Origin of the sequence: Pseudomonas sp. BN415 (assembly GCF_029871195.1) — a bacterium.
GTDB classification, from domain to species: Bacteria; Pseudomonadota; Gammaproteobacteria; order Pseudomonadales; family Pseudomonadaceae; genus Metapseudomonas; species Metapseudomonas resinovorans.
Map to the genome: position 1 here is coordinate 1 of NZ_SSOK01000068.1, position 57506 is coordinate 57506.

Here is a 57506-nt window from a genome sequence, read left to right on the forward strand (position 1 = left end):
ACCCCTGTTACCGCCGTGAAAGGGCGGTGTCCTAGGCCACTAGACGAAGGGGACGAAACCTTCATGCCTTTTCGCGACCCACACCTGAAAGGAGTGGTGGAGCTAGACGGGATCGAACCGTCGACCTCTTGCATGCCATGCAAGCGCTCTCCCAGCTGAGCTATAGCCCCGTCGCGAGGACGGGGCGCATATTAGGGGCGCCCCCTCCTGCTGTCAACACTATTCTTTCAACAACAAGAACTTTTTTATCTGGAAGAACAACCACTTACCCAACCTTGCGATGCGGGGGCCTCCCCGCACCAGCCGGCGGGCCATCACACGATGGCCGCGAGCAGCTTCTCCCACTCCTTGGTTTCCTTCTTCGACACGCCACCGAGCAGCTCGATGGCCTGGCGCAGACGGAAGCGGCTGAGATCAGCCCCGAGGATTTCCATAGCGTCGAGTACCGATACCGAGCTGGCCTGGCCAGTGATGGCCGGGAACATCAGCGGCATGACATCACGCAGCTTGAGCTCCAGGCTTTCGGCCACGGCCTGGATGCAACCGGTGATGCGGTCCTTTTCCCACTGACGCAGGGATTCCAACTTCCAGAGCACCAACTGCATGACCTGGCGCACCTGGTCCGGGCCGAGCTTCTTGTGCTCGAACAGTTTTGCATCCAGTGGCACGCCACCGGAGAAGAAGAAACCGGCCAGCGGCGCGATCTGGCTGAAGGTTTCCACCCTACCCTGCACGTGCGGCGCGATGCGCATCAGGTACTCGGGATTGAGCGCCCACTTCTGCACCTCGGCAGCGAAGCGCTCTACCGGCAGTTCACGGATCCACTGACCGTTCAGCCAGGACAGCTTTTCCAGGTCAAAGATCGGACCACCCAGGGAAATGCGCGACAGGTCGAAGTGCTCGACCATTTCGGCCAGGGAGAACTTCTCACGCTCGTCCGGCATGGACCAACCCATGCGGCCAAGGTAGTTGAGCATCGCCTCTGGCAGGAAGCCCATGCGCTCATAGAAGGTGATGGACGTGGGGTTCTTACGCTTGGACAACTTGCTCTTGTCCGGATTGCGCAGCAGCGGCATGTAGCAGAGCTTGGGTTGTTCCCAGCCAAAGTACTCATAGAGCTTGATCAGCTTGGGCGCCGAGGGCAGCCACTCTTCTCCGCGCAGCACATGGGTGATGCCCATCAGGTGGTCATCCACCACATTGGCAAGGAAGTAGGTCGGCAGACCGTCGGTCTTCATCAAAACCTGCATGTCCATGCGATCCCACGGGATTTCCACATCGCCACGGAGCAGATCTGGCACCACGCAGACGCCTTCGGTCGGCACCTTCATGCGTACGACATGGGGTTCACCGGCGGCAATACGCTTGTCGGCGTCGTCCTTGGACAAGTGCATGCAGTGGCCGTCGTAGCGCGGGGTTTCCTTGCGCTCGGTTTGCTCGGCACGCAGCTTGTCCAGACGCTCGGAGGTGCAGAAGCAGGGGAAGGCATGGCCCTTGTCCACCAGCTCCTGGGAGTACTTCTTGTAGATGTCGCCACGCTCACTCTGGCGATAGGGACCGTGCGGACCGCCAACATCAGGGCCTTCATCCCACTCGATGCCCAGCCAGCGCAGCGCATCATAGATCTGCTGCTCGGACTCACGGGTAGAGCGCAGTTGGTCGGTATCTTCGATGCGCAGGATGAACTGACCGCCGTGCTGGCGCGCAAAACACAGGTTGAACAGGGCGATGTAGGCGGTGCCCACGTGCGGGTCGCCGGTGGGCGACGGCGCGATACGGGTACGGACGGTGGTCATGGATTGCTCTCGAAACAGGGGGACGATCAAAGGCGCGATCTTATCAGGCTGGCCGCTGCGGGCTCCAGCAAGTGTCCTTCCTGCACCGGCAGGCTGCGCATCAGGAAGTCGAGGAAGGCCTTGACCTTCATTGCCTGGAACCGTCTAGACGGATAGACCGCATAGATTTCGCCGCTGGGCAGCCGCGCCTCGGGCAGCAGCTCGATCAGCTCACCACGCTGCACGGCGGATTCGGTGAACATCAGCGGCAGCGCCGCAATCCCGGCCCCTGCCAGAACCGCTTCGCGGGCGAAGGTAATGTTGTTGCAATAGAGGACGCGCTGACAGGGCACGTGTTCACCCAGCAGCATCCAGTAGCGTTGAGAATCCTGCGGCAACAGAACCGCGCGGTGGCCAGCCAGCGCCTCCACCGTGCGCGGGGTGCCGTGGGCCGCCAGGTAGGCTGGGCTCGCACAGAGCCGGCGACCACTCTCGAACAGCTTGCGGGCGATCAGCGTGGAATCCTGGGGCTGTCCGATCATGATGGCGATGTCCACGCCCTCCTCCAGTGGATCGACGTTACGCGAGGTGATCTCCACTTCTGCCGTGATCTGCGGATACTGGCGCATGAAGCTGCCCAACACCTTGCCAAGGAACAATTGGCCAAACTCGATGGGCGCGGTCACACGCAGCAGACCGGACGGCTCCTGCTGCAACTGCATCACGGCCTGCTCGGCTTCGGCGAAGTCCAGCATGATCTGCCGGCAGCGCTCGTAGTAGGCCAGGCCAACTTCCGTCAAACGAAGCTTGCGCGTGGTGCGGTTGAGCAGACGTACGCCGAGGCGCTCTTCCAACAGCGCTATGCGCCGACTGACAGTCGATTTCTGCATCCCCAGACTCTGCGCAGCCTGGGTAAAGCTGTGGCACTCGACCACGCGAGTGAAGATCAGCGCATCATCCAGCCCCATTATTGTTCCCTATAAGCAACAAAGTTTCTGAATTGTACTGGCTATTTGCTAGGGCGGAACACTGCTAGATTCGCAACATTCTGAAAAGACTTCGAGCAACGTTTTCCATGCCTGCCAAACTGCAACGCCGCCTGTTCGTCTTCATCGCCTTGGTGGCACTGGTCATTTCCGGTTTCTTCGTCCACTGGCTGCTGATCGGCCGCTTCGTCGAAAGCACCGACAACGCCTATGTCCAGGGCGAAATCACCCGCGTGTCCAGCCAACTTGGTGCCCGTATCGAAGAAGTGCTGGTCAGCGATAACCAGCAGGTGAAGAAAGGCGACCTGCTGGTCCGCCTGGAAGCCGACGACTTCAAGCTCGCCCTGGAACGCGCTCGCGCCCTGCTCGCCACCCGCGAGGCGGAGCTGGTCCAGGCACAAAGCAAGCTGGCCCAGCAATCCAGCACAATCGCCGCTAGCCAGGCGGACGTTGCAGCTAGCCAGGCCACCCTCGGGCGCACGCAGATCGACCTGTCCCGCGCCCAGACGCTGCGCAAGCCGGGGTACATTTCCGAAGAGCGGGTCACTACGCTATCTGCCGACTCGCGAGTTGCCCGCTCGCAAGTGGCCAAGGCCGAGGCCGACCTCAAAGCCCAGCGCCAGCAGGTGGACGCACTCAACGCAGAGATCAAGCGCCTCGATGCACAAATTGCCAATGCCCGCGCCGAAGTGGCCCAGGCCGAGCTGAATCTCGGCCGCACCGAAATCCGCTCCCCCATGGACGGGCGTGTCGGCCAGCGCGCTGCGCGCAACGGCCAGTACGTACAGGTCGGCGCGCACCTTTTGTCGTTGGTGCCGGATGCTGATATCTGGATCCAGGCCAACTTCAAGGAGACCCAGATCGAGCGCATGCAGCCCGGACAAACCGCCGAGCTGATCTTCGACAGCTTCCCCGATACTCCGATCGAAGGTCGAGTCGACAGCTTGTTCGCCGCGTCCGGCGCGCAGTTCAGCCTGCTGCCGCCGGACAACGCCACTGGCAACTTCACCAAGGTGGTGCAGCGCATGCCGGTGAAGCTGACCTTCGCCGCAGACAATCCGCTCAAGGGCCGAATCCGCCCAGGCATGTCCGTCCTCGTCAAGGTGCACCTGAAGGCCGAAAACCATGGCGGGTGATGCACTGGTTCGCCCCACGGGCGAACCGTCCCGCCGTGACTGGATTGCGGTGATGAGCGCGATGCTCGGCGCCTTCATGGCGGTGCTGGACATTCAGATCACCAACTCTTCACTCAAGGACATCCAGGGCGCACTCTCCGCGACCCTGGAAGAAGGCTCGTGGATTTCCACGTCCTATCTGGTGGCGGAGATCATCATGATTCCCCTCACCGCCTGGCTGGTGCAGTTGCTCTCGGCGCGACGGCTGGCAGTCTGGGTATCCATCGGCTTCCTCATTTCGTCGCTTCTCTGCTCCCTGGCCTGGAGCCTGGAAAGCATGATCGTGTTCCGCGCCATGCAGGGTTTCACCGGCGGTGCGCTGATTCCGCTGGCCTTCACCCTGACGCTGATCAAGCTGCCGGAGCACCACCGCGCCAAGGGCATGGCGCTGTTCGCCATTACCGCCACCTTCGCCCCCTCCATCGGCCCTACTCTGGGCGGCTGGCTGACAGAGCACTTCGGCTGGGAGTACATCTTCTACATCAACGTCCCTCCAGGCCTGCTGATGATCGCCGGCTTGCTTTACGGCCTGGAGAGGAAAGCACCGCACTGGGAACTGCTGAAACGCACCGACTACGCCGGCATTGTCACCCTGGGACTGGGGCTCGGCTGCCTGCAGGTATTCCTTGAGGAAGGTCACCGCAAGGACTGGCTGGAGTCCGACCTGATCGTCGGCCTGGGCGGTACAGCGCTGGTCAGCCTGATTCTTTTCGTGATCCTCCAGGTCTCGCGCCCCAACCCGCTGATCAACCTGGGCATCCTGAAGAACCGCAACTTCGGCCTGTCGAGCATTTCCAGCGTCGGCCTGGGCATGGGTCTCTACGGCTCCATCTATGTGCTGCCGCTGTACCTAGCGCAGATCCAGGGCTACAACGCGCTACAGATCGGCGAGGTGATCATGTGGATGGGCGTTCCGCAGTTGTTCCTGATCCCGCTGGTACCCAAGCTGATGAAGGTGATCTCTCCCAAGCTGCTCTGCGCATTGGGATTCGGTCTGTTCGGCTACGCCAGTTTCGCATCCGGGGTACTCAATCCCGATTTCGCCGGACCGCAGTTCAACCAGATCCAGATCATCCGCGCCCTCGGACAGCCGTTGGTGATGGTGACCGTATCCCTGATCGCCACGGCCTACATCCAGCCTCAGGACGCCGGCTCCGCCTCCAGCCTGTTCAACATATTGCGCAACCTGGGCGGCGCCATCGGCATCGCACTGCTTGCCACCCTCCTCGACGCCCGCGCCAAGGTTTACTTCGATTACCTGCGCGAATCCCTGGTACCGAGCAATCCGCAGGTCGCTGAGCGCTTGGCCCTGCTGACGGAAAAGCTCGGCAGCGAGCAAGCGGCCCTCGGCAAACTCAGCGAGATCGCACACCAGCAGGCCAGCATCATGGCCTACAATGACGCCTTCCATTTCATCGGCATCGCCCTTGGCGTCAGCATGCTCGCCGTGCTGCTCACCCGCGCCCTGCCCGCCGGCTCCACCGGGGGCGCCAGCGCCGCCGCCCACTAATCCCGCGCCGGGCAACCGGCGCGTCGCGTTTCAGGCTGTACATGTCTTCCCACGCTACAACCCGTCGCACCCTTCTCCTGATCGGTGCCTTCGCCATGATTTACATCGGCTGGGGCACCACCTATCTGGCCAACCACTTCCTCCTTCGTGAACTTCCACCCTTCGTCATCGCGACCCTGCGTTTTCTCTTCGCTGGCGTTCTCGCCCTGGGCTGGGTGCTGGCCAGCGGCAAGGCCCAGGTACAACGCAGCGACCTGGGTGGCGCGCTAATCGGCGGCGTGCTGCTGATCGCTGTCGGCCAGGGTGCACTGATCTACGCCAATCAGTTTCTTCCCACCGGCATGCTGGCCATGCTTTACACCACCCTGCCCCTCTGGAGCGTCGCACTGGAGTGGCTGCTGGACCGCCGTCCGCCACTCTGGGTCCTCTGCGGACTGGCCCTGGCCAGCGGCGGAATTGTGATGCTGATGGGCAACGGACTGGGAGATGCGGCGGGGTTCGACCAATGGTTCGCCGGCGGGCTGGTGGTCATGGCCACCTTGCTCTGGGCCATTGGCGCCTGGCTGCTGCGCCTGCGCCCGCCCTTCCGCTCCAGCTGGATGGGCCTCAGCCTACAGATGCTGACGGGCACGGTAATGCTCGCAGTATTCGGCCTCTGGCGCGGCGACTGGAATGGGGTCGAACTGGCTAACGTAAGCCTGAAAGCCTGGCTCTGGATGGCGTACCTGGTGGTCCCGGTCAGCCTGGGGGTTTACCCGGCCTACTTCTGGCTGCTGCGAGAAGTGAAGCCAAGCCTGGTATCGACCTTCGCTTTCGTGAACCCGGTGGTAGCCCTTCTGCTGGGCCTGCTGATCCTCGGCGAGCAGCTCGACGCCACATCGCTGCTCGCGTGCCTGGCCACCCTCGTTGGCGTTGTGCTGATCATTTTCGGCCGCCGCTGAGGACAAACGAAATGGGCGCCTATCGGCGCCCATTTCTCTTCAGACCTTCAACAACCGCTCTCGCAGCTTCTGGATCTCGTCGCGCAATTGCGCGGCTGCTTCGAACTCCAAGTCGCGGGCGAGCTGGAACATCTTTTCCTCCATCTGACGGATGCGCTTGGTGATCTCGCTGGGCGAGCGAAGCTCCGCCTCGTACCGGGCGCTTTCCTCCGCCGCCTTCGCCATAGCCTTACGCTTGTTGCTGCGCGAACCTGGCACTGTGGCGCCTTCGAGGATGTCCTGGATGTCCTTCTTCACACCCTTCGGCACGATGCCGTGGGCTTCGTTGAAAGCCACCTGTTTACTCCGGCGCCGGTCAGTCTCGTCCAACGCACGCTGCATGGAGCCGGTGACATTGTCGGCGTATAGAATCGCCCTGCCGTTGAGGTTCCGCGCCGCGCGACCAATGGTCTGGATCAACGAGCGCTCGGAACGCAGGAAGCCCTCCTTGTCCGCATCCAGAATGGCCACCAGCGCCACCTCCGGCATGTCCAGGCCTTCACGCAGCAGGTTGATCCCCACCAACACATCGAAAGCACCAGTACGCAGATCCCGGATGATTTCCACGCGCTCCACGGTGTCGATGTCCGAGTGCAGGTAACGCACTTTCACATCGTGGTCGGCCAGGTAGTCGGTCAGGTCCTCCGCCATGCGCTTGGTCAGCGTGGTGACCAGCACCCGCTCCTCCACTGCAACCCGCTTGCGGATCTCCGAGAGCAGATCGTCCACCTGCGTCCTGGCTGGCCGCACCTCGACTTCCGGGTCAACCAAACCGGTGGGGCGTACCACCTGCTCGATTACCCGGCCCGCATGCTCACCTTCATAGGGCCCGGGAGTCGCCGAGACGAAGATGGCTTGAGGGCTGATGGCCTCCCACTCGTCGAAACGCAGCGGACGGTTGTCCAGCGCCGACGGCAAGCGGAATCCGTACTCCACCAGGGTTTCCTTGCGCGAACGGTCGCCTTTGAACATGGCGCCGACCTGGGGCACTGTGACGTGGGATTCGTCAATCACCAACAGGGCATTGGCAGGCAGGTAATCGTACAGCGTGGGTGGCGGCTCACCGGGAGCACGACCGGAGAGATAGCGAGAATAGTTTTCGATGCCATTGCAGTAGCCCAGCTCAAGGATCATCTCCAGATCGAAGCGAGTGCGCTGCTCAAGGCGCTGCGCCTCCACCAGCTTGTTGGCAGAACGTAGCTGTTCCAGACGCTCTTTCAGCTCTTCCTTGATCTTGTCCACCGCCTCCAGCAGTACTTCGCGAGGCGTCACATAGTGGCTCTTCGGGTAGAAGGTGAAGCGCGGCAACTTGCGGATAACCTCGCCGGTCAGAGGATCGAAGGCCGCCAGGCTCTCCACTTCATCGTCGAACAGCTCGACACGGATGGCTTCAAGATCGGATTCCGCCGGGAAGATGTCGATAACATCGCCGCGAACCCGGAAGGTGGCGCGGGCGAAGTCCATGTCATTGCGCGTGTACTGCAGCTCCGCCAGGCGACGCAACAAGGTGCGCTGATCGATACGGTCGCCGCGGTCGATGTGGAGGACCATCTTCAGGTAGGACGCCGGATCACCCAGGCCGTAGATGGAGGACACCGTGGCAACGATGATGGCATCCGGCCGCTCCAACAGGGCCTTGGTCGCGGACAGGCGCATCTGCTCGATATGGTCGTTGATCGAGGCGTCCTTCTCGATGTAGGTGTCCGACGACGGAACGTAGGCTTCCGGCTGGTAGTAGTCGTAATAGGAAACGAAGTACTCAACCGAATTGTTTGGGAAAAATGCCCGGAACTCACCGTAAAGCTGTGCCGCCAATGTCTTGTTCGGCGCCAGCACCAGTGTCGGGCGCTGAACCTGGGAAATGACGTTGGCAATACTGAACGTCTTCCCCGAGCCGGTTACCCCCAAAAGAGTCTGGTGCGACAGGCCGGCTTCCAGCCCTTCCACCATCTGGCGAATGGCCTCCGGCTGGTCGCCGGCGGGCTGGAAGCGGGTGACAAGCTGGAACTCCGACATGCTGACCTCGAATTTGGATGTGACACCTGCGCAGAACGGGCGTCATACCTGGCGGAAAGCTTGCGCGCGATGTCGCCGCAAACTGTCTGGGCCGCTATAATACCGGCCCGATTGCGCAACCCCTAGCGCACATCGTTCGGGGTTGCATTTCCTCCTCACCTTCCTCCTCCGAGCTGCCGCATCATGAGTCTGTTTTCTGCCGTCGAAATGGCTCCGCGCGACCCTATTCTAGGTCTCAACGAAGCGTTCAACGCCGATACCCGTGCCAACAAGGTCAACCTGGGCGTGGGCGTCTACTACAACGAGGAGGGTCGCATCCCGCTCCTGCGTGCTGTAGCTGAAGCGGAAAAGGCCCGCATCGAAGCCCATGCCCCGCGTGGTTACCTGCCGATCGAGGGTATCGCGGCCTACGACCAGGCGGTGCAGAAGCTGCTGTTCGGTGCTGGTTCCGAACTGCTGGCTCAAGGCCGCGTAGTCACCACCCAGGCCGTGGGAGGCACCGGTGCCCTGAAGACTGGCGCCGACTTCCTCAAGCGCCTGCTACCCAATGCCGTCGTCGCCATCAGCGACCCGAGCTGGGAAAACCACCGCGCCCTGTTCGAGTCGGCCGGCTTCCCGGTGCAGAACTACCGTTACTACGATGCAGCCACCAATGGCGTGAATCGTGCCGGCTTGCTGGAAGATCTCAAGGCACTGCCTGCCCGCTCCATCGTGGTCCTGCACGCCTGCTGCCACAACCCAACCGGTGTCGACCTTGGCCTGGATGACTGGAAAGCCGTCCTGGAAGTCCTGCGCGAACGCGAGCACGTGCCCTTCCTCGACATCGCCTACCAGGGCTTTGGCGAAGGCATCGACCAGGATGCGTTCGCAGTGCGCCTGTTCGCCGAGTCGGGTCTGCAGTTCTTCGTGTCCAGCTCCTTCTCCAAGTCTTTCTCGCTCTATGGCGAGCGAGTTGGCGCCCTCTCCGTCGTGACCAACTCGAAGGAAGAAGCCGGCCGCGTGCTGTCCCAGGTCAAGCGCGTGATCCGCACCAACTATTCCAACCCGCCGACCCATGGCGCCACCGTGGTTGCCTCGGTACTCAACAGCCCCGAACTCCGCGCCATGTGGGAAGCGGAATTGGGCGAAATGCGCACTCGCATCCACAGCATGCGCCTGGCCATGGTTGAGCAACTGGCCAACCAGGGCGCCAAGCGCGACTTCAGCTTCGTTGCTCGCCAGCGCGGCATGTTCTCCTACTCCGGCCTGACCGCCGAGCAGGTTGAACGCCTGAAGAACGAGTTCGGTATCTACGCCGTCAGCACCGGCCGCATCTGCGTTGCCGCGCTGAACAACAGCAACCTGGAAAGCATTACTCGCGCCATCACCCAGGTTCTCTGAAAAGAAATCGGAGAAGCTCAAGCAGATGCTTGACTTCTCCTTTCTAATCAGTAAGATACGACGCATCCGATCCGCGATAGCTCAGTCGGTAGAGCAAATGACTGTTAATCATTGGGTCCCTGGTTCGAGTCCAGGTCGCGGAGCCAAATTGAAAGCCCTCGGCACATGCCGAGGGCTTTTTATTTATGGGCAGGATTCGAACCAAGGTCTGCACCCCGGGTTATCCAGCACCAAAAAAAGCCGGCTCGTTAGGCCGGCTTTCTGACACTCTGCGCTGCTAATCCACACTTAGCTTGTCGCGATTCCTATCGAGCGTCTTCACGCCAATGCCCTTAACCTCCAGCAGATCGTCTACTGAAGAGAACGGACCGTTCTCCTCGCGATACTGGACTATAGCGTTGGCCTTTGCCTCACCGATGCCGATCATTTGATCCTGGAAAGCCGCCGCATCGGCGGAGTTGATATTGAGCTTGCCAGACTGCTGTGCAGCGCCTGCCACAGCAGCTGTAGCCTCCACCTTCGCGGCAACCGCAGACTGGGTGTAGCCGAAGAAAAGCGAACAGATCAGAAAAAACAGCGAGGCGAATCGAACACGAAACATCGTGAACACTCCTTGTCATCAGTAAGAGAAGGCGGTACTTCCTAAACCGCCCCACACAAACTAATGCCTCGAGCTATTGGGCTCAATTCGCCGTTGTTGATGGATCCAGTCAACAATTTCCTCTTCAGGGGTGTAACCATTGACTGTTTCGCGTAGGAGCTGACGCACGCGGACGTAATCATCGCTCTCGACGGCCGCGAACAGCTCGGACAACACACGCTTGAACGCATCCCAGGGAAGATGCTCCTCATTGGCTCGCATGATCATCGGATGCTCAGTGGGACTGACATCGTCGCCGATGAGGAGCTCTTCATAGAGTTTCTCACCCGGCCTAAGACCACTGAACTCGATGGCGATATCACCCGTGGAATTCTTATCGGAGCGGACCGTCAGGCCAGACAGGTGAATCATCTTCTCGGCAAGCTCGGCGATTTTCACCGGCTGCCCCATGTCCAGCACAAAGACATCCCCCCCCTGCCCCATCGAACCGGCCTGGATCACCAATTGCGCCGCTTCCGGAATCGTCATGAAGTAACGCGTGATGTTGGGATGGGTTACGGTTACCGGACCTCCGCGCTTGATCTGCTCGCGGAACAGAGGAATAACCGAGCCGGAAGAGCCCAGGACGTTGCCAAAACGGACCATGGTGAAACGGGTCTTGTTGACCCGATGAACCGCGTCACTGTCTCCAAACAGCACCGGAGCAGACTCGTTACTGAGGGCCTGCAGGACCATTTCCGACAAGCGCTTTGTGCTCCCCATGACGTTGGTCGGACGTACAGCCTTGTCCGTGGAAATCAGGACGAAATTCTCGACACCCCCCTGAACCGCAGCCTGGGCGGTATACAAGGTACCCATCACGTTGTTGAGCACCCCCTCAGCCACGTTGTGCTCAACCATGGGCACATGCTTATAGGCAGCAGCATGATAGACAGTGTCGACTTTCCAGGTTCGCATAATGTCCGAAAGCCGATCCAGATTGCGCACTGACCCCAGAATAGGTACCAAGCTAACGCTCAGTGACTCGCGAAGAATACGCTGTTCAAGTTCAATCTGGATGTTGTAGAGATTGAACTCGCTATGCTCGAACAGAAGCAACGCCTTTGGACCGCAACCCAAAATCTGCCGGCAGAGTTCCGAGCCAATTGAGCCGCCGGCTCCTGTGACCATGACGACTTTTCCACGGATGCAACGCTCGAAGAGCTCTTTACGCGGAGGTACAGAATCACGCCCCAACAGATCGGCAATATCTACTTCCTGAATGTCATCGACCTTAACCCGCCCGCTCGCAAGATCCATGAAACCAGGGATACTACGTACATGTAGAGGGAAAGCCTCTAGAGTGGCCAGAATCTCTCGCCGCCGGGCACGAGATGCAGAGGGAATTGCAAGCAGAACCTCCTCAGCCCCCGTCTGCTCAATCATCTGCTGGACGTGTTTTGGCTTGTAGACCTGTAAACCGGCGATCACCCTGGTCGCGATACTGTCATCATCGTCGATAAATGCAACAGGACGCATTGCTCGTCCCATGCGCAGGGCAGCCACCAGTTGGTTGCCGGCAGCACCTGCGCCATAAATCGCGACTTTAGGAAGGCCATCCACCGAATTAACAAAAGGAACTTGTCGCGCAGCGGAGAACCAATCCCCCAAAAAATACTGGCGCATGAACAAGCGCAAGCCACCCACCAACACCAGGCTCAACCACCAGTAGTTGAAAACCAGCGATCGGGGAATCAACTCGGGGGCATCCCGGTACCAGTAAATCGCCAGCGCCAGAAGCAGAGCCGATAGGCTCACAGCCTTTGCGATCGCGATAAGCGCATCGTTGCCGAAATACCGCATCACGGCCCGATACATCCCGAACCGTATGAAGAGCGGAATTGCGAGTACAGGTGCCAAGGCGAACAACCAAGCGTGTCCACCTAACGGGTGCACAAGTTCGTCGGTTCCCAGTCGCACGACAAAAGCAAACCAGAGTGCACCCCATACGAGGAGCACGTCGACGCCAACCTGCAACAGACGCTTATAGCGGCGAGGTAACCGCAACAACCATTCGCGCAACATCTTCAGGGTTCCTTATCCCATCTTGGTCCGACCAAGGGAGCAAGATTTACAAAAGCTGCGAAAAACGCGGCGTTTTGCATTGATCCTAGCAATCTATCGCTCGCGCAAAAGGCAAGCGCTTGCGCCACGAAGTAAAAGCACACCCTTCTCGCGAGCCTTAAGCCCCGACTTCTTTCTTACCTGCATTGAAGCGGATGGCCAGTCCCACGAGCGGCAGGTAGGAAAATACCAGCGCCGAGAAACCATCAACCTTGCCCAAAGCAACGACGCAAGCCCAGGGCAGCAGCCAGAACAAATTGATCGCCCCTATAGCCAACGTCACCGGCAGATGCTGCCCAAACGACCTGGAGGCATACTGATAAGCATGACTACGGTGGGCTTCATAGACCTTGTCACCCCTGAGAAGGCGGCGCAACAACGTCCAGGTGGCGTCGACGATGAACACTCCCAGCAATATCAACCAGCACCAGAGCAACAAAGGGTTGATCCAGGCCGCGTGCAAGGAAAGGGTCCCAAGTATGATGCCAAGAAAACCGCTGCCGGCATCTCCCATGAAGATCTTGGCGGGCGGGAAGTTCCAGAACAGAAAGCCACTCACTGCCGCAGCCAGAAATAACGGAACCATCATAGCCTGCTGCTCACCGAGCAAGTAGTAAAGCAGCGCACCGCCCAGGCAAACACAAACAGCCTCGACGCTGGCGATTCCATCAATTCCATCCATGAAGTTATAAAGATTCAAGAGCCAGACCAGATAGAGGCTGCCGAACACATAACCGAATGCACCAAGATCAAGACTTGCCCCGAAAAGACTAAGTTCGGGTAAGCCACCAACCAACCAGAGCACCCATCCAGCCCCAATGAAATGGGCCAATAACCGCCAGCGTGCGGCGATATGCCCATGATCATCCAAAAACCCGACAGCGGCGACCCAAGCACCTGCACCAAATAGAGCCCACATCACCGATGAGCTCAACACGCCAGCCAGGAAAAGCAACGGCAACGCAACCAGGAAACTGACCACGATTGCCCCGCCGCCGCCCCTAGGAGTGGGAATGGAATGTGAGCTACGTGCGTTAGGCACATCCAAGAGCTGTCGTGCTAACGCATAGCGACGCACTCCACCGGTCAAGGCAAAAGAGCAGAGAACCAAGACCGGGAAAAACCACCATATGATCATTTCGCTTGGGTTTCCATGTAGTGCTTGGCAACCTTGCTCAATGCCTCGTCAACACCAAGAGGTGGGTTCCAGTTCAATAGTGTACGGGTCTTGCCGATATCCACCTGGAGAGATCCGCACAACCGTTTCGAGAAGGCACGCTTGCCGAGCAACGCTGCGGTCGCTTCAAGCAGCCAGACAGGAACTGGAAGCAAGCGCGCAGGTTTGCCCAAGGCAAGCGCCATGCGGCGCAGCAATTCGCTCGTCGACAAGTCTTCGCCATCACTCACAAGAAAGGTCTCGTTAGCTGCAGCCGGATGGTCAACGCAGGTCACGATGAGAGAGACCAAGTTATCGAGCGCAACCAAGCTGCGTCGATTGTCGATCGAGCCAAGAGGCAAAGGAACACCCTTGTCGAGCCAGCGCATCATGCTCAGAAAGTTGGCCTTGACCCCAGGGCCATAGACCAGCGTCGGGCGGATAATCACCACCTCCATGCCAGTTGCCGATGACAGCTCACGTAATTGCTGCTCGGCCTCCATCTTGGATACGCCATATGGGTCGATTGGAGCGGGCCTGTCAGTAGCCGCAAACGGTGCATTCGGCAGAGTGGCCTCGCCGTTGACCTTGATCGAACTGATGAAAATGAAACGCCGAACGCCAGAGTTCGCCGCCTGTCTTGCGAGCTGAAGCGTCCCCTGGACGTTGACCCGTCGGAAGGCCGAAAGCGGATCCGCTTCGCTCTCGTTCATCACATGCACCCGAGCGGCGCAATGAACAATCGTCGTCACGCCGCGTAAGACCCCACTCCAATCGGTATCCTCCCCGATTTCAGGGACCACGCAAACCTCAACATCCTCTGGAACATCTTTTGGAATCGAGCGATAGGAGCTGCGTATTTGGTGGCGGCCATCAGCCAATAACCGCCCCAGGACTGCACACCCGACAAAACCGCTGGCACCGGTCAATAAAATTCGCATTATTCAGCTTCAGAATTTCCGCCACACGGTGCGATTGATGTAATCGGTGTAGCTGAGAACAACCCTGACCACCTGCTTGGAAACAGGCCCGCCGTGATAGTCATCAACAACAGGAATTACCCGCTGGTCGCGGCAGTGCTGACTAGTAACAACTCTTACGGACTGCAGTACCGCTTCTCGCTTTAATCCACTCATGATGAGAGTCCCCTCATCCATCCCCTCGGGCCGCTCATGGGCATTGCGAATCGTGATCGCAGGGAGATTTAGTAGAGAAGCCTCCTCAGTAATGGTTCCACTGTCAGAGAGCACGCAGAAAGCCGACATCTGCAGCTTGATGTAATCCAGCAAGCCAAACGGCTTGACGAACCTTATGAGCGGATGATCCAGAGACTCGCCCAAGGCCTCCAACCGCTTGCGCGTACGCGGATGGGTCGAGACGATCAAGGGAAATTCGTACTCATCGGCAAGAGCCCGCAGGGTATCCAGAAGATCTCGCAGATTCTCTGCGGTATCAACGTTTTCCTCCCGATGCGCGCTTACCACAAAGAACTTGCCCTGCTCAAGGCCGATCCGCTGTAGTACATCCGACCGCAGGATCTTTGGCATGTAGTACTCGAGCACCTCCGCCATATGCGAGCCCGTCTTGATGATAGTCTCAGGACGAATTCCCTCTGCAATGAGGTAGCGGCGAGCATGTTCTGTAAGAACCATATTGATGTCGCTCAGGTGATCCAGCACCTTACGGTTAAGTTCTTCAGGAACCCGCTGATCGAAGCATCGATTCCCAGCTTCCATGTGAAATACAGGAATCTTTCGGCGCTTCGCAGCAATCACCGCGAGGCAGGTATTGGTGTCGCCGTAGAGCAGCAACGCATCCGGCCTCTCTAGTTCCAGCACCTCGTCTGCCTTGGCGATCACCTCAGCAATAGTCTTGGCTGCTGTCTCCCCAGCTGCACCAAGGAAGTGATCGGGTTTGCGTATCCCCAAATCTTCAAAGAAAACCTGGTTCAACTCGTAATCGTAATTCTGCCCCGAGTGAACCAATACGTGCTTGAGCTGGCTGTCCAACTCAGCAATCACACGGCTCATCTTGATAAGCTCCGGGCGGGTCCCGACCAACGTCATGACCTTAAGCATTCATAGCCTCCCGAATATAGTCGAGCTTGAGGAGCACATCCTTGACACCTTGAACATCCAACCTATCAGTATTGTGCGAAGTGTAATCATCAAGCTCGGCGATTTTCTCTTCACCTTCGACGAAGTACTTCTTATAGTTCAAATCACGATTGTCCGCTGGAATGCGATAGTACCGCCCCATATCTTCAGCTTTTGCCATTTCCTCTCGGGAAACCAGGGACTCGTAAAGTTTCTCACCATGACGAGTGCCGATCACCTTGAGCGAACTATCTTTGGAGAACAGCTCCTTAAGCGCCTGCGCCAGATCACCAACGGTGGATGCGGGAGCCTTTTGTACAAATATATCCCCCTGCATTCCATGTTCAAATGCATGAAGAACTAGATCCACCGAATCTTCGAGAGACATGAGAAACCGAGTCATATTGGGGTCGGTGAGTGTAAGGGACTCACCCGCTTTCAACTGATCAACGAAAAGCGGAATCACAGAGCCGCGCGATGCCATCACATTGCCGTAGCGAGTTGCACATATCACAGGCCCGGCAGCTGGAATCATTCGCGACTTGGCTACCATCAATTTCTCCGCCATGGCCTTGGAAATACCCATGGCATTGATTGGATAAACCGCCTTGTCAGTACTTAGCACGACTACTCTCTGAACCCCCTTGGCTATAGCGGCGTTCAGAACATTCTCCGTTCCCATCACGTTGGTCCGCACCGCCTCCATGGGGTAGAACTCGCAGGAAGGTACTTGCTTTAGCGCAGCGGCATGAAAAACATAATCCACACCAACCATCGCCTGAGCAACGCTGTCGTAATCCCGTACGTCGCCTATGTAAAATTTTACTTTGTCATTAGCCAAAGCAATCCGCATATCCTCCTGCTTCTTTTCATCTCGACTGAAGATACGAATCTCTCTCACAGCAGTATCGAGAAAACGCTTGAGGACCGTGTGACCAAATGATCCTGTACCACCGGTTATCATTAGTACTTTATTATCAAACATATAACTCAACCTTTCGAACGCGTTAGCGGGCTGCATGCATCATGGAAATTAGGCCCGGCCAGTCTGGCGCTACATACCCAGTAGCTTGTCTGAAGCGCTCGCTATCAAGAGAGCGATCTATGACCAGCGAATCATCTGGCTTTATCTCAATATCCTTGCCATATTGCTGAGCAACCAACTGCAAAAGATCGAACTTCGAAATAGGTTGCGCTGCGACGTGGAATAGCCCGCACAGTCCCTCACTGGGAACTACGAACTCCTTCATAACTCGCGCTAGCTCTACAGTCGGAAGACCAGAAAATATCGCCCTGGAGAAACCATTAACAACTCCACTTTGAGACAGGAACCAGTCGATCAATGCATAATTTGAAGACAGTTCATGCCCAATAATTGAAGTTCTAAGGGTGATGGCATTTGAATAATCGTGCAACTCCCCTATAAATTTTGACCTGCCGTAGAGATCATGCGCGTCCGACAGATCATTTTCAGTATAACCGCCTTTCTGACCGGAAAAAACACAGTCAGTACTAACATGAAAAAGGCGAGCCTCAATCAGGCCGCATAAGTTTGCCAGGCGATGCGGCAACATAGAGTTGATAGGCAAAGCGCTTAACGGGTCTTTCGATTCAGCCAACTGCTTAATCAAGCCGACACAATTGATCACCACTTGAGGCCTAACCTTTTGGAGAACCTTGGCTAGTGCGTCTTGGTCCAGTACGTCGATTCCTGCAATCAAGTGGTCATGAGATGCAACCGAAAAGTGGTTTTTGTCTCTTGAGCTTCGCAACGTACCCCAGACATCATACTTCGGATCCTGACTGAAGACCCTGAACACGGCACTACCAAGCATTCCAGTTACGCCTAAAACCAAAACTCGCATGCCCTGCCTCCGCCTAGCAGTACAAATTAAAAACACAAATCAAGCGACAATTAACGCTTACTTGTGCGCTACAACAATCTCATCGTAAAGATCTAAGCAATCTTTCGTAAGACCGTCCCAAGTATATCTCTCAAGAACCAGGCTCCGGAGGCGCTGCCCCATCTTTTGAAGCTCATTCCTGTCTGTTATTAACTCTGCCAAAGACCTCGCCAACGAATCAGCATCAACACTCGATACATGACCACCACCAATCTCCTGAACCTCGTTGAAGCCGCATTGGTCGGTAAGCAATACCGGCGTGCCAACCAATCCAGCCTCCAGTGCAACCAGCGACATGGCCTCCTGCCTGGACGGCACGATAAGCAAGTCAGCAGCGCTCAACGCATCCTGCTTGTCCAGACCGCTCAAGAAACCAGCAAAATGGATACGCTGAGCTAGAGCACCTGCCCCGACCTCCGCCTTGAGCCTACAACCGAGTTCGTCGTCGCTCCCTGCAAAGACCAAATGTACATCCGGGAATCTATTCGCTATTCTGGAAAATGCTTCCAGCAGAATATCAGGTCCCTTGATCGGGCTTAACCGACCGAGAAACAAAAGCACCATGGCGTCTCTATCGAATCCATGATGCTCACGGAAGCGAGAAGCACTAGCCTCTTTAGCCTCCACAGGGTTGACTCCGTTGGGAACAAGAACAATTCGTGAGTCGTCAATCCCATATTCATGGAAATGCTCACGTTCCAAAGCTGTAACAGCAATACATCGTGCAGCCTTGGCAACCGTTTCGTAACCAATCACTTGATTGAATATTTTTTTCAGGAAAGCAGATCGCCCAAATATCCTCAAAGACCCGGCCGGACAATAAACATAAGGCTTGCCAAGTTTATGGGAAACTCTCGCCACCACTACCCCAAGCAGACTCCAATGACCCGTAATATGAACAACGTCAACTTGAGAAACTAAATCCTGTATCTTCGAAATGGAAATACGTGGCACATAAAAGCGACGAAATATACTACCAACCAGAACCAGTTCAACCCCACTCATCTCATCAATTCGATTTTTGCTAACACCTGCGTCCGTAGAAAGAATCATGCAGGCCACGTTAGCCCTAGCAAGCGCCTTGGCGAGTTGAAAAGTTCTTTCTGCTACTCCCCCTCCAACAGAAGGATCAATAGCATCACAAACATGCAGAACCTTCACTTCTCGCCACCCTTACTTTCCATATACCAACACATGAACGACTCAAGAGAGCGTTCAAAATTTGCTGAACGGAGAAACCCCCACGATGCGATCTTGCTACAGTCGTACCTCAATTCAGGGTTTGACTGTGAGCGTCCAGCGACAACCAGAAGCACACGCAAAAGCCATACGGGAATTGATTTCTCATTCACCGAAAACTTCTTGCATGCAACTTTCCCTAGAATATCGTCGACCGCCTGGTACTGATTATTCACATTATCATCATCACTAATGATGAAAACATTGCCTGCCAAGGGGCGTTCACAACGGGCAAGAAACATAATCGAGGCAACCACGTTGTCAACACTCACCAAGTGCATCCGGCGCTGGCCGTGCAAGAAGCGAAAAAATCTACGACGCCACTGCGAAGAGCCAAGAATCGTCGACGCCAACTTGCGTAGATTTTTTCCGTGCGGACCGAATACGGCCGTAGGTCTCAAAATCCCTAAGTCGACCTCATTACCAAGCTCCGATCGCAGTACCAGCTCCGAATTATATTTCTGCCGCTCATACTCGTTAGCTGGGTGGCACGGGGTTTCTTCGTCGACACGAACTTCAGATGTCTTGCCGACCACGGTAGCGGTGCTGATATAGATAAGTCGCTTGACCTTGGCGAAGCGACATGCCCTTGCAAACCCGATGATGTCTAGATTGACCTTGTTAGCATCTGAGCCCGATGAGGGCTGCGCCAAGTGGATGACAACATCGGCCCCGTCTAGGAAGGGGACAAGCGTTTCGGGGTCATGCAGGTCTCCAGAAAAAGCAACACCTGCCTGTAATGGGCAAGCAGAAGCCTTTCGCCGCAGCGTTCTCACCACCACATCGTCGCTACTAGCGAATGCGGATACGAGGAAGGAACCTATGAACCCTGACGCCCCCGTAACGCAGATTACTTTCTGACCGGCAGACGAAAAAGTATCAGGCATGAGAGAACTCTCGAAAGAAAATCATTCGAAAAATTCCGACTGCAAATAACGCCACGCAACACTCCAAAACGAACACACCCCACAGATACGGAAAATTCATCTGACAAATAGAGTTAGCCATCAGAATCGCAACCCAGGACGTCAGAAGCCTACTTCTCGTCATTAACAATGATAACTTCTCGATGGCGATCAGGATGGCGGTCAAAATCATCATCCCAAGAAATACCACAAGAAGCGATCCACTATAAAAAAGTACTGCAACAACACCAGGCAAAGTCAAAAAAGTCACATCATCCTGATGCTTATAAAACGAACCTGCCAAGCGCTGATAAATGGCGTCAACACCTTTCCCCGGATCCTCTATTACTCCTGATAACAGAAGCGAGGAATCTCGTCTATCACTTGACGCGACAGCTAAAACGCCTTCCATTCCGATCCAGCGATCCACAGCCAACTGCATAACCTGAAAAAACATACCTTTATACAGAGCTTGCGAATCAACAGCCGGCGGAGGCTGCAGCACTCCCCCTTCCTGATACTCTTGGGGAGCCTGATACTCTTGGGGTGGCTGCGGAACCTCCTCAACTCGATACGTGTTAACCCTAAAGGCGGAGACAAGAAACATTGTCGAAACAAAAAACGAGACCATGACAATAGGTAAAAGCCAACGCCAAGAAGCCACCATCCGAGAAAGATAGGCAGGCTTGTGAAAATACAAACTCACCCCAACAGCCAAATACAGGAATGGCAACATAGCGCGACTAGCCATAGACACGGACATGACAAGAGCGAACAAACAGACCCCAAAAATGACCGGCCAATACCTATCTGACCGACGAGCAATCTCCCAATCCAAGGCAAGAATAAAAGCCATCGGCGCACCGCAATACACCAACCACGCTAGCAATGCCCCTAACCCAAACTGCAGTTTCAGCTTCGCATTCACCCCGACCTGAAAGAAGGCAAAATTATAGTTAGCCAAGTAGATTAGCAGCGCAAAAAATATAATAGCGCACCACACGAATGGCAGAAATCTTGAGTACACGCGGGGATAGCCAAAACAATCATTCACTGAAAAATCAGCGGATTTGAGTCGCCCGACAAGAAAGATCAACAGTCTGCACGAAGCAACCCCCAACGCCGCAACCGAAGCAACCATAAGGGCCAGGTCCGCCTGCCCGGGATCTCCGGAAAACTGGCCGACTGGCTCAACAAATGGATAGTCAAAAAAACGATGTGTAAGCCACTTTACCCAGAACCCCAAGACCAAGAATAGCGTTAAAAATAAATATGTATCAAAACGCGGTCTTAGCAAGGCAACTACAAGAAGGAAAAAGAAAGAAAAATGAAAAATCGCCAATACAGCCACATCACCCGAGTGCTGGATGAACGACCAACTCACCAAAATACACAGAACACCAGCCAGAAGAAACAGACCACAACGCAAAAACACCCCAAGAAGGGGATTACCACTAAATCCAGGCATCAAGATCTGTCCCATCTAAGAGCTCCTTGGACAGCCAACATCATTCATTATTTAATTCTCATCATAAGCCAGTGGCGATAACGACCAAATAGCCCATTTAATAAAAGCCGTAGAGTTTGAACACTAAAAACGGATGATGCGCTGAGCTCAATTGATTTTTTCAAGCAACGCAACGCAGAAAAATATCTACCAGCTCGCAAATGAAGTCGAGCCATTAACACACTGGCGTTGGCCTCCGCCTCAGGACGCGCCGCGCGCAAATAATCAGGAATATCAGGTCGGTCAAAGAATTTTTTCAGTACGTATCTATACTCATCCGTCTTTCGCTCGTCCGAAGGAGCGAATGTCTGAGAACCCCCATGAACCCTGAAACATGCCAAGATACCTGAGACTTTTAGTACCTCGCCAAACAACCCCACGCGCAACAGAAAATCGTAATCAGGTATTTGCCTCAACGAGACGTCCCAACCACCAGCACACGACAAGAGTTCCCGCCTGAACAATGCGCCAGGCCCAACCGGACACGCTCCTTGCAACACCACGCCACGATGATCAAATTCAGGCGCAATAACGTCTCGAATGTGTCGTGACTGCTCATCGATCAAACGGTAATCCGGATAGACTAGCAAAGCGCTCTTGCTCCGTCTGAGAGCAGAAACCAGGCATTCAACAGCCGTTGGTTCAAGTTTATCATCAGCGCTCAAATAACCCAGTATCACCCCGCTGCTCATCTGCCAGCCAATATTCAGCGTTGCTGCCTGGCCACAGTTCTCGTGGCTGACCACCTTACAACGGTCCGCATAGGCAGACATAATGCTTTGAGTACCATCTATCGAACCATCATTGATCACGATCAGTTCAATATTTTCATAGCTCTGAGCAAGAATACTTTCAATAGTCTCCGCAAGATAACGCTCAGCATTATAGGCAGGTACAACCAGCGATACCAACGGATCACTCAAGTCAGACAACTCAAATTTATTACTTTCAAAGTTCATTTCAAGCTCTTCAGATAAGCATACGGATGCAGCAGAAGATCAAAAGATGGATGAGTCCATATTCCGTTGGCGCGATAGACCCATGACCACATTACGATACACTGCAGAGACAGCCCTATCGAAGTAGCTGCCGCAACCCCAAGTGCGCCATACTGGGAAACAAGAGCCAGACTCAAGATTACCGATACTAGACCCGCACTCACGGTAATCCACATCATTGCCTTTTGCCTCCCAGTCATCATCAAAGTGTATCCGGCGGCTCCACACATCATACTAATCAACTGTCCAGCCGCCAAGAGAACCAGAACTACGTAAGCGCGTGAATATTCTTCCCCATAAACATATCCAAGCAACACCTCGCCAAAAAACAAAAAAAACATGAAAACCAGCGCTGCGGGAAAAAACCCAAGCATAGCCGCACCCCGCAAAATTTTCTCAAGTCTGGCATGCTCGCCCTTGGAAAATAGCTCACTTATTATAGGCATTAGTGCTGAGTTTATGACTAGCATAGGAAAGGTTAAAAACTGAATCATCCTGGAAGCAGCTCCATACAATCCGACTGTAGCGCTATCAGTTTTATACACCAATATCCAAACGTCTACCTGCATCAAGACAATCAACATTAAGTTGGTGACCCAGAGCGGGGCGGAAATGAAGAGCAATTTCTTCCACCCATAGCCGACGGCAATCCAGTCCCCTCTGAAGTTTCGTGCCACCCCCAAGAATGCGATTGAACACGAGACCACAGTGGAAAGCACTACTACCCCGACAACCTCTGAAAGACTACCACGACCGATACAAACCAAATATGCCGCCAGACCAATAACCGACAAAAAGCTTGCCAGAAACCCACTGAACACAGATGCCTTAAAAAAGTCCTGGAGACCTCTATAAATTTCGGCGAGCACCATCAAAATCGCAGCAGAAAATATCCACCCACCAACTAGCACCGGCAGATAGCCAGATGAGGAATCCACCCCACCCCACCCCAAAAAAACCGCTCTATATATAAAAAAAGCCAGGACAGCAGCAAAGAAAGAAAAAAACAATGAAATTCCTAGGCCTTCCCCAATGACTCTCTTGGCCTGATCTTGCTCCCCCCTTCCCAGAAACTCAGAAATCAATCTGACCAGAGAAAAATTTAGACCAAACAGGGATAGCGCGGAAGCAACTGAAACTGCACTTAGAATCAGGAAGTACGCTCCAACTTCCGCGGGATTTAGAATCCTTGTCAATAGTACGCTAGTAATGAATCCCGACAGGGATGCCAGCAGGCGGAATATGAATGCCCACATCCCTCCCCTTAGCAACTTGACGACTAGTGAATCGAATCTAGCCACGCCCACTCCCAGCGCAATGTAGTCTTACTTTTCGACAAAGCCAATTCCTATTTACCTTAACCACCAAAGCCAGCCCTGAATGTAAAATATTTATCATATACATTAGAGAAAGCATGTTATTTACTGCATTAACCTGTACGAGAGGCCAGTATCTCGATCAGCCTTTCAACTTGGTTATTCATATCGAAGTTCTCCTCGAAATACCTGCGACCTGAAACCCCCATAGACTCCCGGTCCTCTGGAGTCATATTGTAGAGATTCCTAATGCAGCCAGCTAACGAGCGCGCATCCTCGGGAGGACATACAACTCCCGCACCAGACTCTGTCACTACCCGCGCCCCTTCACCATCCAGCGAGGCAACTATCGGTCTTCCGGCGGCTAAATAGGCCTGTACCTTACTTGGAATAGTCGAGGAGAATATCTTCTGATCTTTCAGAGAAACCAGCAATGCGGAGGAAGCCTTGAAGATATGAGGCATGGACTCCATTGCAAAACGTCCTGGTATCACAAGATTGCTCAGCCCCAGCAATTCCTTCTGGGCCTTTAGCCAACCGGACATACTGCCACTGCCGACCACGAATATTTTTATTTCTTTACAGTCTTGCAAAAGAGCAGCTGCATCAACGATCGTTTCTATTGCCTGAGCACTTCCAACGTTCCCGGCAAAAACAACCCCGAAGCATCCCTCAAGCTCCCTGGAGAGTTCTAGCGGAATCGCTCCACCCACTCCAGTAATGGACTCTGGATCAATGGAGTTTGGGAAATAGATGATTTTTGAAGCAGAGGTATATGCTTTTACGGGTTCAAAAAAAGCACGCGATTGAATCAGAACAGTATTGCAGCAGGAGTAGATGATACGAACCACCTTCCCAACAAGCTTCAGTGCAACGCCTTTCTTGACAAACCCCGTAGCGGAGAGGCTTTCAGGCCAAAGATCCTGAACCCAAACCGCCAAGTGTGCTCCTTTAATCCACTTCAATAGAATTGCCGGGATAGCTTGCGTTATCGGCGAAACTGCAAATACCAGGATAAAGTCAAAGTCTCTCCCTCTAAGCAATCGCGGCAGATACCAGACACCCGATGCAACAAAAGAAAGATAATTCAGAGCGAGATTTAATGCACCTCCTTTTCCGCGCGGACGCAGAGGCACCCGAACCACCTCAATTTTATCCAAGTAGCTTTCGACCTGAACACCAGACCTTTCATAGCCACTAAAAATCTCACCGTCTGGGTAATTAGGCTTACCTGTTGCAACAACTACCTCGTGCCCATTCTCAACCAACTTCCTCGAGAAATCATTTATCAGGAAGCTTTCAGGCCAAAAATACTGGGAAACGATCAATATCTTCATACGTTAGATACTTTTCATAAATCCATTTACCTCTCCAACGATGCAACTCGAGATAAACAGAACTGATCTCACCACATCCCGTAGCGCAGACCAATCAATAAAAATTAAAGCTTCAGGGTATCAATTAAAATCCCCGACATCAGAAGGTGCTGCGTAAGTTTACGGTAACTTCTACTAACGGCTGCCCCAGACGCCTAAGAACGCAACTCGAGACCTTAAATCGAAGCCGCTCGGGCCGCTTTACCTGAAACCATTGAGCAGGACAGGTGACAAGCTACGTAAGCCACCACGTGAAAGCGCTCTTTGCCACAGCACTGCTATCAAGGCTATTCTAGTAACAGTTAGGAATGATTCGCTTATGCCCCACAACTGTAACGAGCAGCATGGATAGAGGGAAAACGTAGCCCCGCCTTGAGGAAAGCCTCGCTCTATCACACAGGGACCTCAAGACTCCCTTTTAGCCCTCTTCATTCACTCGATCGCGCAGCTCCTTGCCCGGCTTGAAATGCGGCACGAACTTGCCATCCAGGCGCACAGACTCGCCGGTCTTGGGGTTTCGCCCAACTCGCGGCGCGCGGAAGTGAAGGGAAAAGCTACCGAAGCCACGAATCTCTATCCGATCCCCTGTCGCCAAGGCCTGGGACATCTGCTCCAGCATGGTCTTGATAGCAAGCTCGACATCCTTGGACGACAGCTGGCCCTGATGGGTGACAATTCGTTCGATCAACTCCGACTTGGTCATGGTTTTCCCTTCTAATTCAAGCGGCTAGATCAGCTCACTGAGTTTTTAGCACGCCGACGAAGCTTTGAACAGCCCAAACGCCAGAAGGGAAAACGCAGATAACAAAAAGGGCGGCCTAGGCCGCCCTTTTTGCTAATGGAGAGGGTGATTAGCCCTGGTTCTCCATCTGAGCACGGATCAGGTCACCAATGGTGGTCGGGCCAGTAGACTCGACTTCCTGCTTGCGCAGTTCCTTCATGGCGTCCTTCTCGTCATCAACGTCCTTGGACTTGATGGAGAGGCTGATTACGCGGCTCTTACGGTCGATGCTGATGATCTTGGCTTCAACTTCTTCGCCTTCCTTCAGCACGTTGCGAGCGTCTTCAACGCGGTCACGGCTGATTTCGGAAGCTTTCAGAACACCTTCGATCTCGCCACCGAGGCTGATAACAGCGCCCTTGGCGTCAACTTCTTTCACGGTGCCACGAACGATGCTGCCTTTCTCGTGCATGGAGGCGTAGCTGGAGAACGGATCGTCTTCCAGTTGCTTGATGCCCAGGGAGATGCGCTCGCGCTCCGGATCAACGGAGAGGATGACGGTTTCCAGCTCGTCGCCCTTCTTGAAGCGGCGAACGGCTTCTTCGCCAACTTCGTTCCAGGAGATGTCGGACAGGTGAACCAGACCGTCGATGCCGCCTTCCAGGCCGATGAAGATACCGAAATCGGTGATCGACTTGATGGTGCCGGAGATCTTGTCACCCTTGTTGAAGCGGCTGGAGAAGTCTTCCCACGGGTTGGACTTGCACTGCTTGATACCCAGGGAGATACGACGACGCTCTTCGTCGATGTCCAGAACCTGAACTTCCACTTCGTCGCCAACCTGAACGACTTTCGACGGGTGGATGTTCTTGTTGGTCCAGTCCATTTCGGAAACGTGCACCAGGCCTTCCACACCCTCTTCCAGCTCGGCGAAGCAGCCGTAGTCGGTGAGGTTGGTAACGCGAGCAGTAACGCGAGTACCTTCCGGGTAGCGCGCCTTGATGGCGACCCATGGGTCTTCGCCCAGCTGCTTCAGACCCAGAGAAACGCGATTGCGCTCGCGGTCGAACTTCAGGACCTTGACGTCGATCTCGTCACCAACGTTGACGATCTCGGACGGATGCTTGATGCGCTTCCAGGCCATGTCGGTGATGTGCAGCAGACCATCTACGCCGCCCAGGTCAACGAACGCACCGTAATCGGTGAGGTTCTTGACGATACCTTTGACTTGCTGACCTTCCTGCAGGGACTCCAGCAGAGCTTCGCGCTCGGCGCTGTTCTCGGCTTCCAGGACGCTGCGACGGGAAACGACAACGTTGTTGCGCTTCTGGTCGAGTTTGATGACCTTGAATTCGAGCTCTTTGCCTTCCAGGTGGGCGGTGTCGCGCACAGGGCGCACATCCACCAGGGAGCCCGGCAGGAACGCGCGGATGCCGCTGACGTCGACGGTGAAACCGCCTTTGACCTTGCCGTTGATAACGCCTTTGACCACTTCTTCGGCGTTGAAGGCTGCTTCCAGAACCAGCCAGGACTCGGCACGCTTGGCTTTCTCGCGGGACAGCTTGGTTTCACCGAAGCCATCTTCCACAGCGTCAAGCGCAACGTGGACCTCGTCACCCACCTTGATGGTCAGCTCGCCTTGTTCGTTGTAGAACTGCTCGACCGGGATGACGCCCTCGGATTTCAGGCCAGCATGGACGGTGACCCAGTCACCATCGATGTCGACCACGATGCCGGTGATGATTGCACCCGGCTGCATGTCGAGGGATTTCAGGCTTTCTTCAAAAAGTTCTGCAAAGCTTTCGCTCATGTTCATACCTGTAGTCAAAGGCCAGGAAAGGCCCTATTCCGCACTCCAGCCAATGCGGTCAAGTCATCAATAGAAGCAGCGGGGATCGAAGCTGGTATCCCGCGCTGCCCCAGTGGCGCCCTTTCCAACCGAAGTTGGTAGTGACGCAAATCCTTGGGGGTTGACACCGGCTTTTTCGACCTTAAAACGGAGGAATCGAGCCGATATAAGGGCTGGAATGGTAGCAACGGGGCTGACGCCCGTCAATTCCACGCCCTCAGGCATTTCGTAAGGGTGCGGCAGTCTACAGCAGAGCGCCCGCGCCCTGTAGATAAAGCGCCAGACGGTGCAGCATGGCGTCACAGGCAGCCAACTGTTCGAGGCTGATGAACTCGTCCGGTTTGTGGCCCTGATCCATGCTGCCAGGACCGCAGACCACAGTGGGAATACCGCTTTGATCGTACAGCCCGCCTTCGGTACCGAAGGCAACGGTTCCGAACTCCGCCGAACCACTGATTAATGCCAACAACTGCGCTGCTTCACTATCAGGCGATGTCGCCAGCCCTGGATAAGCGCTCAACGGCTGGAGGCGAATGCCTGTGTCAGGTTGAACGACGCGCATTTTCGGCACCAGTTCCGTTTCAGCGAAAGACTGCAGCTCGTCGGCTACTTGCCTTGCGTCGAAATTCGGCAGCGCCCGCACTTCGAAATCGAACTCGCACTCTGCCGGCACGATGTTCAGCGCGCGCCCGCCCTTGATGGTGCCAGTCTGCACGGTAGAGAACGGGGGGTCGAAACGCTCGTCATGGCGCTCCGGTCGCGCCAGTTCGGCACCAATCTCTCCAAGTTTGCCGATCAACCTGGCTGCGTACTCGATGGCGTTGACACCTTGAGGGGCATAAGCCGAATGACAGGCGGCGCCCCGCACTTGGCAGCGCATCGCCAGCTTGCCCTTGTGCCCGAGCACAGGCTTCATTTCAGTAGGTTCGCCAATCAGACAAAGTCGCGGCTTGTGCGGTCTGGCCTCCAGTTCAGCGAGCATCGGTCGCACGCCCAGGCAACCGACTTCCTCGTCATAGGAGAAAGCCAGATGCACCGGCATCTGCAGCGGCCGCTCAAGAAAACCGGGCACCGCCGCCAGCACGGAGGCGATAAACCCCTTCATATCCGCCGTACCGCGCCCATACAGCCGCCCTTCCCTGTCGGTCAGGCGGAATGGGTCGACCGTCCAGGCCTGCCCGTCCACCGGCACCACGTCGGTATGACCGGAAAGCACGACGCCACTCCGCCCCCCGGGACCGATGGTGGCAAACAGATTGGCCTTGGTCCGCTCCTCGTTGTAGAAGAGCTCGCTCTCCACCCCCAACTCCGCCAGGTAATCCCTGATGAAGGCGATGAGTTCCAGATTGGAATCCCGACTGACGGTCGCAAATCCGACCAGCCGCTCCAGCAATGCTCGACTGCCCGACTCACTCATCACCCGGCACCCCGTAACTGGGTGCGGCGGTAGGGTCCAGCGCCCGGGTCAAGTAGTCCTGCATCTGCGGCCGATAGGCCTGCCATAGCCCATCCAACTGCCCGATGGGGTCCTCGTCAGCCCAGTCCACTCGCAGGTCGACGATCGGCCAAGTGAGATCCCCCACCACCTTCAGCGCCGCCGAATGCACTGGCCCAGCCTCGCCGCCAGCGGACATCGCTGCATGCATCGCCGCCAGCAGCCGGTCGGCCAGCATCCCCGGCGAAGACTCAAAGGCCTGCACCATGGCTTCTATGACATGCCGACCGGACAGCAGGTTACCCGCTGCAGCGCATTGCTCGCCGGCCACGGCGTTGTGCACCCCCAAGGCTTCGCTGCCGCTGAACAGCGCGACGCGGCCTTGGCTATCGATCACCGTCACCTGCCGGTACTGGCTCCAGCCATTGCTGCTCAGCGCGCGATCCAGGGCTGCCGCCGGCTCCAGCTGACCATCCAGCAGATCGAGAATCTGCGGCCCCAGGGCCGGCAGCGTGACGTTCTGCGTCGCCACCGCTCCCACGCCGGCACGCACCCACGGACAACGGGCGCCAACGGCGATGCTCGATGAGCTGATGGCAATTCCGAGCTGGCCCGTCTCAGAGCAGCGCCCAATGATGGAGAACGTCATAGCCTTGCTCCTTATGCCTTCGTCGGCTGCCAGTCATCCGGAATCACCGCGATCACGTCGATTTCCATCAGCCACTGGGGTTGGCCCAGGGCCGACACCACCAGGCCGGTGGAAATGGGGAATACGCCCTTCAGCCACTTGCCCACTTCCTGGTAGACCGGTTCGCGGTAACGCGGGTCGATCAGATAGGTGGTGGTCTTGACGATATGAGACAGATCGCTACCCGCCTCCTCCAGCAGTTGCTTGACGTTCTTCATCGCCTGCTCGGTCTGAGCACGCGGGTCGCCGAGTCCTACCAGGCGACCTTCGAAATCGGTCCCGACCTGCCCGCGGACATAGACGGTATTGCCGGCGCGCACGGCCTGGCAGAGGTCATTGTCCAGCGACTGGTTCGGATAAGTATCTTTGGTGTTGAACATGCGGATGCGGGTATGAGTAGGCATCAACTTACTTCCATTGATCTGACTGTTTGAACCTGCGAATCAGGGCGTGTGCCATCAGGACTTTTCTATCGATCAGTCTTCTGCCTGGCGCTGCGAGGAGTCGCGGTAAGCGAGGTATTTGCGCTGCGTGGCGATATGGTCAGCAATGTGCTTCGCATCGTGCCAAACGCCCCAGATGAATGTGGAGCCACGACGCGACAGCCACGGCAGGCCGACGAAATAGATACCTGGCTCGCTAGAAACACCGCGCTGATGCTGCGGCTTGCCTTTGGCGTCGAACGCGTTGACCTTCAACCAGCTGTAATCAACGGCATAACCGGTCGCCCAGATGATCGAAGTGACGCCCGCCTTGGCGAGGTCCAGCTCGAGAATCGGGTTGCTCACGCATTCCGGATCCGGGTAGGTAACGCGGGCTTCGGGCTCCTCCGGGAGATCGAGACCATTGCGCGCGATATAGGCATCAGCGGCGTCCAGCAAGGACAGATAGTTCTCGTCACCGCGGGCGATGTTGTCCGCCAGGTCCTGTTGGAAGGTCACCAGGTCGCCATCGAACGACTTGGTCAGACCAACGAGCGTCACACCCTGATGGGCCAGGCCACGGAAGTCGACCGTATGGCCGCCACGGGCACCGCTTACAGCAATGGTCACGTGCTCCTTGCCCGGCTGCGCGGCTTCCGCATCCCATAGGCCAAGCACGCCGAGCCACCAGCAGAAATCGCGGTTGCGGTAGGCACGCGGCGGACGATCATGCGGGCCAACTGACAGGTAGACCTGCTTGCCGGCGCGCTGCAGCTCATCGGCAATCTGCACTCCCGACGATCCGGCACCCACCACCAGCACGCCGCCCTCCGGCAGTTGCTGCGGATTTCGGTACTGGGCGGAGTGGATCTGCGTGACCTTCGCATTGGTGGGCGCGATCGCCGGGATGATCGGGCGCTGGAAAGGTCCGGTAGCGGCCACCACACGGTTTGCCTGGATCACACCCTCGGAGGTTTCGATGGTGAATCCCGGACGGTCGGTATTGCGTACTACCGACTTCACTTCCACGCCGGTGCGGATGGGGGCATCGAACTGTTTGGCGTAGGCTTCGAAGTAATCCGCAACCTGTTCTTTCGGGGCGAAGGCATCTGGATCGAGGTCGAACTCCAGCCCCGGGAAACGATCGTGCCAGGCCGGACCATTGGCAACCAGCGAATCCCAGCGCCCCGTGCGCCAGGCTTCGGCGATGCGATTGCGCTCCAGGACGAGGTGCGGCACCCCAAGCTTGCTCAGGTGCTCACTCATGGCCACGCCGGCCTGACCGGCGCCAACGACAAGCGTATCGATCTCAATGTTCTCAACTGGCCTGTCCGCGCACTTCTGAAACGCAGGTTGGTTCAGGTCGGTCATAGCTTGCCTCCTCTGATTCTGATCATTGTTGTTCTGCTGTTGCGGCTATCTGTTGGGGGTTGGCCGCATTCTGTTCAGAGCGAGGGATTCGCGAAATTATGATTTTTGTAGTCGCTGGCTAGGAAAAAGCTGCCTGCACTGAAAGTGCGCGGCCCGCGTGGCATAAGGCTTTGGATATAGGTTTTTTAGTTTCAGACGCGACAAATTAAATGGCTTCTCGACGTTTACGCCGCCCTTGGAATCGGCGTGGCGTCAACGCGGCACCAGCGACCCCGCGCTCGCCTGGCTGCGAAGTCGGGTGCTGGCCGCAGCCGACTGAGCCCCACTGATCGAAATCCATTTGCCGCACACCAGCCGCGCCTGATATCTGTATAAATCCACAGTACAAGCCCGACCCAATTCCCTCTCCATGCCCGCCGCCCTCGAAGATCCGTTCTACTACCTGCACAACTTCCACACGCTGATCGACTGGATCAGCGAGCGCTACAGCGACCTGTTGGATACCGAAGAGCGGGACTTCATCGATGGTTTCCGCACCCTGCCCCGCGCCTCCCGGGCGCTGCTGGTACGCATGGTGATGCGCAAGGGCAATCTGTTCCGCGCCAGCAAGCTGAAGTACGCCGAGATTGGCAACACACAGGAGGCGGCGGCGCCCCTGATTGCCCTGGGCTGGATCGACGCCACGCCGGATCTGGACCTCGCACGACTCTTCGGCCTGCTCACCATGGCCGAAGTGGACGCCTGTTTCGGCCGCTCACCCGGGCGAAAAACCGAGCGCCTGGCGGCCCTGCTCGCCGAGAACCCCGAACCTCGTCCGTTCTCCGACTGGTACCCGACCAGCGACGACTGCATCTACGCCGTCGGTCTGATGGAGATTTGCGACCGTCTTCGACTGATGTTCTTCGGCAATCTTTATCAGGACTGGTCGGAGTTCGTGCTCGCCGACCTCGGCATCTACCAGTACGAAAAAATCGAGATAGATGCCTCTGCGCGAGGCTTTCGCGACCGAGCCGATCTCGAGTTCTACCTGCTGCTGCATCGCTGGCGCGAGCGCTTCGATGCAGGTGAAGCACTGGATCAGTTGCTGCCCGAACTCCCCCTGGAAACCCACGGCAACCCGTGGCTGGACGCACGTCGGCGCAAGCTGTTGTTCCAGGTCGGCCAGCACTGCGAACGCGGCGGACTGTTGGACGTGGCGCTTGGCCTGTATGGCCTCAGCGACTACGCGGGAGCGCGCGTGCGGCGCATCCGTGTACTGGAACGTCTCGGTGCCCACGACGACGCGTTCGATCTGGCCCAGACTGCCTACTCCGCACCAGACAGCGAGGAGGAGCAACAGCACCTGGCACGCATTCTGCCTCGCCTGCGCCGCAAACTCGGTTTGCCCAAAGAGCCTCCTGCCGCCAGCACGCCAGTGCGGCGTATCGACCTGGTCCTGCCGCAGCCGCCAGAACCGCTATCAGTGGAGCACGCGGTGCGACAGCATCTGCACGAAGACGGCGCCCCTGTGCACTACGTGGAAAACACCCTGCTCAACTCGCTGTTCGGCCTGCTCTGCTGGGATGCCATCTTCGCCGCCTTGCCAGGCGCCTTCTTTCATCCCTTCCACAACGGCCCAGCGGACCTGCTCAGCCCGGATTTCCATGTGCGCCGCGCGACGCTGTTCGACGCCTGCCTGGCGCAACTGGATGGCGACGAGTACCGGACCAGCATTCGTCGCACTTATGCCGCCAAGCAAGGGCTGCTGTCGCCCTTCGTCTACTGGGGCAACCTCGATGAAGTACTGCTTGACCAGGCGCTGACCTGCCTGCCGGCAACGCAGCTCAAAGCCTGCTTCCAGCGAATCCTGGCCGACATCAAGGCCAACCGCGCCGGCTTGCCGGACTTGATCCAGTTCTGGCCGGATGAACGTCGCTACCGCCTGATCGAAGTGAAGGGCCCCGGCGACCGCCTGCAAGACAACCAACTCCGCTGGCTGGAGTTCTGCGCCAAACACGAGATCCCGGTAGAAGTCTGCTACGTGCAGTGGGCGCAGGACTGACCATGAGCTATAGCGTCGCCGTGCGCGCGCTCTGCGAGTTCACCGCCAAGCATGGCGACCTCGACCTGCGCTTCACCCCGGCCCCCACCGCCCAGGAGGGCATTGCCGGCCACTCACTGGTCGCCAGCCGACGAGGCGCAGGCTACCAGGCGGAACTCTGCCTCAGTGGCGAGTTCGGCCCTCTGCGGGTGCGTGGGCGCGCCGACGGGTACGACCCGCAACTCAACCGACTGGAAGAAGTGAAAACCTACCGCGGCGACCTTCAGCGCATGCCGGTCAACCACCGCCACCTGCACTGGGCACAGGTCAAGGTCTACGGCTGGTTGCTCTGTCAGCAGCAGGCGCTGCAGGAGATCGAACTGGCGCTGGTCTACTTCGACATCGGCAGCCAGAAGGAAACCCTGCTTACCGAACGCTATCGGGCCGACGACCTACGCGCCTTCTTCGTAGAGCAATGCCAGCGATTCATCGCCTGGTCCGAGCAGGAGCTGACCCATGAGCAAGCGCGCAATACCGCGCTGGAAGCGCTCGTCTTTCCCCATACCCGGTTTCGCCATGGCCAGCGCCAACTTGCCGAAGCCGTCTACAAGGCCGTGAGCACCGGCTGCTGTCTGATGGCCCAGGCACCTACCGGAATCGGCAAGACCCTGGGCACTCTGTTCCCCTTGCTCAAGGCCTTTGCCCGCCAGGGCCTGGACAAAGTGTTCTTCCTCGCCGCCAAGACTCCAGGCCGCCAACTGGCCCTGGACGCCCTGCAGCAACTCGACAGTGGCCCGCTGCGGGTGCTGGAACTGGTCGCCCGAGACAAGGCCTGCGAATACCCGGAGAACGCCTGTCATGGTGAATCCTGCCCCCTCGCCCGAGGCTTCTACGACCGTCTGCCAGCCGCACGCGAAGCAGCAGCACAACGGCGTTGGCTGGACCGAAACGCCCTTCGCGACGTCGCCCTCGCCCACCAGGTCTGTCCCTATTACCTGGCCCAGGAAATGGCGCGCTGGAGCGACGTGGTGGTAGGCGACTACAACTACTACTTCGACTCGAGCGCCCTGCTTCATGGCCTGGCCACTGCCAACCAGTGGCGCGTGTCGGTGCTGGTGGACGAAGCCCACAACCTGGTTGAACGAGCCCGCAAGATGTACTCGGCCGAACTCGACCAGGCGGGCCTCAAGGCCCTGCGCAAGCACGCTCCTGCCGTACTGAAGAAATCCCTGGAGCGGGTCGGCCGCACCTGGAGCGAATTGAACAAGGAGCAGGTCGAGGACTACCGCGCCTACGATGCGCCCCCCGCAAAGTTGCTGAACGCGCTCCAGGCGGCGGTCACCGCCATTACCGATTACCTCACCGACAATCCCACGGCCATGGACGCCGCCCTGCAAGACTTCTATTTCGAGGCCATGCAATTCGGCCGCATGGCCGAGCAGTTCGACAGTCACTCGCTATTCGATCTCGGCAAGCGCCCCGGCAAAGGCTCGAGCAGCCTGTCCCGCCTGTGTCTGCGCAACCTGGTGCCGGCGCCGTTCCTCGGCCCACGCTTCATGGCCAGCCGCTCCACGGTGCTTTTCTCGGCCACCCTCAACCCGCGCCATTACTACTGCGACCTGCTGGGCGTGCCCCCCAATACGCCCTGGCTGGAAGTGGACTCCCCCTTCAACGCCGAACAACTCCAGGTGCGGGTAACGGCCGACGTTTCCACGCGCTACCAGCACCGCAGCGCGTCAATTGCCCCCATCGCCAATCTGATGGCCCGGCAGTTCGCAGAACGCCCCGGCAACTATCTGGCCTTCTTCAGCAGCTACGACTACCTCAACCAGGTAGCCAGCCTGTTTGCCCGTCAACAGCCGCACGTACCCATCTGGTTACAAGGCCGGCAGATGGACGAGGACGAGCGCCACGCCTTCATGCAGCGCTTCGAAGTCGGCGGCCAGGGCATCGGCTTCGCCGTGCTCGGTGGCGCCTTCGGTGAAGGGATCGATCTCCCCGGCGAGCGACTGATAGGCGCCTTCATCGCCACCCTTGGGCTGCCGCAACTGAACCCCGTGAACGAGCAACTGAAGCGGCGCATGGCCGCACTGTTCGGCGCCGGGTACGACTACGCCTATCTCTATCCCGGCCTGCAGAAAGTGGTGCAGGCGGCCGGACGGGTCATCCGTACGACCGAAGACAGGGGCGTGGTCCACCTGATCGACGACCGCTTCGCCCGACCGGACGTACATCGGCTGCTACCCAGCTGGTGGTCCATCGATAGCGCATAGCCTGCAGCGGCGAAGCGCGCTTCGCCCCACCGCCGGCCCTGCCCTATCGCCTGCAGGCGCCCATATCCACCTTCCCCACGAACGGGTTGCCATAGCCCATCACGCAGGCCACGCGCTGGTTGCGGTTGCGCTCCCAGGCTTCCACCGGGTACTGGCGGTTCCAGGCGTTGTAAAGCTTGCGGTCCTGACTGGAAATACGCAGGCCGTAGCGGTCGCTCATGTAGAAGTAGGTCCGCGCGATCATCCCGCGGATCTGCTGACGCGGCATCGCCTTGCGCGCCTTGAAGTCCACCACCATGGGGCAGGCTCCGTATTGACTGGGCTTTTGTGGTAGCCAGGCGAAGCTGTAGTTGCTGCGGTCGCCATTCACCTCGCCGATGCTCGGCACCAGGTTATGCAGGTCAGCCTCGGCGCGCTGATAGGTAGGATCGTTCTCTGTGCAGTTCTTGCGCCCGCCTTTTTGCCAGCACTGGCGCTGATGGCCAATCACCCAGGCAGGCACAATGTGCTCCCACTCGATGCGCTTGGCCCGTTGCGGCGCTTTCCTCGGCACATAGCCGCAGCTCTTCAGGTCCACGCGGTTGCCCTGGTAACGGCAGCCGCAATAAAACTCCACCGGGTGAGTGGCATAGAGCTTCCAGGCAACCTTCTTGGCTTCATTGAAGGTGCGGGGTGCAGCGGCTTCGGTGGCGGCGGAGAACAGCAGGCAAAACAGCAGGATAGAGCGGATCATCAAGATTCTTGTTCTCGGTGCTGCGTCAGTGGGAAATGACTGACAACAGATTTTTCCTTTGGTTTGGTTGCCATCGGACGGCGGCAACTGCTATCTGTATAAATATACAGTAATTCAGGAAAAGTCCTATGCCTGTATCAGCCCCAATCCGCTTGCCGATGCCCGAGCAACCTGTTCCACCAAGCGTTCCGCTGCCCTATCAGCTGCCGCTGCCCTTCCCGCCGCGTGGCCAGGTGCAGCCCCTGCTCGCTTGCCGGCAGCTGCATTGAACCGTCCGAGGACACCCAAGATGCTGGATGTACGCCAGTTGAAGTACACGGTGAGCCGCATGGCCCCGGAAGAAATCCGCGAAGCGGTGGAAGAACTGCGCCTGGAAGGCCTGGTGACTGACGGCAAGACGCCGTTCGGGCGCCTGCATTTCAATACCTGCCTGGCCGAGATCGAGGCCCTGTTCCAGCGCGCCGGCTATCACCGGCAATTGGACGTGGTGGGTTACCAGGGCCAGGCCTATGCCCTGTTCGATCCGGCCCGTTGGGAGCCGGTGCAGGTGCTGAGGTGGCTGAAGGAGTATGTGGATTCGCGCGAAGTGGAAAGCGCGTAGGGTGGGCTTCAGCCCACCGGCAAGCGTGAACATGAGCTAGAGATGGAGCGGCCTTGCCATCGAAGCGTCTCAACGCTTCTGCGCATAAGCCATGAACAGCCCGCTACCGACAATGATGGCAATGCCCAGCAGTCCGATCTGGTCCGGCGCGTGGTTGAACAGCAGCAACCCGAGCAATCCGGCGAAGACGATCTGGCCATAACCGAAAGGCGCCAGCAGCGGTGGCGACGCATGGCGAAAGGCCTGGGTCAGCAGCATGTGCCCACCCATGCCGCAGGCGCCCAGGGCCAGCATCAGCAGGCTGTGTCCGAGGCTGTCGGGCAGATGCCAGAAGAACGGCACCAGGGCACTCATAATCAGCGTGTTGGTCAGGCCGGTGATGAAATTGGTGGTCGCGGCGCTATCGCTGCGGCTGAGGATGCGCGTGGTCAGTTGGTAGAAGGCGAAGCAAACAGCCGCCGCCAGCGGCAGAAGGATGGCCGGGGTGAACAGCGCACCGCCCGGCCGCACAATCAACAGCACGCCTCCGAACCCCACCAGTACAGCCGCCCACTGCCCACGCGACACCCGCTCACGCAGCAAGGGCACCGACAGCGCAGTGACCAGCAACGGTGCCAAGAAGATCACCGACGTCGCCTCCGCCAACGGGATGTAGCGCAGCCCGGTGGTGAACAACAGGCTGACCCCTATCAGACACAGGGCCCGCACCACCTGCAGTAGCGGCCGCTTGGTCCGCAGCACTCGCCCACCTTCGCGCGGCAGCAGATACCCCGCCATCAGCAAGGTATGCACCAGGTAGCGCACCCATACCACCATCACAATGGGATAGAAGGCCGACAGGTACTTGGAGATGGCGTCGTGGCTGGAAAACAGGAAGGTAGCCAGACAGACCAGCACGATGCCTTTCAGGGGCTGGTCGATGCGCTGCGGCAAGTGGCTCTGGGAACTCATGAGGCGATCCGGAGGGTCTGCCAAGAAGACTTGGTAGCAGACTAATGATTAGGCGGCTCAAGATATCGACTAAGCCTGCATCACTCAAGAGTCGACAGGTATGCAAGCCCCTGCGTAAGCACACCTACTCGCCGACACCAAGCAGCTCAAGCCTTCATCAGCGCAGTGAAAGCTGAACAGGCCCAGGTTTCCAGCTGATCGATCGCGCTCCCGGCCACTTTGTAGTACGACCATCATGTACAGTCAGTTGAATTACACTTATCATTCAACGCATCGAAGCCAGCCCTCCACCCCAAGGAGCCTTCCATGCAATCCATCGTCATCGCCGGTTACGCCCGTTCGCCCTTCCACTTCGCCAAGAAGGGCGGTCTGATCAACCTGCGCCCGGACGACCTCGCCGCCCAAGTGGTGAAGGGCCTGGTGGAACGTCTGGACGTAGACCCAAGGGAAATCGAGGACCTGATCCTGGGTTGCGCCTACCCGGAAGCCGAGCAAGGCATGAACCTGGCGCGCATCACTGGCTTTCTTGCTGGCCTGCCGGAGACCGTTGCGGGTGCGACGGTCAATCGCTTCTGTGGTTCCTCTATGAGCGCCATCCATTTCGCCGCCGGGCAGATCCAGCTGGGCGCGGGCGAAGCCTTTATCTGCGGCGGTGTGGAGTCCATGACCCGGGTGCCCATGGGCGGTTTCAACATCTCGCCCAATCCGACGCTGGTGAACGGCTACCCACAGGCCTACATGGCCATGGGTCATACCGCCGAGGTGGTCGCCGGTCGCTATGCCGTCTCGCGCGTCGACCAGGAAGCCATGGCAGTTGAGTCTCACCGCAGGGCTACCGAGGCGCGGGCGCAAGGCCTGCTGCAGGACGAAATCATTGCCACGGAAACACCCGATGGCCTGGTCACCGAAGATGGATGCATCCGTCCGGGCACCAACCCGGAAGCCCTGGCGCAATTGAAGCCGGCCTTCGGCGGCAGCGTCACGGCAGGTACCGCTTCTCCCCTGACCGACGGCGCGGCTGCAGTATTCGTTTGCACAGAGGCGTTCGCCAAGCGCTGGAACCTCGACATCCTGGCTCGGGTAAAGGCCGTAGCCGTAGTTGGCTGCCCGCCGGAAATCATGGGCATGGGTCCGCTCTACGCCACCCGCAAGCTGTTACAGCGTTCGGGCCTCCAGGCAAGCGACATCGACCTCTTTGAAATCAATGAAGCGTTCGCCAGCCAAGCTCTCGCCTGCATCCGGGAACTCGAGGTCGATCCGCAGAAGGTGAACCTGGACGGCGGCGCCATGGCCATCGGCCATCCGCTGGGTGCTACTGGTGCCCGCATCACCGGCAAGGCGGCCAGCCTGCTCAAGCGCACCGGCGGCCGCTACGCCATCGCGACCCAGTGCATCGGTGGCGGCCAGGGCGTCGCCACCTTGCTGGAAGGCATGTGATCGTTCGGCCACGACACCCGGTTCGGCGCCGTGGCCGATTTCCGCTCGCGCGACAGGGGATGTGAATTACAATCGCAATATCAATCTTCCCCACGAGGTGACCGCCATGCGCTACCCCGAAGACCACAAGGCCGAAACCCACAAACGCATCGTCGCCGAGGCGTCCCGTCGCTTCCGCGCCGACGGCATCGACGCTACCGGCCTGCAACCGCTGATGAAGGCCCTCGGCCTGACCCATGGCGGTTTCTATGCGCACTTCAAATCCAAGGATGCCCTGGTGGAAGAGGCTCTCCAGGCAGCGGCGAATGACGCCAACGCCCAGTGGGCCAAGGCGTTCTCCAAGGAACAACCGCTGAAAACCTTCTTCGAGCGCTACCTCTCGCCTCAGCACCGCGCCCACCCCGAGCAGGGGTGCCCGCTGCCGACCATGTCGGCCGAAATGGGCCAGCGCGGCAATGCCAGCCCCATCACCGATGGCGTGCTGACCGGCCTGCTGGAACTCATGGAGAAGGAAACCGGTAGTGCAGAACAGAGTCTGGCAATGCTCGCCACCCTGGTGGGTGCGCTGACGCTGGCCCGCAGCGTGGCCAGCGAAGAACTGTCCGACCGCATCCTCGACAGCGCCCGCCAAACCCTCCTCGCCCAGGTCGAGGCGGCGCAAGCCGCCAAGGCCTGACTGCACCACCATCCGTCGCCGCCCTAGGCATTCAGCAGGGGCGGCCTATGCTTTCCAGGTAGGGCCAAAACCGGCTGCACCTGGGTTGCACCCTCCCTCACCAAGCCGGTCACGCCTCGCGAAACGCCCGTATATTCGAGCCTTCGCACCAATCGGGTGCAACCTTTTCGAGTAACTGAGGCGACCTTTCATCCGCTGATCGTCGCCAGATATACGACCTTTGGTTGCACCCGGTTGCACCCCTTGTAGGACATCGCTAATCTTTGCGCCGCTACTGCCGTACGACCACGGCTGAAAAGAGGACAAGAAATGGCTACGAGCACCACCCTTGGCGTGAAACTGGACGAGGCTACCCGTGATCGTCTCAAGGAAGCTGCGCGCAGGATCGAGCGCACCCCGCATTGGCTGATCAAGCAAGCGATCTTCAGCTACCTCGAGGCCTTGGAAAGCGGCATGACCCTTCCGGAACTCCAAGGTATTGCCCAGCGCCTGGCCGAAGGTGACCACGACGCGCTCGAAGCCCTCCCCGAGTCCACCCACCAGCCGTTCCTCGAATTCGCCGAAAGCATCCTGCCGCAGTCCGTGCTGCGCGCGGCCATCACCGCCGCCTACCGCCGCCCCGAGCAGGAAGCCGTGCCCATGCTGCTGGAGCAGGCCCGCCTGCCCGCCGAGATGGCTGACGCCGCCTACAAGCTGGCCTATGGCATCGCTGAGAAACTGCGCAACCAGAAGAGCGCCGGCGGCCGCGCCGGTATCGTCCAGGGCCTGCTGCAGGAGTTCTCCCTGTCCTCCCAGGAAGGCGTGGCACTGATGTGCCTGGCCGAAGCCCTGCTGCGCATCCCGGACAAGGGCACCCGTGACGCCCTGATCCGCGACAAGATCAGTACCGGCAACTGGCAGCAGCATCTGGGCCAGAGCCCGTCGATGTTCGTCAACGCGGCCTCCTGGGGCCTGCTGATCACCGGCAAGCTGGTGTCCACCCACAATGAAGCCGGGCTGTCGTCCTCGCTGAACCGCCTCATCGGCAAGAGCGGCGAGCCGGTGATCCGCAAGGGCGTGGACATGGCCATGCGCCTGATGGGCGAGCAGTTCGTCACCGGCGAAACCATCGCCGAGGCCCTGGCCAACGCCACCAACTTCGAAGCCAAGGGCTTCCGCTACTCCTACGACATGCTCGGCGAAGCCGCGCTGACCGAGGAAGACGCCCAGCGCTACTACGCCTCTTACGAGCAGGCCATCCACGCTATCGGCAAGGCTTCCCACGGCCGCGGCATCTATGAAGGTCCGGGCATCTCCATCAAGCTCTCCGCCCTGCACCCGCGCTACAGCCGCGCCCAGTACGAGCGCATGATGGGTGAGCTGTACCCGCGCCTGCTGTCGCTGACCCTGCTGGCCAAGCAGTACGACATCGGCCTCAACATCGACGCCGAAGAAGCCGACCGCCTGGAAATCTCCCTCGACCTGCTCGAGCGCCTTTGCTTCGAGCCGAGCCTGAAGGGTTGGAACGGCATCGGCTTCGTCATCCAGGCCTACCAGAAGCGCTGCCCGTACGTGATCGACTACGTGATCGATCTCGCCCGCCGCAGTCAGCACCGCCTGATGATCCGCCTCGTGAAAGGCGCCTACTGGGACAGCGAGATCAAGCGCGCCCAGGTCGACGGCCTGGAAGGTTTCCCGGTCTACAGCCGCAAGGTCTACACCGACGTTTCCTACATCGCCTGCGCGCGCAAGCTGCTGGGCGTGCCGGAAGTCATCTACCCGCAGTTCGCCACCCACAACGCCCACACCCTGTCGGCCATCTACCAGATCGCCGGCCAGAACTACTACCCGGGCCAGTACGAGTTCCAGTGCCTGCACGGCATGGGCGAGCCGCTGTACGAGCAAGTGGTGGGCAAGATCGCCGACGGCAAGCTGAACCGTCCGTGCCGCATCTACGCACCGGTCGGCACCCATGAAACCCTGCTGGCCTACCTGGTCCGCCGCCTGCTGGAAAATGGCGCGAACACCAGCTTCGTCAACCGCATTGCCGACCACAGCATCTCCATCAAGGAACTGGTGGAAGATCCGGTTGCCAGCGCCGAGGCCATGGCCAGCGTCGAAGGCGCCCTGGGCCTGCCGCACCCGCGCATCCCGCAGCCCAAGGCCCTGTACGGCGACGCCCGAGTCAACTCCAGTGGCATCGACATGGCCAACGAACACCGCCTGGCGTCCCTGTCCAGCGCCCTGCTGAGCAGTGGCCACGCCGACTGGCGCGCCCAGCCGATGCTCGGCTGCCCAACCAGCGAAGGCCCGAGCGAGCCCGTGCTGAACCCGGCGGATCACCGCGACGTGGTCGGCCACGTGCAGAACGCCACCACCGCTGACGTCGGCAACGCCGTGCTGGCCTCCATCACCGCCGCACCGATCTGGCAATCCACCCCGCCGGTGGAACGCGCCGCCGCCCTGGATCGCGCCGCCGACCTGATGGAAGCCGAGATGCAGCCGCTGATGGGCATTCTCGTCCGCGAAGCTGGCAAGACATTCAACAACGCCATCGCCGAAGTGCGCGAGGCCGTGGACTTCCTGCGCTATTACGCCGCCCAGGCCCGCCACGACTTCGCCAACGACACGCACCGCCCGCTGGGCCCGGTGGTATGCATCAGCCCGTGGAACTTCCCCCTGGCGATCTTCGCCGGCCAGGTGGCCGCTGCCCTGGCCGCCGGCAACACCGTGCTGGCCAAGCCCGCCGAACAGACCCCGCTGATTGCCGCCCAGGCCGTGCGCATCCTGCTCCAGGCCGGCATTCCGGAAGGCGTTGTGCAACTGCTGCCGGGCCTCGGCCACACCGTGGGCGCCGCCCTGGTGAGCGATGAGCGCGTGAAAGGCGTGATGTTCACCGGCTCCACCGAAGTGGCTGGCATCCTCGCCCGCAACGTCGCCGGCCGCCTGGACGCCCAAGGCCGTCCGATTCCGCTGATCGCCGAAACCGGCGGCCAGAACGCCATGATCGTCGACTCCTCGGCCCTTGCCGAGCAGGTGGTGACCGACGTGATCGCTTCCGCCTTCGACAGCGCCGGCCAGCGCTGCTCCGCCCTGCGCGTGCTGTGCGTGCAGGAAGACGTGGCCGACCGCGTGGTGGAGATGCTCAAGGGCGCCATGGCCGAGTGCCGCATCGGCAACCCCGAGCACCTGAACGTGGATATCGGCCCAGTCATCGACGCTGAGGCCAAGACCAACATCGACAAGCACGTCCAGGCCATGCGCAGCAAAGGCCGCAGCGTGTTCCAGATCGCCCGCACCGAAGGTGATGTGATGCAGCGCGGCACTTTCGTGATGCCGACCCTGATCGAACTGGACAGCCTCGCCGACCTGGAACGCGAAATCTTCGGCCCCGTGCTGCACCTGCTTCGTTACAAGCGCGAGGACATGGACGCCCTGCTCGACCAGATCAACGGCACCGGTTACGGCCTGACCCTGGGCGTGCACACCCGCATCGACGAAACCATCGCCAAGGTGGTGGACAAGGCCCATGCCGGCAACCTTTACGTCAACCGCAACATGGTCGGCGCCGTGGTCGGCGTGCAGCCCTTCGGTGGCGAAGGCCTGTCCGGTACCGGCCCGAAAGCCGGCGGCCCGCTGTACATGTACCGCCTGTTGGCCACCCGCCCGGTCGACGGCGTCAGCCGCACCTTCCAACGCCTGGATGGCCAAAGCGTCGCCGACACCCAGCAGCGCACCACCCTGCAGGAACGCCAGGGCAAGCCCCTGGAAGCCCTCAAGGCCTGGGCCGCGAAAAACGGCAAGGACAGCCTGGCAAGCCTCTGCGACAGCTTCGCCGAGCAGTCCCAGAGCGGCCTGACCCGCGTCCTGCCTGGCCCGACCGGGGAGCGCAACACCTACGTACTGCTGCCGCGCGAGACCGTACTCTGCCTGGCGGACGACGAAACCGACCTGCTCGTCCAACTGGCGAGCGCTCTGGCCGTTGGCAGCAGCGCGCTCTGGGCCACCAGCGAACTGACCGGCAAGCTGCGCGGCGCCCTGCCGAAAGCGGTGCAGGCACGCATCCAACTGGTTGCGGACTGGAGCCAGCCCGAAGTCGCCTTCGATGCCGTACTGCACCACGGTGACTCCGATCAGCTGAGCGCCATCTGCCAGCAGGTCGCCTCCCGCAAGGGTCCGATCATCGGCGTCCAGGGCCTGTCCCAGGGCGAGACCGCGATCCCGCTGGAGCGTCTGCTGATCGAACGCGCCATCAGTGTCAACACCGCTGCTGCTGGCGGCAACGCCAGCCTGATGACCATCGGCTGACACCCCGTCGCGCCCTCGGGAGCGACATTGCTCCACCCCGGCACCCGCTCACAAGGCAGGTGCCGGTCGCAACACCGGAGGCCTTGCCTCCAGGCGGACCACCCTTACCGGGGCGGCCCCGCCCACTCTTCTCTTCGACGGTTGGCCATCATTCACTGACGGCAAAGGGGGCACGCCACAAGCGTGCCCCCTTCTTTTTTAGTTCTTCGCCGGGTCTTGAGGAAGAGCGATTCGCAGGTAAACGGGCAATCGCCAAACGCCCGCAATTCCCGCAGCCGTCGTGCATCCTGTTGATCTTGCCCAACTCTGACCAGGCTACGCGTTCGTTGCACGTCGCCCATTCGCCGACAACACTCTGCCGTTCGCGCGTTCCAGAGCCCCGGGCGCGGCAGTTCGGACTCACGTCGCAGCAGCCAGGCGCGGACCGTCTGCTTGAAATCGAAGGATTAGGTTTCCTGATAGACTATGCGCCCTTGCCGGCGCAGCCTGATTTGAGCGGTGCACTTCACCTCTCCGTTCTTGCTCTTTCGCCGCGTGATCGCGCCCATGCTTTCCTGCAGTGCTAAATCCCGTGAGCCCAGTGCTAAAAATCAGTACCAGGCCTGCCGGGATTGCCGGAAAGGGGCCAAAACAGGCTCAAATCAGACGTTTCCGATGACCGCTCTAAACGCTCCCCAGCCCCAATCCACGCGCCCTGCCCTGTCCCGCCGCTTCTCCGTGGCGCCGATGATGGATTGGACGGATCGCCATTGCCGCTTCTTCCTGCGCCAGCTGTCGCAGCATGCCCTGCTCTACACCGAAATGGTGACGACGGGCGCGCTGCTGCGTGGCGACTATGAGCGCTTCCTGCGCCACGACGAGGCGGAGCATCCGTTGGCGCTGCAGCTGGGTGGCAGCGTGCCAGCAGAGCTGGCGACCTGCGCGAAGATGGCGCAGGAGGCGGGCTACGACGAGGTGAACCTGAACGTCGGCTGCCCCAGTGACCGAGTGCAGAACAACATGATCGGCGCCTGCCTGATGGGCCATCCGGCCCTGGTGGCTGACTGCGTCAAGGCGATGCTGGATGCGGTAGATATTCCGGTCACGGTTAAACACCGTATCGGTATCAATGGCCGGGACAGCTACGAGGAGCTCTGCGACTTCGTCGGCCAGGTGCGTGAAGCCGGCTGTCGCAGCTTCACCGTGCATGCGCGCATCGCCATCCTGGAAGGCCTCTCACCCAAGGAGAATCGCGAGGTTCCACCGCTGCGCTATGACGTGGCAGCACAGTTGAAACGGGACTTCCCGGATCTGGAGCTGATCCTCAACGGCGGCATCAAGACCCTCGGCGAATGCCGTGAGCACCTGAAGACTTTCGACGGTGTGATGCTGGGCCGCGAGGCGTACCACAATCCCTACCTGCTCGCCGAAGTGGACGCCGACCTGTTTGGCTGTGCCAGCCCGCAGATCAGCCGCGCCGAAGCCCTCCAAGCCATGCGCCCCTACATCGAGCGCCATATTCAGGACGGTGGCGTGATGCATCACATCACCCGTCATATGCTCGGCCTTGCCCAGGGCTTCTCCGGCGCCCGACGCTTTCGCCAGTTGCTGTCGGTCGACGTGCACAAGGTCGCCGACCCGTTGGCGTTGCTGGATCAGGCGGCGGAGCTGCTGCGCGGCCGCTGAGTGGAAATCGACGCTTCCCAGGCCGGCGCCAGGCGAAAGCGACTGCGACCCTGGGCGACCAGCAGGCCGCGATCCACCATGCGCCCCAGTACCTGGCGCACGCTAACCAGCGACAGCGGCTCGCCCGCTTCCACCAGACGCTCATGAAGAACGCGACTGGGAATGTCGCTACCTTCTTGCGAGGCGAGGCAGAGTATTTCCAGCACCTTGAGACGCGGCATGCTGGTCTTCAGCCCTGCCTGCTGCAGCATCTGCCGCAACTGGCGGTGATCCAGGTTCAGAAGGCTTCGCTCCTCCCTTAGGCCCATGGGCTGCGGTACGACCGGCTTGGCTCGGGGCAACGCATGTACTCGCATCAGGATCTCCTTGTTGGTCAATGACTCGCATGACGCAAAGCCTAGGGCCGAATCTCCTGCCGGCCTGCTTCCCGATTTTCTCGGGCTCTCATAGAAGAAGACGGACCAGCAAGGAAAAACCGCAACAAGAATGCGAAATATTTTCCCCTGGGGAACCTGCTCCCCCCTTTTCCGGGTCTGTTGAGCTGGGCAGGCCGATGGCCTGTAAAAAGCCCTTACGCCCCCGTTGAGCAGCCCCGGCAGCTCGGGTAAGGTCGGATCATCCGCCACGACAAGGTTTCGCCATGACCTCCAAGCTGGACAAACTCAAGCAGTACACCACTGTCGTCGCCGACACTGGCGACCTCGATGCAATTGCGCGCCTCAAGCCGGTCGACGCCACCACCAACCCTTCCCTGCTGCTGAAAGCTGCCGCCATGCCGCGCTATGCCGAGTTGCTCGACAGCGCCATGAACGGCGCCGGTGATGACTTGGGCCTGGCCTGCGACCGTTTCGGTGTAGCCGTAGGCCAGGAAATTCTCAAGGTGATACCAGGGCGCATTTCCACCGAGGTGGACGCCCGCCTATCCTTCGACACCGATGCCACCCTGCGTCGCGCCGAGCGCCTGATGGGTCTCTACGAAGAGGCCGGCATCGGCCGTGAGCGTGTACTGATCAAGATCGCTTCCACCTGGGAAGGCATTCGCGCCGCCGAACAGCTGGAGCGCGCAGGTATCCAGACCAACCTGACCTTACTGTTCAACTTTGCCCAGGCGGCGGCCTGCGCCGACGCCGGTGTTTTCCTGATCTCGCCCTTCGTCGGCCGCATCTACGACTGGTACAAGAAAGCCGAAGGCCGAGACTTCGTAGGCGGCGAAGACCCTGGCGTGCAGTCTGTCTCGCGCATTTACCGCTACTACAAGGCCAATGGTTACCGAACCGTGGTGATGGGCGCCAGTTTCCGCAACCTGGGCCAGATCGAGGCACTTGCCGGCTGTGACCGACTGACCATCAGCCCGGAACTGCTGCAGAAGCTGGCTGACGATCAGGGGGCTCTGGATCGCAGCCTGGCTCCAGGAAACGATGCCGAAGCTCGCGTCGTGCTGGACGAAATAGCCTTCCGTTGGCAGCTGAACGAGGATGCCATGGCCACCGAGAAGCTGGCCGAAGGCATTCGCCTGTTTGCCCGCGACCAGGAAAAGCTGGAAGCCCTGCTCGCCTCGCGCCGCTGAAACGCGAACGCGCGCAGCCGTTGCGGGCTGCGCGCGTTTTCATTTGCGGAGAAGTAACGACGGATCAGTGGCGTTCGAGTGCGCTGACCAGATCGTGAAAGGCTTCGCGGTTGGACTCATTGAGTCCCATGAGGATTCGGTGGGCTTCCAGCACCTTGGTGCGGACCACTTCTTCCGTCTGATCCTGCGGCGGCAGGTCTTCCAGGCATTCCGGACAAGGTATTGGTGTCCCGACGATATTGAACACCTGGTCGAATCCCATCGACTGCAGCAGCCGCGTGATATCGGGGTGGGTGGTCACTACCGTGGGCAACAGACCCACTTTCTGCCGCGAAAGGATCGACAGCTTGGCCAGAAGCCCCAGGGTCGTACTGTCGATGCTCTGGGTTTCTGTCAGGTCGATCACGATCGCCGAGAAATTCAGCGCCGAGAAGATCTTTTCAATGGTCGCATCCAGGGCCGAACACAGGGTTAAGCGGATTTCCCCGACGAACTTCAGGACGAACGTCCCATCCTGCTCGGCAAACTGGATTTTACCGGTACTCATGCAAGGTTCCTGCTCAACACCAGCAAGGCGATATCATCCGGCATCTCGCCCAAGCTGGCCAGTCCAAATACTTGTCGCAAGCCATCCAGACTGCCACCTGCGGCACATACCATCTCTGGCAGCGCGGCTTCCTTATCTTTGAGGGTATCCCCGGGCAAAAGGTCCAGGATCCCGTCGGAGAGCAAGGTCAGGCTGAAGGACGACGGTAAGTCGATGACCCGATCATCATAGCTCGCCTCTTCGAACAGCCCCACTGGCAGCCCCTTACCCTCCAGGTAGGAGGCCTTGCCCTCGCTATAAAGCACCGGCAGCGGCAAATGCCCACCAATGCTGTACGTCAGTTGACCGCGTTCCTCGTCGATCACGCCGCCGAGCATGGTCACGTGCTTGCCCAGCTTGGTATTGATCAGGCCGCGGTTGATGTGTCCAAGCACCTCGGAAGGTCTGAACTCAGGCAGCATGCCATTGCGCCGGGACTCATAGAGCAGGCGCGTTGTCATGAACTTGAGCAATACGGTCACGAAGGCCGAGGACGCGCCGTGGCCGGAAACGTCCGCCAGGTAAAAGGCAACCCGACGGTCGTCCACGCGGAAGTAGTCGACGAAGTCCCCCGAGAGGTACAGCGACGGGATGATCTGGTGGGCGAAACGCAGGCCGTCCACTTCCCAGGGCGTCACCGGCAGCATGTTCATCTGCACCTGGCGCCCGGCGTTCTGGTCTTCCTGCAGCAGGTGCAGGCTGGCTTGCAGCTCCCGGTTGGCGGATTCCAGCTTTTCCCGGTAGCGGCGGTTTTCCAGACGCAGGGCCGCGCGATCAAGCGCGCGACGCACCGAATGTTCGAGAACGGCCAGGTCTTCCAGGGGCTTGATCAGGTAGTCCGCCGCGCCCAGGCGCAGGGCTTCGACAGCATCGCTCATGACGCCGGCGCCGGAGACCACCAACACAGGGGTTTCTGATTCCAGTTCGGAAATGCGACGGATCAGTTCCAGGCCATCGACCTGAGGCATGCGCAGGTCGCAGATCACAAGATCCGGGCGCTCCTGCTCGAAAACCTGCAGCCCTTGCAGGCCGTTACTGGCCTGCCGAACGCTGAATCCACTGTCTTCCAGATAGGCCGCGAGGCTTGCGCGCACTACCTCGTCGTCATCAATAATCAGCAGCTTGGCACTGGGATTGTGCATGGAGTATCCAGGCAAACGGCGCCAGGGATGGGTTGTTGTAGCACCCGACCTAAGGCCCGAGCACGAGTACGGGGGTTCGCTTTACGGCGCAGACGGTACTCCCATCCGCAGGGCGATTCAAGCTTGCGCCGCGAGTCGAACTCTGCCTTTACACCTGAAATCGCTGGAAGTTATAAGGGGTTCGGCCCCACTCCATGACGACAAGAGGATTAGCGCGTGAGCCTGGACGACCGCAACTACAGCGAGAAGCGCGACTTCATCCGGATGCAGGTGCAGACAAAAGCCATCCTGGAGCACGCCGGCCAGCAGTACCCTGCCCTTTGCCTGGACCTTTCCAGCACGGGGATGCAGCTCGAAGTGAACGCCAAACTGGCAGTCGGCGATCGCGTTCGCGTGCTGATTCCTTCCGAGCACAGCGCGCTCAAGGGCCTGGAAGCCGACACCGAAGTGGTACGGATCGGCGAGAATGCAAACGGCAGTCAGGCCCTCGGCCTGGCCATAATCAGCATGCGCTAGGCGTAAAACCCGGAAACGAAAAAGGCGACCCCGAGGTCGCCTTTCTTCATGGTGCCGAGATCGGACCAGCAGACTTAGAAGTCGTCCTCTACCTCGCCATCCTTCACCTTGAACTCACGGTTCTGCAGGTAAGCATTGCGGATGAAGATGTACTTGTCACCGGTGATCAGCTTCTCCGCGGACAGCAGGCTGGCGCGGGTATCCACGACATCGACCGCACGGGTCACGTTGCGGGTCGGCACGTGATCGATGTAGGGATAGGGTTCGAGGAAGGCATCCGGAATCTTGCCGCCAGCGTCTCGTACCGTGCTTGGGCCGAGGAACGGGATCACCAGATAGGGACCGCTGCCCAGGCCCCAGTAGCCGAGGGTCTGGCCGAAGTCTTCGTCATTGCGCTGTAGGCCCATGTGGGTGGCCACATCGAAGAAGCCGAGCAGGCCGAAGGTGGTGTTGAATACCAGCCGTCCGGTGTCGACGCCGGCATTGTGGAACTTGGCCTGGAATAGATCGTTGGCCAAGTTGCCGACATCGCCGACGTTGTTGAAGACATTGTGAATGCCGTCTTCGAGGAATTGCGGAGTCACCGCCTGGTAACCCTGGGCGACGGGCTTCAGCGCGTAGGTGTCGAGGGTGTCGTTGAAGCGGAACATCGCACGGTTGAAGCCCTCCCAGGGGTCATCCTCAGCGGCGCTGGCAGCGACGGGTAGTGCCGCCAGGGTAACGCAGGCCAGTATACGGCCCAGACGATCGAGCCACCGAGTACCGATCAATCGCATTGCAGACTCTCCTTGAGAAAAGTAGTGTGGCGGCCCGCCGCCCAGTCAGGGCGCGCAGTATAAGGTCATCGCCCGCCTTGGGCAGCATAGCGGACTGCCAGCATGCCGAAAAAAACCTTGCTTCATGTTGCACACATTCCCGTTCGCTGGGGTGATATGGACAGCTACGGCCACGTCAACAACACCCTGTACATCCAGTATCTGGAAGAAGCGCGGGTAGCCTGGTTCGAGAGACTCGGCATTGCCATGAACAACGTTCCCCAGGGTCCGGTGGTACTGCAAACGCTGCACACCTACCTCAAGCCCGTGGTGCATCCGGCTACCGTGGTCATCGAACTTCATGCAGGCCCCGTGGGCAACAGCAGCCTGGTGGTGGAGCACCGCCTGAGCACCCTTGAAGACCCGTCCACCCTTTATGGCGAAGGCCATTGCAAACTGGTCTGGATTGACCACGCCACCGATAGAGCGGTACCGGTGCCTGATGATCTGCGCCTGGCCATGGGGGTTGGCCAGCGGCAGTAACTTCGCTGTCATTCAGAGCGGTTAGTCTGCGCCAGACCTCGTCAGGATGACGCTGATGCCCCAGAGCCAACCGCCCGCCTTTACCGCCCTCCTCTTCGGTCTTTCCGGCTGCCTGGTGGACTTCGGTGCCCGCACCTTGCCGCTGGCACTAGCCCGGCTGTTGCCGGACTGTCCGGCACCACGCCTGGCGGAATCCGCCGCCCTGCCCCTGCGCGCCGCCCTCGACCACGCACTGGGCTCCCCTGCCGGCGAGGAGTTGTTCCAGGCGCTCCAACAACAGTTGCTGGACGCTGCCAGCGAACACGCCGAAGCCGTCACCAATCTCGATGAACTGGCCAACCTGGTGAGTTGCACCCAGGTTCCCTGTGCCTGGCTCGACGACCTGCCCGCCCCGGCCAGCCGGCGCCTGGCCACCCCTCTGCCCACCTGGCTGAGCGGCAGTGAAATCAACGGAGCGCGTCCCTGGCCGGCGCCGGACAGCTGCTGGCAAGCCCTGGCAGGGCTTGGGGTTTCACGCCTGGAAGGCTGCGTGCTGATCAGCGCCAATCCGCGCCTTCTGCTGGCCGGGCTGAATGCCGGACTCTGGACCATTGGCCTTGCCACCAGCGGCCCCCTGTGTGGGTTGGCGCCAGCGGACTGGCAGGCGCTGGACAGTGTCGAACGTGATCGACTGCGCGCCGCCGCCACCCTGGAGCTGTACCGTCTGGGCGCCCATTCGGTGATCGACCACCTGGGTGAGCTCGCCCCCTGCCTGGCGGACCTCGCCTACCGCCGCGACAAGGGCGAGAAGCCCTGAGTGCAGAATTTGTATTTCAGGCTTGATCCGAGTCAGGCAGGCCTGTCACGCCTGGATTAATCTCTAAGGCATGAGGGACCTTTGCCCCAGTGGCCAGGTCAACTCCTGAGACATTCGCAAAGGGAGAAAGACATGCCTGAACGCCTGCAGCAGCAACTGCAACAACTGCGCGACCAGTTGGCCGAGGAACCGCCGCTGGATGCGGAGGAACGCGCATCGCTGATCGAGTTGATGCAGGAAATCGAACTGCGCCTGGCCCGCGACGCTGCCATGGCGCCAGATGCAACCCTGGTGGACGGGGTCAACCTGGCCATTGAGCGCTTCGAAACCCGTCATCCCACCCTCGCCGGAACCTTGCGCAACATCATGCAAAGCCTGGCGAATATGGGCATCTAGTCCGCCCCAGATGAAAAACCCCGACTTCGAGTCAGGGATTTCGTTACTGCCGCACCAGCCGGCGATTATCGGCCTGCACCGCATGGGTACTGCGGTACGGGTTGATGTCCAGCCCGCCGCGGCGCACGTAACGCGCATAAACGGTCAGCAGCTCTGGCGCGAGCAACCTCTTGAGGTCGAGGAAAATCCGCTCCACGCACTGCTCATGGAAGTCGGCATGCTGGCGAAAGCTCACCAGATAGGCCAGGAAGCTGGCGTGATCCAGCCGCTTCGCCCCGCGATACGCGACGACTACAGTGCCCCAGTCCGGCTGGCCGGTAACTGGGCAGTTGGATTTCAGCAGATGGCTGTGAAGCGTCTCTTCCACCGTCTGCCCGGCTTCGGCGCGCAGCAGTTCGGGCTGCGGATGCTCGTAGCCACCGATGGTGACATCCAGCTCATCAATGCAGATGCCTGGCAGGCTGGCGACACCCTCGGCTTCCACCTCGGTCAGGCTGCGTACGCGCACCGCGACTGAAGCACCGGCTGCCGCGCTCAGGTCCCTAGCCAGCACCTGCTCCAATTCAGCCGCACTGGCATAGACAGACTGGTTCAGCGAATTGAGGTAAAGCTTGAACGACTTGGATTCGATGATGTTCGGCGAATCGGCCGGAATGGCGAACTCACCGATCGCGACCACCGGCTTGCCGGACGGCGTGAGCCAGGACAGCTCATAGCAGTTCCAGAAATCCACGCCCTGATACGGCAGGGTTGCGGCGGTCAGACCCAGCTCGTTCCACTTGGTCACGCGGGAGATGGGGAACAGCAACTCGGGGCTGTAGGAGCTGACGTACTCGCTGGACTTGCCCAGCGGCGAATGTTCGGCGGGGTGATGCATGAGCGGGTGAACCTGAAAGTGCGGGAATCGCGCAATTGTATACAGTCGGGTGGCTACTGAAAAATCTACGGCACCAACGGCGTCGCTGCATTACAACTTTGTCAGCTTGCCCTGTCCGCGAGCACGGTATAAAGCAGCAGACCAAGCCATGAGCCCACCATGAAGCTATTGATAGTCGAAGACGAACCCAAGACCGGCCAGTTCCTGCGCCAGGGCGTGATCGAAGCCGGTCTGGCCGCCGACCTCGTCACCAATGGCCTGGAAGGCCGGGATCTGGCTCTGACCGGCCGCTACGACCTGATCATCCTGGACGTGATGCTCCCTGGCCTGGACGGCTGGCAAGTGCTGCGCAGCCTGCGCCTGGCAGACCTGCAGACACCGGTGCTGCTCCTCACTGCACGGGATACCGTGGAGGAACGCGTCCATGGCCTGGAACTGGGGGCAGACGATTACCTGATCAAACCCTTCGCCTTCGTCGAACTCCTTGCCCGCGTGCGCACCCTGTTGCGCCGTGGCGCCGCCGCGCCCCAGGAAACCAGTCTGGAACTTGCGGACCTGCGCATGGACCTGCTGAATCGGAAGGTCGAGCGCAGTGGCCGTCGCATCGACCTCACCGCCAGAGAGTTCGCCCTGCTGGAATTCCTCCTCCGACGCCAGGGCGAAGTGCTGCCCAAAGCGCTGATCGCCGCCCAGGTCTGGGACATTCATTTCGACAGCGAAACCAACGTCATCGAAGTTGCCGTTCGCCGCTTGCGAGCCAAGCTCGACGACGACTTCCCCACCAAACTGATCCATACCGTGCGCGGCATGGGCTACGTACTGGAGGCTCGGGAAGGCTGATGCGCGGACTCTCCCTCACAGCCCGCCTGGGTCTGCTGTTCGCCGCCTGCACGGCCACTGTGTCGCTGATTGCTGGGGTATTGTTCAGCCGCGCCAGCGAAGCGCACTTCATCGAACTCGACCAGCAACTGCTGGATAGCCGCCTGAGAGCCTTCCGCGCCCTGGTCAGCGATGTGGACAGCCCCGCGGCCTTGGTGCCTCGTCTGGACGCCCTGCAAGCCGAGCTACGCCTGCATCCGGACTTGGCCCTGCGCCTGGAGGGCCACGACAGCCGCTACTGGTTCAGCAGCGCCGATGGCCTGCGCGCGCCGGGTCGTGACGGGCTGCATGACTGGCAGCAGGATGGCACCGACTATCGGGTCTACAGCGCACTATTGCGACCGGATGCCCCCGATTCGCCACGCCTCACGCTGGCCCTGGACATTACTCATCACCAGCACTTCCTCGAACGCATGCAGCGGCTGATCTGGCTCACCGTAGGACTCTCCGCCCTGGCCACTGCCCTGTTGGGCGCCTGGGCGGCGCGCAGTGGCCTGCGCCCCCTGCATCGCATGGCCGAGGTGGCCGCCGGGGTATCCGCCAGTTCACTGACCGCCCGCCTGCCCGACGATCAGGTTCCTCCAGAGCTGGTGGAACTTGTGCGCGCCTTCAATGCCATGCTGGCCCGGCTGGATGATGCCTTCCAGCGGCTCTCGGCCTTCTCTGCCGACATCGCCCACGAGTTGCGCACGCCGCTGTCCAACCTGCTGACCCAGACCCAGGTGATCCTCAGCCAGGATCGCGCAACGGACGATTACCGCGAAGCCCTGCATTCCAACCTGGAAGAGCTGCAGCGCCTGGCGCAGATGGTGGGCGACATGCTGTTCCTGGCCAAGGCCGAACACGGCCTGCTGCCGACCCGACGCGAGCCCCTGGAACTGGCCGACGAACTGGATGCCCTGCTGGACTACTTCAGCCCCCTGGCCGAGGACCGCCAGATCGCCATGAGTCGTAGTGGCGACGCCCGATTAAACGCTGACCGCAGCATGCTGCGTCGCGCGCTATCCAACCTGCTGGACAACGCCCTGCGCTTCACGCCGGAAGGCGGTCGCATTGAAGTGAACCTGACCAGAGACGCCCGCAGCCTTCAGCTGACAGTGGCCAACAGCGGTCCCGACATCCCCGCCGAACTGCTGCCACGGTTGTTCGATCGATTCTTCCGCGCCGACCCCGCCCGCCGCGAGGGCCGCGAACATGCCGGCCTGGGCCTGGCCATCACCCGCTCCATCGTTCGCGCCCACGGCGGCGATATCCGCTGCGAATCCGCCAACGGCCGGACATGCTTCACCCTGCAGTTTCCCAACCCCTGAAACGCAGAAGGCGCGCCATCTGGCACGCCTTCCCGGAATCAAACCCGATCAACCCTGTGCAGTCGACCAGTCGATCATGCCGAACTGCCAAGTCGCCAGGATCAGCAGACCGAAGCCGATCCGGTACCAGGCGAACGCCGCGTAGCTGTGGCTGCCGATGAACTTCAGCAGGCTGCGTACGGCAATCATGGCGAAGACGAAGGACACCACCGAACCCAGGGCAAACACCGGCAGGTCGCTTGGCTGGAACAGGTCGCGATACTTGTAGCCCGAGTAGACGGCCGCGCCAACCATGGTGGGCATGGCGAGGAAGAAGGAGAACTCGGTGGCCGCCTTGCGCGACAAGCCGAAGAGCAGGCCGCCAATGATGGTCGCTCCGGAGCGCGAGGTACCCGGCACCAGCGCCAGGCACTGGGCGCAGCCAACCTTGAGTGCATGCTTCCAGGTCATTTCGTCGACGGTTTCGGCCTGCACCTGGTGTTGGCGCTGCTCGGCCCACAGGATGATCACACCGCCTACCACAAGGGCCGATGCCACGGTGATGGGGTTGAACAGGTAATGGTGAATCACATCGGCAAAGGCCACGCCAAGGACCACCGCCGGAAAGAACGCCACCACCAGATTGAGCGTGAAACGCCGAGCACCGCGCTGGGTGGGCAACCCGACGACGACGTCGAAGATCTTCCGCCGATACTCCCAGACCACCGCGAGAATGGCCGCCAGCTGAATGATGATATTGAAGGCGATGGCCCGTTCACCGGTGAAGCCCAGCAGGTCCGCGACCACGATCTGGTGGCCGGTGCTGGAGATCGGCAGAAACTCCGTCAGGCCTTCGACAACCCCCAGAATGATGGCCTGCAAGGCCGTCCACAAATCCATTGAAACTCTCCCCCGAGGCGCGCTCTTCAGGCGGCCTTTTCGTTACGAATGCGCAGGTAACTGACACCACGAATGTGCCGAACGGCGATGAAACCAGATGCCAGCAAGCAGGTTCCGGGACGAACGAGCCTTCAGCCTTGCCCCGAAGCGCCGAAATGCTAACAGAGAGCCAATGGGAAATCGCGGCTAAAGGCTGATTGATAAAGGCCAAGCCGCCTGCTGGGGCAGTACCGGGTGTAACCACAACCAGCCGAAACCGCAGCGAGCCGCTACAATCGGCGGCTTTCTCCCATGGAATTGGCAAGGTGTCTTCTTTCGAACTCAGCGCCGCGGCCCTCGGCGTGCTGGCGGTATGGCTCACTGTCCGGCAGAACCCCTGGTGCTGGCCAATCGGCCTGATCATGGTGCTGATGTACAGCTGGATCTTCTTCGAGGTGAAGCTGTACTCGGACATGCTCTTGCAGCTGATTTATGCCGCGCTGCAACTTTACGGCTGGTGGCAGTGGCCCCGTGGTGGCCTCCAGCATGATGGTCGCCAGGTCAGCCGTCTGGGCGCACGACCACTGAGCCTGGGTCTGCTGGCGGGAACAGCCGGCAGCCTGGCCTTGGGCTATGGCATGGCGACCTGGACCGACGCCGCAGCACCCTGGTGGGACGCTGCGCTCACGGCCTTCAGCCTTGTGGCTCAGTTCTGGATGGCGCACAAACGCCTGGAATGCTGGCTGCTCTGGATTGTGGTCGACCTGCTCTTCGTCCTGCTGTTCCTCAGCAAGGGCCTGTACCTGACCGCCGGACTCTACGGTCTCTTCACCCTGCTGGCCGTGCAGGGTTGGCGCACTTGGCGACGCGAGCTGGAGCCCGCCACGGCATGAAAGTACTGGTGCTTACCGGGCCCGAGTCCAGCGGCAAGAGCTGGCTTGCGGCGGAGCTGCAGGCCAGGTTCGGCGGCCTGCTGGTGGGCGAGTACGTGCGCCACTTCATCGACCGCGAGCAGCGCGACACGTGCTATGCCGACATCCCTGCTATCGCCCGTGGCCAGCTCGATTGGGAAGACCGGGCACGCGCCAAGGCGCCCCCCCTGCTGATCCTGGACACGCACCTGCTCAGC

51 protein-coding genes and 2 tRNA genes (1 of these 53 running past the window's edge) are annotated in these 57506 nt (G+C 59.3%); 22 read left to right on the forward strand and 31 right to left on the reverse strand.

Features of this window, described 5'->3' with window-relative positions:
• Nucleotides 1-94: 94 nt before the first annotated feature.
• From E8F20_RS25900 to E8F20_RS25910, 3 genes are all read right to left on the reverse strand, one after another.
• Nucleotides 95-170 (reverse strand) — tRNA-Ala (locus E8F20_RS25900).
• 144 nt (nt 171-314) lie between these two features.
• Complete coding sequence (gene gltX, locus E8F20_RS25905) at nt 315-1796, reverse strand: glutamate--tRNA ligase (protein ID WP_280286297.1); 1482 nt, start codon at nt 1794-1796, stop codon at nt 315-317.
• Nucleotides 1797-1822: 26 nt separating this feature from the next.
• Nucleotides 1823-2743, reverse strand: a complete 921-nt coding sequence (locus E8F20_RS25910; RefSeq protein ID WP_280286298.1) for a LysR family transcriptional regulator — start codon at nt 2741-2743, stop codon at nt 1823-1825.
• A gap of 107 nt (nt 2744-2850) precedes the next feature.
• Here E8F20_RS25910 and E8F20_RS25915 point away from each other — a divergent pair, with 107 nt between their 5' ends.
• The 3 genes from E8F20_RS25915 to E8F20_RS25925 are packed head-to-tail and all read left to right on the forward strand — an operon-like array spanning nt 2851 to nt 6387.
• Nucleotides 2851-3897, forward strand: coding sequence for an HlyD family secretion protein (locus E8F20_RS25915; RefSeq protein WP_280286299.1), 1047 nt, complete (start codon nt 2851-2853; stop codon nt 3895-3897).
• 49 nt (nt 3898-3946) lie between these two features.
• Nucleotides 3947-5446 (forward strand): MDR family MFS transporter, encoded by a 1500-nt coding sequence (locus E8F20_RS25920; protein WP_280286354.1) that lies wholly within the window; start codon nt 3947-3949, stop codon nt 5444-5446.
• Nucleotides 5447-5487: 41 nt separating this feature from the next.
• Complete coding sequence (locus tag E8F20_RS25925) at nt 5488-6387, forward strand: EamA family transporter (protein WP_280286300.1); 900 nt, start codon at nt 5488-5490, stop codon at nt 6385-6387.
• 39 nt (nt 6388-6426) lie between these two features.
• Here the strand turns inward: E8F20_RS25925 and uvrB are convergent, their stop codons facing one another.
• Nucleotides 6427-8442: an excinuclease ABC subunit UvrB gene (gene uvrB, locus E8F20_RS25930; RefSeq protein ID WP_280286301.1), complete on the reverse strand. Its 2016-nt coding sequence runs from the start codon at nt 8440-8442 to the stop codon at nt 6427-6429.
• Nucleotides 8443-8625: 183 nt separating this feature from the next.
• On the opposite strand from uvrB, the gene E8F20_RS25935 reads away from it, so the two are divergent.
• Together E8F20_RS25935 and E8F20_RS25940 are read left to right on the forward strand one after the other, a co-directional pair.
• Nucleotides 8626-9822 carry an amino acid aminotransferase gene (locus E8F20_RS25935; RefSeq protein WP_280286302.1) on the forward strand — a complete coding sequence of 399 codons (1197 nt, stop codon included), beginning with the start codon at nt 8626-8628 and terminating at the stop codon, nt 9820-9822.
• A gap of 70 nt (nt 9823-9892) precedes the next feature.
• Nucleotides 9893-9968: transfer RNA gene (locus E8F20_RS25940), tRNA-Asn, on the forward strand.
• A gap of 131 nt (nt 9969-10099) precedes the next feature.
• Here the strand turns inward: E8F20_RS25940 and E8F20_RS25945 are convergent.
• The 19 genes from E8F20_RS25945 to E8F20_RS26035 all read right to left on the reverse strand — a co-directional run bounded on the left by E8F20_RS25945 (nt 10100) and on the right by E8F20_RS26035 (nt 31509).
• Entirely contained in the window at nt 10100-10423 is a 324-nt protein-coding gene (locus E8F20_RS25945; RefSeq protein ID WP_280286303.1) for a ComEA family DNA-binding protein, read from the reverse strand.
• A 60-nt stretch (nt 10424-10483) separates the two neighbouring features.
• Nucleotides 10484-12487, reverse strand: a complete 2004-nt coding sequence (locus tag E8F20_RS25950; protein ID WP_280286304.1) for a nucleoside-diphosphate sugar epimerase/dehydratase — start codon at nt 12485-12487, stop codon at nt 10484-10486.
• 157 nt (nt 12488-12644) lie between these two features.
• Nucleotides 12645-13664: a glycosyltransferase family 4 protein gene (locus E8F20_RS25955; RefSeq protein WP_280286305.1), complete on the reverse strand. Its 1020-nt coding sequence runs from the start codon at nt 13662-13664 to the stop codon at nt 12645-12647.
• Nucleotides 13661-14623 carry an SDR family oxidoreductase gene (locus E8F20_RS25960; protein WP_280286306.1) on the reverse strand — a complete coding sequence of 321 codons (963 nt, stop codon included), beginning with the start codon at nt 14621-14623 and terminating at the stop codon, nt 13661-13663. The genes E8F20_RS25955 and E8F20_RS25960 overlap by 4 nt, the downstream gene beginning before the upstream one ends.
• A 9-nt stretch (nt 14624-14632) precedes the next feature.
• On the reverse strand, nt 14633-15760 hold the full coding sequence (gene wecB / locus E8F20_RS25965) for a UDP-N-acetylglucosamine 2-epimerase (non-hydrolyzing) (RefSeq protein ID WP_280286307.1): 1128 nt from the start codon (nt 15758-15760) through the stop codon (nt 14633-14635).
• A complete protein-coding gene (locus E8F20_RS25970; protein WP_028630227.1) occupies nt 15753-16763 on the reverse strand; it encodes a polysaccharide biosynthesis protein in 1011 nt (336 codons plus the stop codon). Before E8F20_RS25970 ends, wecB begins: the two co-directional genes overlap by 8 nt.
• 22 nt (nt 16764-16785) lie before the next feature.
• A complete protein-coding gene (locus E8F20_RS25975; RefSeq protein ID WP_280286308.1) occupies nt 16786-17643 on the reverse strand; it encodes an SDR family oxidoreductase in 858 nt (285 codons plus the stop codon).
• A gap of 57 nt (nt 17644-17700) precedes the next feature.
• Nucleotides 17701-18843, reverse strand: coding sequence for a glycosyltransferase (locus E8F20_RS25980; protein WP_280286309.1), 1143 nt, complete (start codon nt 18841-18843; stop codon nt 17701-17703).
• Nucleotides 18840-19808 (reverse strand): NAD-dependent epimerase/dehydratase family protein, encoded by a 969-nt coding sequence (locus E8F20_RS25985; protein WP_280286310.1) that lies wholly within the window; start codon nt 19806-19808, stop codon nt 18840-18842. Before E8F20_RS25985 ends, E8F20_RS25980 begins: the two co-directional genes overlap by 4 nt.
• A complete protein-coding gene (locus E8F20_RS25990; RefSeq protein ID WP_280286311.1) occupies nt 19801-21309 on the reverse strand; it encodes a hypothetical protein in 1509 nt (502 codons plus the stop codon). Before E8F20_RS25990 ends, E8F20_RS25985 begins: the two co-directional genes overlap by 8 nt.
• A 32-nt stretch (nt 21310-21341) precedes the next feature.
• Nucleotides 21342-22292, reverse strand: a complete 951-nt coding sequence (locus E8F20_RS25995; protein ID WP_280286312.1) for a glycosyltransferase — start codon at nt 22290-22292, stop codon at nt 21342-21344.
• A complete protein-coding gene (locus tag E8F20_RS26000; protein ID WP_280286313.1) occupies nt 22289-23632 on the reverse strand; it encodes a flippase in 1344 nt (447 codons plus the stop codon). Before E8F20_RS26000 ends, E8F20_RS25995 begins: the two co-directional genes overlap by 4 nt.
• Before the next feature lie 128 nt (nt 23633-23760).
• A complete protein-coding gene (locus E8F20_RS26005) occupies nt 23761-24984 on the reverse strand; it encodes a glycosyltransferase family 4 protein (RefSeq protein WP_280286314.1) in 1224 nt (407 codons plus the stop codon).
• Nucleotides 24985-25441: 457 nt separating this feature from the next.
• Entirely contained in the window at nt 25442-25726 is a 285-nt protein-coding gene (gene ihfB, locus E8F20_RS26010) for an integration host factor subunit beta (RefSeq protein WP_028630234.1), read from the reverse strand.
• A gap of 148 nt (nt 25727-25874) precedes the next feature.
• Nucleotides 25875-27554, reverse strand: coding sequence for a 30S ribosomal protein S1 (rpsA, locus tag E8F20_RS26015; protein WP_028630235.1), 1680 nt, complete (start codon nt 27552-27554; stop codon nt 25875-25877).
• A 283-nt stretch (nt 27555-27837) separates the two neighbouring features.
• Entirely contained in the window at nt 27838-29010 is a 1173-nt protein-coding gene (argE, locus tag E8F20_RS26020; RefSeq protein WP_280286315.1) for an acetylornithine deacetylase, read from the reverse strand.
• Nucleotides 29003-29677, reverse strand: coding sequence for a DUF1028 domain-containing protein (locus tag E8F20_RS26025; RefSeq protein WP_280286317.1), 675 nt, complete (start codon nt 29675-29677; stop codon nt 29003-29005). The genes argE and E8F20_RS26025 overlap by 8 nt, the downstream gene beginning before the upstream one ends.
• 11 nt (nt 29678-29688) lie before the next feature.
• Nucleotides 29689-30120: a RidA family protein gene (locus tag E8F20_RS26030; RefSeq protein WP_280286318.1), complete on the reverse strand. Its 432-nt coding sequence runs from the start codon at nt 30118-30120 to the stop codon at nt 29689-29691.
• Between the two features lie 72 nt (nt 30121-30192).
• Nucleotides 30193-31509 (reverse strand): NAD(P)/FAD-dependent oxidoreductase, encoded by a 1317-nt coding sequence (locus E8F20_RS26035; protein ID WP_280286320.1) that lies wholly within the window; start codon nt 31507-31509, stop codon nt 30193-30195.
• A gap of 409 nt (nt 31510-31918) precedes the next feature.
• Here E8F20_RS26035 and E8F20_RS26040 point away from each other — a divergent pair, with 409 nt between their 5' ends.
• Entirely contained in the window at nt 31919-33550 is a 1632-nt protein-coding gene (locus tag E8F20_RS26040) for a VRR-NUC domain-containing protein (protein WP_280286321.1), read from the forward strand.
• 2 nt (nt 33551-33552) lie between these two features.
• Nucleotides 33553-35802, forward strand: coding sequence for an ATP-dependent DNA helicase (locus E8F20_RS26045; protein ID WP_280286322.1), 2250 nt, complete (start codon nt 33553-33555; stop codon nt 35800-35802).
• 43 nt (nt 35803-35845) lie between these two features.
• Here the strand turns inward: E8F20_RS26045 and E8F20_RS26050 are convergent, their stop codons facing one another.
• On the reverse strand, nt 35846-36535 hold the full coding sequence (locus tag E8F20_RS26050) for an endonuclease I family protein (RefSeq protein WP_280286323.1): 690 nt from the start codon (nt 36533-36535) through the stop codon (nt 35846-35848).
• A 128-nt stretch (nt 36536-36663) separates the two neighbouring features.
• Between E8F20_RS26050 and E8F20_RS26055 the strand changes: the two genes are divergently transcribed.
• Nucleotides 36664-36804 (forward strand): hypothetical protein, encoded by a 141-nt coding sequence (locus tag E8F20_RS26055; protein WP_280286324.1) that lies wholly within the window; start codon nt 36664-36666, stop codon nt 36802-36804.
• A 20-nt stretch (nt 36805-36824) separates the two neighbouring features.
• Entirely contained in the window at nt 36825-37136 is a 312-nt protein-coding gene (locus E8F20_RS26060) for a transcriptional regulator (protein ID WP_280286325.1), read from the forward strand.
• A gap of 69 nt (nt 37137-37205) precedes the next feature.
• On the opposite strand, the gene E8F20_RS26065 is transcribed toward E8F20_RS26060, so the two are convergent.
• Nucleotides 37206-38087: a DMT family transporter gene (locus tag E8F20_RS26065; protein ID WP_280286326.1), complete on the reverse strand. Its 882-nt coding sequence runs from the start codon at nt 38085-38087 to the stop codon at nt 37206-37208.
• A 306-nt stretch (nt 38088-38393) separates the two neighbouring features.
• Here E8F20_RS26065 and E8F20_RS26070 point away from each other — a divergent pair, with 306 nt between their 5' ends.
• The 4 genes from E8F20_RS26070 (at nt 38394) to dusA (ending at nt 46152) form a co-directional block, all read left to right on the forward strand.
• Nucleotides 38394-39524: a thiolase family protein gene (locus E8F20_RS26070; RefSeq protein ID WP_280286327.1), complete on the forward strand. Its 1131-nt coding sequence runs from the start codon at nt 38394-38396 to the stop codon at nt 39522-39524.
• 106 nt (nt 39525-39630) lie between these two features.
• Nucleotides 39631-40200, forward strand: coding sequence for a TetR/AcrR family transcriptional regulator (locus E8F20_RS26075; RefSeq protein ID WP_137821831.1), 570 nt, complete (start codon nt 39631-39633; stop codon nt 40198-40200).
• Between the two features lie 309 nt (nt 40201-40509).
• Nucleotides 40510-44487 (forward strand): trifunctional transcriptional regulator/proline dehydrogenase/L-glutamate gamma-semialdehyde dehydrogenase, encoded by a 3978-nt coding sequence (gene putA, locus E8F20_RS26080; protein WP_280286328.1) that lies wholly within the window; start codon nt 40510-40512, stop codon nt 44485-44487.
• Nucleotides 44488-45141: 654 nt separating this feature from the next.
• Nucleotides 45142-46152 carry a tRNA dihydrouridine(20/20a) synthase DusA gene (gene dusA / locus E8F20_RS26085; RefSeq protein WP_280286329.1) on the forward strand — a complete coding sequence of 337 codons (1011 nt, stop codon included), beginning with the start codon at nt 45142-45144 and terminating at the stop codon, nt 46150-46152.
• Here dusA and E8F20_RS26090 read toward each other — a convergent pair.
• Complete coding sequence (locus E8F20_RS26090; RefSeq protein ID WP_280286330.1) at nt 46122-46508, reverse strand: hypothetical protein; 387 nt, start codon at nt 46506-46508, stop codon at nt 46122-46124. The two genes, dusA and E8F20_RS26090, sit on opposite strands and share 31 nt — an antisense overlap.
• 284 nt (nt 46509-46792) lie before the next feature.
• On the opposite strand from E8F20_RS26090, the gene tal reads away from it, so the two are divergent.
• Entirely contained in the window at nt 46793-47719 is a 927-nt protein-coding gene (gene tal, locus E8F20_RS26095) for a transaldolase (protein WP_280286331.1), read from the forward strand.
• A gap of 64 nt (nt 47720-47783) precedes the next feature.
• Here the strand turns inward: tal and rssC are convergent, their stop codons facing one another.
• Nucleotides 47784-48266, reverse strand: coding sequence for an anti-sigma factor antagonist RssC (gene rssC / locus E8F20_RS26100; RefSeq protein WP_280286332.1), 483 nt, complete (start codon nt 48264-48266; stop codon nt 47784-47786).
• Complete coding sequence (rssB, locus tag E8F20_RS26105) at nt 48263-49447, reverse strand: two-component system response regulator RssB (RefSeq protein ID WP_280286333.1); 1185 nt, start codon at nt 49445-49447, stop codon at nt 48263-48265. Before rssB ends, rssC begins: the two co-directional genes overlap by 4 nt.
• 216 nt (nt 49448-49663) lie before the next feature.
• Between rssB and E8F20_RS26110 the strand changes: the two genes are divergently transcribed.
• Nucleotides 49664-49963 (forward strand): PilZ domain-containing protein, encoded by a 300-nt coding sequence (locus tag E8F20_RS26110; RefSeq protein WP_280286334.1) that lies wholly within the window; start codon nt 49664-49666, stop codon nt 49961-49963.
• A gap of 74 nt (nt 49964-50037) precedes the next feature.
• On the opposite strand, the gene E8F20_RS26115 is transcribed toward E8F20_RS26110, so the two are convergent.
• A complete protein-coding gene (locus E8F20_RS26115; RefSeq protein ID WP_280286335.1) occupies nt 50038-50739 on the reverse strand; it encodes a VacJ family lipoprotein in 702 nt (233 codons plus the stop codon).
• A 102-nt stretch (nt 50740-50841) separates the two neighbouring features.
• Between E8F20_RS26115 and E8F20_RS26120 the strand changes: the two genes are divergently transcribed.
• The 3 genes from E8F20_RS26120 to E8F20_RS26130 all read left to right on the forward strand — a co-directional run bounded on the left by E8F20_RS26120 (nt 50842) and on the right by E8F20_RS26130 (nt 52453).
• Nucleotides 50842-51261 (forward strand): thioesterase family protein, encoded by a 420-nt coding sequence (locus E8F20_RS26120; protein WP_280286336.1) that lies wholly within the window; start codon nt 50842-50844, stop codon nt 51259-51261.
• Nucleotides 51262-51316: 55 nt separating this feature from the next.
• Entirely contained in the window at nt 51317-52057 is a 741-nt protein-coding gene (locus tag E8F20_RS26125; protein WP_280286337.1) for an HAD family phosphatase, read from the forward strand.
• A gap of 132 nt (nt 52058-52189) precedes the next feature.
• Nucleotides 52190-52453: a DUF4404 family protein gene (locus E8F20_RS26130; RefSeq protein WP_280286338.1), complete on the forward strand. Its 264-nt coding sequence runs from the start codon at nt 52190-52192 to the stop codon at nt 52451-52453.
• A 43-nt stretch (nt 52454-52496) separates the two neighbouring features.
• Here the strand turns inward: E8F20_RS26130 and queF are convergent, their stop codons facing one another.
• Nucleotides 52497-53330: an NADPH-dependent 7-cyano-7-deazaguanine reductase QueF gene (gene queF, locus E8F20_RS26135; protein ID WP_280286339.1), complete on the reverse strand. Its 834-nt coding sequence runs from the start codon at nt 53328-53330 to the stop codon at nt 52497-52499.
• A gap of 159 nt (nt 53331-53489) precedes the next feature.
• Between queF and E8F20_RS26140 the strand changes: the two genes are divergently transcribed.
• Nucleotides 53490-54170, forward strand: a complete 681-nt coding sequence (locus E8F20_RS26140) for a heavy metal response regulator transcription factor (protein ID WP_280286340.1) — start codon at nt 53490-53492, stop codon at nt 54168-54170.
• Entirely contained in the window at nt 54170-55519 is a 1350-nt protein-coding gene (locus E8F20_RS26145; RefSeq protein ID WP_280286341.1) for a heavy metal sensor histidine kinase, read from the forward strand. Before E8F20_RS26140 ends, E8F20_RS26145 begins: the two co-directional genes overlap by 1 nt.
• A 48-nt stretch (nt 55520-55567) precedes the next feature.
• Here E8F20_RS26145 and E8F20_RS26150 read toward each other — a convergent pair whose 3' ends face one another.
• Nucleotides 55568-56398 carry an undecaprenyl-diphosphate phosphatase gene (locus tag E8F20_RS26150; RefSeq protein ID WP_280286342.1) on the reverse strand — a complete coding sequence of 277 codons (831 nt, stop codon included), beginning with the start codon at nt 56396-56398 and terminating at the stop codon, nt 55568-55570.
• Nucleotides 56399-56703: 305 nt separating this feature from the next.
• On the opposite strand from E8F20_RS26150, the gene pnuC reads away from it, so the two are divergent.
• Nucleotides 56704-57270 carry a nicotinamide riboside transporter PnuC gene (gene pnuC, locus E8F20_RS26155; protein WP_280286343.1) on the forward strand — a complete coding sequence of 189 codons (567 nt, stop codon included), beginning with the start codon at nt 56704-56706 and terminating at the stop codon, nt 57268-57270.
• Nucleotides 57267-57506 carry the 5' end (the start) of an AAA family ATPase gene (locus E8F20_RS26160; RefSeq protein WP_280286344.1) on the forward strand. Its footprint extends 282 nt past the window's final position, so only the first 240 of its 522 coding nucleotides appear in the window; it begins with the start codon at nt 57267-57269; its stop codon lies off the right edge, out of view. The genes pnuC and E8F20_RS26160 overlap by 4 nt, the downstream gene beginning before the upstream one ends.

What these genes read in the sequence shown, in the direction of transcription:
- gltX (WP_280286297.1), bottom strand. Translation starts at nt 1,796, where the DNA reads ATGACCACCGTCCGTACCCGTATCGCGCCGTCGCCCACCGGCGACCCG.
- E8F20_RS25910 (WP_280286298.1), bottom strand. Translation starts at nt 2,743, where the DNA reads ATGGGGCTGGATGATGCGCTGATCTTCACTCGCGTGGTCGAGTGCCAC.
- E8F20_RS25915 (WP_280286299.1), top strand. Translation starts at nt 2,851, where the DNA reads ATGCCTGCCAAACTGCAACGCCGCCTGTTCGTCTTCATCGCCTTGGTG.
- E8F20_RS25925 (WP_280286300.1), top strand. Translation starts at nt 5,488, where the DNA reads ATGTCTTCCCACGCTACAACCCGTCGCACCCTTCTCCTGATCGGTGCC.
- uvrB (WP_280286301.1), bottom strand. Translation starts at nt 8,442, where the DNA reads ATGTCGGAGTTCCAGCTTGTCACCCGCTTCCAGCCCGCCGGCGACCAG.
- E8F20_RS25935 (WP_280286302.1), top strand. Translation starts at nt 8,626, where the DNA reads ATGAGTCTGTTTTCTGCCGTCGAAATGGCTCCGCGCGACCCTATTCTA.
- E8F20_RS25945 (WP_280286303.1), bottom strand. Translation starts at nt 10,423, where the DNA reads ATGTTTCGTGTTCGATTCGCCTCGCTGTTTTTTCTGATCTGTTCGCTT.
- E8F20_RS25950 (WP_280286304.1), bottom strand. Translation starts at nt 12,487, where the DNA reads ATGTTGCGCGAATGGTTGTTGCGGTTACCTCGCCGCTATAAGCGTCTG.
- E8F20_RS25955 (WP_280286305.1), bottom strand. Translation starts at nt 13,664, where the DNA reads ATGATCATATGGTGGTTTTTCCCGGTCTTGGTTCTCTGCTCTTTTGCC.
- E8F20_RS25960 (WP_280286306.1), bottom strand. Translation starts at nt 14,623, where the DNA reads ATGCGAATTTTATTGACCGGTGCCAGCGGTTTTGTCGGGTGTGCAGTC.
- wecB (WP_280286307.1), bottom strand. Translation starts at nt 15,760, where the DNA reads ATGCTTAAGGTCATGACGTTGGTCGGGACCCGCCCGGAGCTTATCAAG.
- E8F20_RS25970 (WP_028630227.1), bottom strand. Translation starts at nt 16,763, where the DNA reads ATGTTTGATAATAAAGTACTAATGATAACCGGTGGTACAGGATCATTT.
- E8F20_RS25975 (WP_280286308.1), bottom strand. Translation starts at nt 17,643, where the DNA reads ATGCGAGTTTTGGTTTTAGGCGTAACTGGAATGCTTGGTAGTGCCGTG.
- E8F20_RS25985 (WP_280286310.1), bottom strand. Translation starts at nt 19,808, where the DNA reads ATGCCTGATACTTTTTCGTCTGCCGGTCAGAAAGTAATCTGCGTTACG.
- E8F20_RS25990 (WP_280286311.1), bottom strand. Translation starts at nt 21,309, where the DNA reads ATGGGACAGATCTTGATGCCTGGATTTAGTGGTAATCCCCTTCTTGGG.
- E8F20_RS25995 (WP_280286312.1), bottom strand. Translation starts at nt 22,292, where the DNA reads ATGAACTTTGAAAGTAATAAATTTGAGTTGTCTGACTTGAGTGATCCG.
- E8F20_RS26005 (WP_280286314.1), bottom strand. Translation starts at nt 24,984, where the DNA reads ATGAAGATATTGATCGTTTCCCAGTATTTTTGGCCTGAAAGCTTCCTG.
- ihfB (WP_028630234.1), bottom strand. Translation starts at nt 25,726, where the DNA reads ATGACCAAGTCGGAGTTGATCGAACGAATTGTCACCCATCAGGGCCAG.
- rpsA (WP_028630235.1), bottom strand. Translation starts at nt 27,554, where the DNA reads ATGAGCGAAAGCTTTGCAGAACTTTTTGAAGAAAGCCTGAAATCCCTC.
- argE (WP_280286315.1), bottom strand. Translation starts at nt 29,010, where the DNA reads ATGAGTGAGTCGGGCAGTCGAGCATTGCTGGAGCGGCTGGTCGGATTT.
- E8F20_RS26025 (WP_280286317.1), bottom strand. Translation starts at nt 29,677, where the DNA reads ATGACGTTCTCCATCATTGGGCGCTGCTCTGAGACGGGCCAGCTCGGA.
- E8F20_RS26030 (WP_280286318.1), bottom strand. Translation starts at nt 30,120, where the DNA reads ATGCCTACTCATACCCGCATCCGCATGTTCAACACCAAAGATACTTAT.
- E8F20_RS26035 (WP_280286320.1), bottom strand. Translation starts at nt 31,509, where the DNA reads ATGACCGACCTGAACCAACCTGCGTTTCAGAAGTGCGCGGACAGGCCA.
- E8F20_RS26040 (WP_280286321.1), top strand. Translation starts at nt 31,919, where the DNA reads ATGCCCGCCGCCCTCGAAGATCCGTTCTACTACCTGCACAACTTCCAC.
- E8F20_RS26045 (WP_280286322.1), top strand. Translation starts at nt 33,553, where the DNA reads ATGAGCTATAGCGTCGCCGTGCGCGCGCTCTGCGAGTTCACCGCCAAG.
- E8F20_RS26050 (WP_280286323.1), bottom strand. Translation starts at nt 36,535, where the DNA reads ATGATCCGCTCTATCCTGCTGTTTTGCCTGCTGTTCTCCGCCGCCACC.
- E8F20_RS26055 (WP_280286324.1), top strand. Translation starts at nt 36,664, where the DNA reads ATGCCTGTATCAGCCCCAATCCGCTTGCCGATGCCCGAGCAACCTGTT.
- E8F20_RS26060 (WP_280286325.1), top strand. Translation starts at nt 36,825, where the DNA reads ATGCTGGATGTACGCCAGTTGAAGTACACGGTGAGCCGCATGGCCCCG.
- E8F20_RS26065 (WP_280286326.1), bottom strand. Translation starts at nt 38,087, where the DNA reads ATGAGTTCCCAGAGCCACTTGCCGCAGCGCATCGACCAGCCCCTGAAA.
- E8F20_RS26070 (WP_280286327.1), top strand. Translation starts at nt 38,394, where the DNA reads ATGCAATCCATCGTCATCGCCGGTTACGCCCGTTCGCCCTTCCACTTC.
- E8F20_RS26075 (WP_137821831.1), top strand. Translation starts at nt 39,631, where the DNA reads ATGCGCTACCCCGAAGACCACAAGGCCGAAACCCACAAACGCATCGTC.
- putA (WP_280286328.1), top strand. Translation starts at nt 40,510, where the DNA reads ATGGCTACGAGCACCACCCTTGGCGTGAAACTGGACGAGGCTACCCGT.
- dusA (WP_280286329.1), top strand. Translation starts at nt 45,142, where the DNA reads ATGACCGCTCTAAACGCTCCCCAGCCCCAATCCACGCGCCCTGCCCTG.
- E8F20_RS26090 (WP_280286330.1), bottom strand. Translation starts at nt 46,508, where the DNA reads ATGCGAGTACATGCGTTGCCCCGAGCCAAGCCGGTCGTACCGCAGCCC.
- tal (WP_280286331.1), top strand. Translation starts at nt 46,793, where the DNA reads ATGACCTCCAAGCTGGACAAACTCAAGCAGTACACCACTGTCGTCGCC.
- rssC (WP_280286332.1), bottom strand. Translation starts at nt 48,266, where the DNA reads ATGAGTACCGGTAAAATCCAGTTTGCCGAGCAGGATGGGACGTTCGTC.
- rssB (WP_280286333.1), bottom strand. Translation starts at nt 49,447, where the DNA reads ATGCACAATCCCAGTGCCAAGCTGCTGATTATTGATGACGACGAGGTA.
- E8F20_RS26115 (WP_280286335.1), bottom strand. Translation starts at nt 50,739, where the DNA reads ATGCGATTGATCGGTACTCGGTGGCTCGATCGTCTGGGCCGTATACTG.
- E8F20_RS26120 (WP_280286336.1), top strand. Translation starts at nt 50,842, where the DNA reads ATGCCGAAAAAAACCTTGCTTCATGTTGCACACATTCCCGTTCGCTGG.
- E8F20_RS26125 (WP_280286337.1), top strand. Translation starts at nt 51,317, where the DNA reads ATGCCCCAGAGCCAACCGCCCGCCTTTACCGCCCTCCTCTTCGGTCTT.
- E8F20_RS26130 (WP_280286338.1), top strand. Translation starts at nt 52,190, where the DNA reads ATGCCTGAACGCCTGCAGCAGCAACTGCAACAACTGCGCGACCAGTTG.
- queF (WP_280286339.1), bottom strand. Translation starts at nt 53,330, where the DNA reads ATGCATCACCCCGCCGAACATTCGCCGCTGGGCAAGTCCAGCGAGTAC.
- E8F20_RS26140 (WP_280286340.1), top strand. Translation starts at nt 53,490, where the DNA reads ATGAAGCTATTGATAGTCGAAGACGAACCCAAGACCGGCCAGTTCCTG.
- E8F20_RS26145 (WP_280286341.1), top strand. Translation starts at nt 54,170, where the DNA reads ATGCGCGGACTCTCCCTCACAGCCCGCCTGGGTCTGCTGTTCGCCGCC.
- E8F20_RS26150 (WP_280286342.1), bottom strand. Translation starts at nt 56,398, where the DNA reads ATGGATTTGTGGACGGCCTTGCAGGCCATCATTCTGGGGGTTGTCGAA.